Origin of the sequence: Microlunatus aurantiacus (assembly GCF_039536605.1) — a bacterium.
In the GTDB taxonomy this organism is placed as follows: Bacteria; Actinomycetota; Actinomycetes; order Propionibacteriales; family Propionibacteriaceae; genus Microlunatus; species Microlunatus aurantiacus.
Genome location: NZ_BAAAYX010000004.1, coordinates 126,762 through 184,432, shown reverse-complemented (window position 1 = coordinate 184,432; position 57,671 = coordinate 126,762). Strand labels below are relative to the sequence as shown.

General features: G+C 71.6%; 42 protein-coding genes (2 of these 42 cut by a window edge). 23 read left to right on the top strand and 19 right to left on the bottom strand.

Features of this window, described 5'->3' with window-relative positions; genetic code table 11:
* Positions 1–885 carry the 5' portion of a Pvc16 family protein gene (locus tag ABD714_RS08650; RefSeq protein WP_344811913.1) on the bottom strand. The gene continues 201 nt to the left of window position 1, outside the view, so 885 of the gene's 1,086 nt are visible here — the first part of the coding sequence; its start codon is at positions 883–885; its stop codon lies off the left edge, out of view.
* Between the two features lie 134 nt (positions 886–1,019).
* Here ABD714_RS08650 and ABD714_RS08645 point away from each other — a divergent pair, with 134 nt between their 5' ends.
* A complete protein-coding gene (locus ABD714_RS08645) occupies positions 1,020–1,844 on the top strand; it encodes a hypothetical protein (protein ID WP_344811912.1) in 825 nt (274 codons plus the stop codon).
* 13 nt (positions 1,845–1,857) lie between these two features.
* On the opposite strand, the gene ABD714_RS08640 is transcribed toward ABD714_RS08645, so the two are convergent.
* Complete coding sequence (locus ABD714_RS08640; RefSeq protein WP_344811911.1) at positions 1,858–3,834, bottom strand: Hsp70 family protein; 1,977 nt, start codon at positions 3,832–3,834, stop codon at positions 1,858–1,860.
* Positions 3,835–3,931: 97 nt separating this feature from the next.
* Positions 3,932–7,021, bottom strand: a complete 3,090-nt coding sequence (locus tag ABD714_RS08635; protein WP_344811910.1) for a hypothetical protein — start codon at positions 7,019–7,021, stop codon at positions 3,932–3,934.
* A 136-nt stretch (positions 7,022–7,157) separates the two neighbouring features.
* On the opposite strand from ABD714_RS08635, the gene ABD714_RS08630 reads away from it, so the two are divergent.
* Positions 7,158–8,729 (top strand): fibronectin type III domain-containing protein, encoded by a 1,572-nt coding sequence (locus tag ABD714_RS08630; RefSeq protein ID WP_344811909.1) that lies wholly within the window; start codon positions 7,158–7,160, stop codon positions 8,727–8,729.
* A gap of 4 nt (positions 8,730–8,733) precedes the next feature.
* Here the strand turns inward: ABD714_RS08630 and ABD714_RS08625 are convergent, their stop codons facing one another.
* Complete coding sequence (locus ABD714_RS08625) at positions 8,734–9,909, bottom strand: zinc ribbon domain-containing protein (protein ID WP_344811908.1); 1,176 nt, start codon at positions 9,907–9,909, stop codon at positions 8,734–8,736.
* 246 nt (positions 9,910–10,155) lie between these two features.
* Between ABD714_RS08625 and ABD714_RS08620 the strand changes: the two genes are divergently transcribed.
* The 3 genes from ABD714_RS08620 to ABD714_RS08610 are packed head-to-tail and all read left to right on the top strand — an operon-like array spanning position 10,156 to position 17,379.
* Complete coding sequence (locus ABD714_RS08620) at positions 10,156–12,420, top strand: dynamin family protein (protein WP_344811907.1); 2,265 nt, start codon at positions 10,156–10,158, stop codon at positions 12,418–12,420.
* Positions 12,413–13,903, top strand: a complete 1,491-nt coding sequence (locus ABD714_RS08615; RefSeq protein ID WP_344811906.1) for a dynamin family protein — start codon at positions 12,413–12,415, stop codon at positions 13,901–13,903. Before ABD714_RS08620 ends, ABD714_RS08615 begins: the two co-directional genes overlap by 8 nt.
* 8 nt (positions 13,904–13,911) lie before the next feature.
* The gene (locus ABD714_RS08610; RefSeq protein WP_344811905.1) at positions 13,912–17,379 is read left to right on the top strand and encodes a bifunctional glycosyltransferase/CDP-glycerol:glycerophosphate glycerophosphotransferase; all 3,468 of its coding nucleotides are present in this window, start codon (positions 13,912–13,914) and stop codon (positions 17,377–17,379) included.
* A gap of 43 nt (positions 17,380–17,422) precedes the next feature.
* Here ABD714_RS08610 and ABD714_RS08605 read toward each other — a convergent pair whose 3' ends face one another.
* Entirely contained in the window at positions 17,423–20,899 is a 3,477-nt protein-coding gene (locus ABD714_RS08605; RefSeq protein WP_344811904.1) for a bifunctional glycosyltransferase/CDP-glycerol:glycerophosphate glycerophosphotransferase, read from the bottom strand.
* A gap of 17 nt (positions 20,900–20,916) precedes the next feature.
* Positions 20,917–23,328 carry an Hsp70 family protein gene (locus ABD714_RS08600; protein WP_344811903.1) on the bottom strand — a complete coding sequence of 804 codons (2,412 nt, stop codon included), beginning with the start codon at positions 23,326–23,328 and terminating at the stop codon, positions 20,917–20,919.
* A gap of 150 nt (positions 23,329–23,478) precedes the next feature.
* Between ABD714_RS08600 and ABD714_RS08595 the strand changes: the two genes are divergently transcribed.
* Together ABD714_RS08595 and ABD714_RS08590 are read left to right on the top strand one after the other, a co-directional pair.
* Positions 23,479–26,121: a transglycosylase SLT domain-containing protein gene (locus tag ABD714_RS08595; protein WP_344811902.1), complete on the top strand. Its 2,643-nt coding sequence runs from the start codon at positions 23,479–23,481 to the stop codon at positions 26,119–26,121.
* 73 nt (positions 26,122–26,194) lie between these two features.
* Positions 26,195–27,727: a fibronectin type III domain-containing protein gene (locus ABD714_RS08590; RefSeq protein WP_344811901.1), complete on the top strand. Its 1,533-nt coding sequence runs from the start codon at positions 26,195–26,197 to the stop codon at positions 27,725–27,727.
* Positions 27,728–27,730: 3 nt separating this feature from the next.
* On the opposite strand, the gene ABD714_RS08585 is transcribed toward ABD714_RS08590, so the two are convergent.
* Positions 27,731–28,879: a zinc ribbon domain-containing protein gene (locus ABD714_RS08585; protein WP_344811900.1), complete on the bottom strand. Its 1,149-nt coding sequence runs from the start codon at positions 28,877–28,879 to the stop codon at positions 27,731–27,733.
* A 22-nt stretch (positions 28,880–28,901) separates the two neighbouring features.
* Positions 28,902–29,522 (bottom strand): helix-turn-helix transcriptional regulator, encoded by a 621-nt coding sequence (locus tag ABD714_RS08580; RefSeq protein WP_344811899.1) that lies wholly within the window; start codon positions 29,520–29,522, stop codon positions 28,902–28,904.
* Between the two features lie 185 nt (positions 29,523–29,707).
* Between ABD714_RS08580 and ABD714_RS08575 the strand changes: the two genes are divergently transcribed.
* Genes ABD714_RS08575 through ABD714_RS08565 form a run of 3 tightly spaced genes read left to right on the top strand, consistent with a single transcriptional unit; the run spans position 29,708 to position 34,231 of the window.
* Positions 29,708–30,175 carry a hypothetical protein gene (locus ABD714_RS08575; RefSeq protein ID WP_344811898.1) on the top strand — a complete coding sequence of 156 codons (468 nt, stop codon included), beginning with the start codon at positions 29,708–29,710 and terminating at the stop codon, positions 30,173–30,175.
* 34 nt (positions 30,176–30,209) lie between these two features.
* The gene (cobN, locus tag ABD714_RS08570) at positions 30,210–33,833 is read left to right on the top strand and encodes a cobaltochelatase subunit CobN (protein ID WP_344811897.1); all 3,624 of its coding nucleotides are present in this window, start codon (positions 30,210–30,212) and stop codon (positions 33,831–33,833) included.
* Positions 33,830–34,231 (top strand): pyridoxamine 5'-phosphate oxidase family protein, encoded by a 402-nt coding sequence (locus tag ABD714_RS08565; RefSeq protein WP_344811896.1) that lies wholly within the window; start codon positions 33,830–33,832, stop codon positions 34,229–34,231. Before cobN ends, ABD714_RS08565 begins: the two co-directional genes overlap by 4 nt.
* A gap of 14 nt (positions 34,232–34,245) precedes the next feature.
* Here the strand turns inward: ABD714_RS08565 and ABD714_RS08560 are convergent, their stop codons facing one another.
* The gene (locus ABD714_RS08560; protein ID WP_344811895.1) at positions 34,246–34,719 is read right to left on the bottom strand and encodes a pyridoxamine 5'-phosphate oxidase family protein; all 474 of its coding nucleotides are present in this window, start codon (positions 34,717–34,719) and stop codon (positions 34,246–34,248) included.
* 61 nt (positions 34,720–34,780) lie between these two features.
* Positions 34,781–35,566, bottom strand: a complete 786-nt coding sequence (locus ABD714_RS08555) for a class I SAM-dependent methyltransferase (RefSeq protein WP_344811894.1) — start codon at positions 35,564–35,566, stop codon at positions 34,781–34,783.
* Positions 35,567–35,612: 46 nt separating this feature from the next.
* Here ABD714_RS08555 and ABD714_RS08550 point away from each other — a divergent pair, with 46 nt between their 5' ends.
* Together ABD714_RS08550 and ABD714_RS08545 are read left to right on the top strand one after the other, a co-directional pair.
* On the top strand, positions 35,613–36,182 hold the full coding sequence (locus ABD714_RS08550) for a DUF6434 domain-containing protein (protein ID WP_344811893.1): 570 nt from the start codon (positions 35,613–35,615) through the stop codon (positions 36,180–36,182).
* A gap of 58 nt (positions 36,183–36,240) precedes the next feature.
* The gene (locus tag ABD714_RS08545; RefSeq protein ID WP_344811892.1) at positions 36,241–37,992 is read left to right on the top strand and encodes an HNH endonuclease; all 1,752 of its coding nucleotides are present in this window, start codon (positions 36,241–36,243) and stop codon (positions 37,990–37,992) included.
* Between the two features lie 3 nt (positions 37,993–37,995).
* Here the strand turns inward: ABD714_RS08545 and cobF are convergent, their stop codons facing one another.
* Entirely contained in the window at positions 37,996–38,757 is a 762-nt protein-coding gene (cobF, locus tag ABD714_RS08540; protein WP_344811891.1) for a precorrin-6A synthase (deacetylating), read from the bottom strand.
* Positions 38,754–40,235 carry a cobyric acid synthase gene (locus ABD714_RS08535; RefSeq protein WP_344811890.1) on the bottom strand — a complete coding sequence of 494 codons (1,482 nt, stop codon included), beginning with the start codon at positions 40,233–40,235 and terminating at the stop codon, positions 38,754–38,756. Before ABD714_RS08535 ends, cobF begins: the two co-directional genes overlap by 4 nt.
* 75 nt (positions 40,236–40,310) lie before the next feature.
* Between ABD714_RS08535 and ABD714_RS08530 the strand changes: the two genes are divergently transcribed.
* Together ABD714_RS08530 and ABD714_RS08525 are read left to right on the top strand one after the other, a co-directional pair.
* Complete coding sequence (locus ABD714_RS08530) at positions 40,311–40,931, top strand: helix-turn-helix domain-containing protein (protein WP_344811889.1); 621 nt, start codon at positions 40,311–40,313, stop codon at positions 40,929–40,931.
* Entirely contained in the window at positions 40,924–42,162 is a 1,239-nt protein-coding gene (locus ABD714_RS08525; RefSeq protein WP_344811888.1) for an MFS transporter, read from the top strand. The genes ABD714_RS08530 and ABD714_RS08525 overlap by 8 nt, the downstream gene beginning before the upstream one ends.
* Here the strand turns inward: ABD714_RS08525 and ABD714_RS08520 are convergent.
* Positions 42,095–43,081 (bottom strand): EamA family transporter, encoded by a 987-nt coding sequence (locus ABD714_RS08520; RefSeq protein ID WP_344811887.1) that lies wholly within the window; start codon positions 43,079–43,081, stop codon positions 42,095–42,097. The two genes, ABD714_RS08525 and ABD714_RS08520, sit on opposite strands and share 68 nt — an antisense overlap.
* A gap of 72 nt (positions 43,082–43,153) precedes the next feature.
* Between ABD714_RS08520 and ABD714_RS08515 the strand changes: the two genes are divergently transcribed.
* Complete coding sequence (locus ABD714_RS08515) at positions 43,154–43,702, top strand: CGNR zinc finger domain-containing protein (RefSeq protein WP_344811886.1); 549 nt, start codon at positions 43,154–43,156, stop codon at positions 43,700–43,702.
* Positions 43,699–44,925, top strand: coding sequence for a pyridoxal phosphate-dependent aminotransferase (locus ABD714_RS08510; RefSeq protein ID WP_344811885.1), 1,227 nt, complete (start codon positions 43,699–43,701; stop codon positions 44,923–44,925). Before ABD714_RS08515 ends, ABD714_RS08510 begins: the two co-directional genes overlap by 4 nt.
* Here ABD714_RS08510 and ABD714_RS08505 read toward each other — a convergent pair.
* The 3 genes from ABD714_RS08505 to ABD714_RS08495 are packed head-to-tail and all read right to left on the bottom strand — an operon-like array spanning position 44,876 to position 47,526.
* A complete protein-coding gene (locus ABD714_RS08505) occupies positions 44,876–45,994 on the bottom strand; it encodes a flavin-containing monooxygenase (RefSeq protein WP_344811884.1) in 1,119 nt (372 codons plus the stop codon). The genes ABD714_RS08510 and ABD714_RS08505 overlap by 50 nt on opposite strands.
* Before the next feature lie 15 nt (positions 45,995–46,009).
* The gene (locus tag ABD714_RS08500; RefSeq protein ID WP_344811883.1) at positions 46,010–46,828 is read right to left on the bottom strand and encodes an MBL fold metallo-hydrolase; all 819 of its coding nucleotides are present in this window, start codon (positions 46,826–46,828) and stop codon (positions 46,010–46,012) included.
* The gene (locus tag ABD714_RS08495; RefSeq protein WP_344811882.1) at positions 46,825–47,526 is read right to left on the bottom strand and encodes a uridine kinase family protein; all 702 of its coding nucleotides are present in this window, start codon (positions 47,524–47,526) and stop codon (positions 46,825–46,827) included. The genes ABD714_RS08500 and ABD714_RS08495 overlap by 4 nt, the downstream gene beginning before the upstream one ends.
* A 53-nt stretch (positions 47,527–47,579) precedes the next feature.
* On the opposite strand from ABD714_RS08495, the gene ABD714_RS08490 reads away from it, so the two are divergent.
* The gene (locus ABD714_RS08490; protein WP_344811881.1) at positions 47,580–47,897 is read left to right on the top strand and encodes a putative quinol monooxygenase; all 318 of its coding nucleotides are present in this window, start codon (positions 47,580–47,582) and stop codon (positions 47,895–47,897) included.
* Positions 47,894–49,048 carry an iron-containing alcohol dehydrogenase gene (locus ABD714_RS08485; RefSeq protein WP_344811880.1) on the top strand — a complete coding sequence of 385 codons (1,155 nt, stop codon included), beginning with the start codon at positions 47,894–47,896 and terminating at the stop codon, positions 49,046–49,048. The genes ABD714_RS08490 and ABD714_RS08485 overlap by 4 nt, the downstream gene beginning before the upstream one ends.
* A gap of 82 nt (positions 49,049–49,130) precedes the next feature.
* Here ABD714_RS08485 and ABD714_RS08480 read toward each other — a convergent pair whose 3' ends face one another.
* Together ABD714_RS08480 and ABD714_RS08475 are read right to left on the bottom strand one after the other, a co-directional pair.
* Positions 49,131–50,000 (bottom strand): DNA-3-methyladenine glycosylase family protein, encoded by an 870-nt coding sequence (locus ABD714_RS08480; RefSeq protein WP_344811879.1) that lies wholly within the window; start codon positions 49,998–50,000, stop codon positions 49,131–49,133.
* Between the two features lie 9 nt (positions 50,001–50,009).
* Positions 50,010–50,915, bottom strand: a complete 906-nt coding sequence (locus ABD714_RS08475; protein ID WP_344811878.1) for a serine protein kinase RIO — start codon at positions 50,913–50,915, stop codon at positions 50,010–50,012.
* A 320-nt stretch (positions 50,916–51,235) separates the two neighbouring features.
* On the opposite strand from ABD714_RS08475, the gene pdhA reads away from it, so the two are divergent.
* From pdhA to ABD714_RS08460, 3 genes are all read left to right on the top strand, one after another.
* Entirely contained in the window at positions 51,236–52,369 is a 1,134-nt protein-coding gene (pdhA, locus tag ABD714_RS08470; RefSeq protein WP_344811877.1) for a pyruvate dehydrogenase (acetyl-transferring) E1 component subunit alpha, read from the top strand.
* On the top strand, positions 52,369–53,379 hold the full coding sequence (locus ABD714_RS08465; protein WP_344811876.1) for an alpha-ketoacid dehydrogenase subunit beta: 1,011 nt from the start codon (positions 52,369–52,371) through the stop codon (positions 53,377–53,379). Before pdhA ends, ABD714_RS08465 begins: the two co-directional genes overlap by 1 nt.
* Positions 53,380–53,440: 61 nt before the next feature.
* Entirely contained in the window at positions 53,441–54,880 is a 1,440-nt protein-coding gene (locus ABD714_RS08460; protein ID WP_425562373.1) for a dihydrolipoamide acetyltransferase family protein, read from the top strand.
* Positions 54,881–54,944: 64 nt separating this feature from the next.
* On the opposite strand, the gene bla is transcribed toward ABD714_RS08460, so the two are convergent.
* Positions 54,945–55,883 (bottom strand): class A beta-lactamase, encoded by a 939-nt coding sequence (gene bla / locus ABD714_RS08455; protein WP_344811874.1) that lies wholly within the window; start codon positions 55,881–55,883, stop codon positions 54,945–54,947.
* Between the two features lie 106 nt (positions 55,884–55,989).
* Between bla and ABD714_RS08450 the strand changes: the two genes are divergently transcribed.
* Together ABD714_RS08450 and ABD714_RS08445 are read left to right on the top strand one after the other, a co-directional pair.
* A complete protein-coding gene (locus tag ABD714_RS08450) occupies positions 55,990–56,853 on the top strand; it encodes a LysR family transcriptional regulator (RefSeq protein ID WP_344811873.1) in 864 nt (287 codons plus the stop codon).
* Positions 56,850–57,671, top strand: partial view of a serine hydrolase gene (locus ABD714_RS08445; RefSeq protein WP_344811872.1) — the 5' portion only. 135 nt of this gene lie beyond the right edge of the window; the window shows 822 of its 957 coding nt (coding positions 1–822); its start codon is at positions 56,850–56,852; the stop codon falls past the right edge of the window. Before ABD714_RS08450 ends, ABD714_RS08445 begins: the two co-directional genes overlap by 4 nt.

The window sequence follows — 57,671 nt, the reverse complement described above, 5'->3', positions numbered from 1 at the left end:
CAGCTCCTGCGACTCCGCGGAGCCGGGCGGCGCCATCGCGTTCGCCCAGCCGGTGGCCAGGTCCCAGCCACTCGATGTCGCGGAGCGCTCCTCGTCGGCGGCTCCGGCTCCAGGCCCGGCGCCGCTGCCGGCCCCGCCCGAGCTGCCCTTGCCCCGGCTCGCGGCGCGCGACCGGGAGGCCCGCTTGCCGCCGGTGGTGGCCGGTGTCTCGGCGCCGTCGTCCTCGGACCCGTTCTCGGGCGTGGGGCCGGTGGTCCCGGCGGGCCACTGCTCGACGCCGTTGCGGCTCTTGGTCTCCCGCGTCGGCCAACCGTACGAGCCGCCGAGACTGACCCGCGGTGGCACCTCGACCGGCGGTCCCGTGTGGAAGCTCTGGCCGGTGTCCAGCGGCGTGCTCACGACGATGTCGATCGAGGGCTTGAGCTCTCCTCCCAACGCCGACCAGACGTCGGCGAACGCCCTGTCCTCCGGGGGCGGCAACGCGATCGTGAGCGGTATCGGCAGCCCGAGCTCGGTCAACGGGCCGGTCAGCACCTCGGCCGGCAGGGCGTCGTACTTCAGGAAGCAGAGCAGCAGGGACGACAGCAACCGGTGCTCGTCCTCGGGCCGCTGCGTCCAGGCCGTGACGAGGTAGGACAACTTGAAGTGACGTGGCGGCAGGCGCCGGGACACCACGACGTTGGCGGCGTCGTAGACGTTGTGCATCCCGCGCTCGCGGCGGCGCAGGTCCTCGCGGATGTCGTACAGGTAGACGTCGATGGTCGGCGAGTTGCGCCGCCCGGCCCATTCCCGGGTCGGGGCGTCGAAGACGATCTCGACATCGCGCATACCGGCGGCCTCACGTTCGATCAACGTGCGCAGCGCGGAGTCCACCTCGTGGATCACGTCAGCAGGATGTCGCCAGCACCCCGACCGGCGGCAGGGCGAGCGAACCGATTCCGGGGCAGGGATCGGTGCCCGATCGCGCACCCCCGGATCGACGTCGACAGCCGGCGCGAAGCGGGTCTACATTTCCCTGCATGGGCCTGCCCACAGGCTCGGGGGACACGCGCGTACGCCGGCTGCTGGTGGTCTCGGTGGCGATGGCGCTGATGGTGCTGCTCGCCCCGCCGGCGGTCGCCGACCCGCCCGGCCTGGTCTGGTCGGTCAGCATCGACGACCGGGATCTCGGCTCGGTCAGCCGCAACGACCCGCTGCTGCTCGGCACGTCGGACTCGGCGCGGGTCCGCCTGAGCCTGGACAACCGTGGGCCGTCGGAGCTGCTGGTGCGCAGCATCCGGATCGAGGGCCGGGTGATCGGGATGGCCTTCTTCAGCTACACGACGAGGCTCGACATCGTGCTGCCCCCGGGCGAACGGACCGAGCGTCGCTTCGACGTGGACATCAGCGACCTCAGCAGCCAGGCCACCGGTCTGCTGCCGACCTCGGTGATCATGATCAGCCCGGAGCGGGAGACACTGGCGAAGCGGGACTTCGCCGTCGACGTCCAGGGCTCGGTGGTGTCGGTGTACGGCACCTTCGGGTTGATCATGGCGGGGATCACGGCCGTGGTGCTGGCCGGTCTGCTGCTGGCGATCTGGCGCCGGGAGCTGCCGGCCAACCGGTGGCGACGTGCTGCTCGGTTCCTGCCGGCGGGGTTGGGGATCGGGCTGGTCGTGACCTTCACCCTGTCCGCCACCCGACTGCTGGTGCCCAGCGCCGTGTGGTGGCTTCCCCTCCTGCTGCTGTTCGGCGGTGGCGCGTTCGTGATCGGCTACCTGCTGCCGGTGGGCTCGGGCGACCCACCCGGTTCACCGAACGCGGACACCAGCGAGCTCGGTGCCGCGGATCGGGTGGTCCGCTAGGACGGGGGGCGGCTCAGGAGCGGGCAGCCGGTTCTCGAGGCAGCCAGGCGAAAGCGAGCAGACCGACGGCGGCGCAGACGAGGACGACGATGCCGAGGGTCACGGCCGGATCCAGCAGACGATCGCCGATCACCCACGCGGCGAGCGCCGCCGCCACGCCCAGCCCCAGTCCGGAGCCGATGAGCCCGATCAGCTCGCCGGGCGTCGCTCGCGTCCGACGGCGCCGGATCGGTGCCACGATCGACTCGGCGTACGCGAAGGAGAACAGGGCGGTCAGTGCCAGTGCCGCGGCCGGCAGAGTCAGCCACCGGGTCCAGTGCCAGCGGTCGGCGGCCCGGAGCACGACGTCCTGGGTGCTCCCGCCCGCCGTGATCTCTCCCCGGACCGGGCCGGCCAGGAAGACCCGGCTGCCACCGAGGTCGAAGGAGCCGGCGGGGGTGACCGGGACCGTCGGCCGGGCGACGTCGATCCCGAACAGGGTGACCGCCAAGCGGGCGTCTGCAGGCAGACCGGTGGCGTCGACGGCGAAGTCGGTGTCCCACGTGCGGTGGGGATCCTGGGGTTGGGGGCCGAGTGCCATCAGCAGGACCGCGGCCAGGGCACAGAGCGCGGAGACCAGACGATAGATCGGCACCTGACGTCGGTGGCGAACGGGCGGAGCGCCGGCACCACGCTCCGGAGCGACGACGACTTCTGGGACCGGCGGCTCGACGCGCTGGGCAGCGCGGGCGGGCGGCGTGGCGACAGCCGCGGCGGGGCCGTCGGTAGAGGTGGAGGAGATGTCCGGCGAGGCGACGGCGACGGGGCCGGCGGTGCGGGCTGCCGGAGCCGGCGTCGGGACCGGAACCGGTTTCGGTGGTGCGATCGGGTCGGATGTCGTGGAAGTGCGGCCCGGAGAGGATGCTGCCGGCGTCGGGCTGACCGTCAGGGCCGCCGGGCCGGCACCGATCAGCGCAGCACCCATGGCGACACACATCTTGGGCTGGGGGGACAGCACCGCCGGTCGACCGAAGCGCCGGGTGATGCGCTCACTGATCAGGGGGACGCGGGAGGAACCACCGACGAGCACGATGGCGCCCAGCTCGCTCGCCGCGACACCCGATCGGCGGATCACCCGATCGAGGATCTCGAGGGTGTCGTCCACCAGGGGACCGATCAGCTCGTTGAACTCGGCGCGAGTCAGCCGAACGCGGCTCAGCCGGCCGCCGAGCAGGACCGGTACGACCGCCTCGGTCTCGCTGGAGAGCCACTCCTTCGCCTCCGTGCAATCTCGACGTAGTCGGGCGAGGCCGGTCAGCGTGTCCGGGTCGTCGGGATCGATTCGGTCCCAGTCGACCACCCGGCTGACGCGTTCGAACACCGCCTCGTCGAAGTCGATCCCGCCGAGCTGCTCCAGCCCGTCGGGTGTTCCCACCACGTCGAAGCCGCCGGACGGAGCGCGCCGCAGCACGGCGGCATCGAAGGTGCCACCGCCCAGGTCGTACACGGCGACCGGTCGGTCAGCGGCCACCCGGCGCGAGGTGGCGAAGTGCAGGGCCGCCGCTTCCGGCTCGGTGCACACGGTGATCGGGTAGTCCGCGTTCAGGCTCGTGACCTGGCTCATCAGCTCCCTTCGGTACGGTCCCCAGTTGGCCGGGCAGGTCACGATCACCTGGTCCGGTGGCTCACCCTGCCCGACCACGACCTGCTCGATGGCCCAGCCGAGCAGGGCCTTCGAGCAGGCATGAGCCGACATCGGCGTGCCCGCCACGAAGATCGGGGTCTGGTCACCCATCCGCCGCTTGAACTCTCGGGCGATCCGCTCCGGTTCGGTGGCGGCATGGCGTTCGGCCGACTCCCCGTAGCGGAAGGTCCCGTCGGGAGACTTGTAGATCACCGACGGTGCCTGCGGAGACCGGTCGCCGAGCGGGACGATCTCCGCGTGCCGGCCGTCGCTCACGGCGGCTGCGGTGTAGGTCGTCCCGAGATCGATTCCTAGCGAGTAGGCCATGCGCGCCCCCGGGGATACGTGATCATCTGTGGTCGCCCCCGCCGCCGGGGCAAGCCTGCCACGGGCCGCAGGCCGCCGGCAACGACGTGGTCATGGGTCAGTACGGGCGGCGGGGCAGGAAGGAGACGACGCCCTTGGCCAGGAGCAGGAAGAAGACGAACGTCGAGGCTGTCGTGACACCGACCGCAGCGATCGCCGCCCTGGCCTTGTTCACCTGCGGTGCGGTGATGTCGACGTTGGGGTCGCCGATCGTCGTCCCGCAGGTCGAGTGCATGAGATAGCGACCCAGCGGGAGATCGGGGACGACCCCGCGGAGGTAGAACGTCCCGTCGGCCGCCGCTCGGGTCCGACCGATGGTGGTCTCGCCCAGTCGCACCGTCAGGCTCTGACCCGCCCGGCAGCCGGTCCCGGAGACCTCGATGTCGGCACCTGGTCGACCGACCTCGGGTCCGTCGACCAGGGTGCTCGTGGCGGGCAGGTCACTCGGCGGGCCGGGACCGGGGGGTGGGGGAGAGGGTGTGGTGGACGTCTTGGTGGGACTCGGGGACGGGGTCTGCTCGGGGGTCTCGCTCTCCTCGACGGGCGTCGGCGTGCTCGGGTCACCGGTCGGTGGCGGCTCCGTCGACGGAGTGCCGGGCGGTGGGGTCGGGTCGCTGTCCCAGATGTGCTGCGCCGTGTCCTGCTGAGGTCGGACGTCGATCAGCTCGATCGCCGTGAGGTCGTCGACCCCCGCCTCGGTCCGCTCCCAGGAGAACGGCGCCTCACCGTTCCCGTCGGTGGTCTCGGTCCGGGTCAGGGTGTCGACACCGCTCGTGCGGTGGTCGATCGTCAGCCGGATCTTCTGCCCGGCCACGCCGGTCCGGCCGTCGGTGAGGACGGCGGTCACCGTGGCGGTGTCACCGGTGGTGGTGGTCGCGCTGTCGGGCGTGAGCTCCAGGGTGGGCACGAACCAGCGATGCGTGACCGGTCCGGACAGCACCACCCCGCAGCCGTACGGGGCCGTCGCGGTCACGGTGGTCGGGTTCGTGTCCGTGCCTCCGACGGTGAGCCGGGCCACTCCCGACGCGTCGGTCGGCACCGTCATGGCCGGACTCACACCGAGGAAGGTGACCGGGATGCCGGCCCGCGCCCGTCCGCCCGGACGATCGGCGTCACGGACGGTGGCGGTGATGATCACCTCGGTGCCGGCACGGCTCGCCTCGTCGTCCTGGGTGAGCGAGATCGACAACGGCGGCGGCACCGGCGCCCCCCAGGTGTGGGTGGTGAGAGCGGAAGCGGGCCTGACCACAACGACCTCCTCGGCGCGGACGCCGTCGACGCTCGGCCCGTCGCGGGCGAGCGTGACAGCGGCGATGCCGTCGTCATCCGTGCGGTCGTCGCGCACGACGACCGGCAGCGCACAGCTCTGGCTGGTCATGGTGAACCTGACCAGCTGACCGGGCACCGCGACCGTCTCCTCCGAGGAGGTGGAGCGCGTGAGCTCGGCCGTGAAGGTGAGCCCGCTCCTGGCCGGGGACGTGGTGTCCTCCGGGGCCAGGTCCAGGTTCGGGAGCCACCAGTAGTGGACCACCTCGTCGTTGTCGGCCACCGGGGTGCAGCCGGCGATGTCGACGGTCGCGGTGAACCCGTCGTAGCCCTCCACATCGCTGGAAGCGGGGACCGTCGCTGTGCCGTCGGCCTCGGTGGACATCACCTCCAACGGCTCACCGTCGACGGCGAAGGCGACGTCCCACCCTGCTGCCGAGCCGTCACCCACCCGGACACGGGCGCTCAGCTGGACGTCGGTGCCGACGCGGCTCTCCTCGCTGGACTGGGTCAGGTCCACGGAGACGTCGACTCCGTTCGGAGGAGTCACCCAGGTGTGCGTCGTGCTCACCAGACTGTCGGCCCGACCAAGCTCTCGGACACCGATCGTCACGACCTGGTCGGTCGGACGTGTGAGCGAGACACTGGCCCGGCCGTCGTCGTCGGTCGTGGCAGACCCGAGATCGTTCTCGAGCTCGCCGAGCAGCTCGGCGAATCTCAGCTGGACGCCCGGCACGGGGACGCCGCGGTCGGTGACGACCACCGTGGTCGAGTGGGCCTGGTTGAGGGGCGATCTGCTGGCCGGGTTGACGAAGGTGAGGTCGGGCTGCCACCACCGTGTCACGCCACCGACGTGCAGACCCGTGGTCGAGGTACGAGCGCCGTAGTAGCCGTTGCCGACGCCGGCCCGCGCCGCGTAGCTGTAGCGATCCGGCGCCGCCGGGACGTTGGACGGTTGCCACGGCGGCTGCAGGTTGGTCAGGAACTGGAGCGGCGGGTCAGCGACGATCACCGCGTCGTTGCGCAGCAGACGACCGATCACCAGGACGCGGTCATCGACCCGGACCGCGGCGCTCGACTCCAGCAGCAGGCGATCGCTGACCGGATGGTCGCCCGACCACGCATGGGTGGTCTGGGCGTCGGCCTCGAAACCGTCGTCTCCTGTGGCCGTGACGTCGACGCTCTCGATGGCGGGAACTGATGACGACGACGTCCAGGGCGCAGCGAAGTCACCGTCTCCGTCGGTGCGGGCTTCGGGGAACTGGGTCGGGCTTCCGCCGTCCAGGGCGGTGACGAACACGGAAACCTGAGCGTCGGCCACCGGCTGGCCGCTCCGCAGCACCCGACCGGTCAACGTGAAGTCGGTGGTGAGGTCGCTGCTGGCGTTCGGGTTCGTGATCACGATCTCACCGCGCCACCACTCGTGGATGACGGCGTCCGACGTCGTCCCGGTGCAGCCCGCGTTGGCGATCCGGGCGGTGATCGTCTCGGTCTGGGCGACCGGACTGCTCCGTGCGTAGGAAGCCTGGCCGTCGTCGGTCGGCACCGGGCCGCTCGTCCACCCTCCGTCGCCGGTGCCGGTGAACTGGACGTACCAGCCCTCGTCCGGCTCCGTGGTCGCGCCGCCGGACCAGGTCACGGTGGCGGTGAACGTCACGCTGCTGCTGATGGCGCTGGTGGCCGAGCTCTGGGTCAAGCCGAGGCTGAGCACGGGTGTGGCGGCCGCGGCGGGTTCCGATCCGAGGGGCGGGAGGGCGAGAACCAGCGTCGCGAAGCAGAGGACGACCAACCCGCTGAGGAACGCCGGGAGCGGCCGCCGGCGAGGGTCCGGGCGCGCGACAGCTCGAGCGCGCTTCTCCCCCGAGACGACCGTGGCCGTCACAGGACGAACCTAGGGGACGGCCATCGTCCTGTCGACGCGAGCAGCCCCGCGACCGCCTGAAGTGTGCCCGATCGGGTACCCGGGACGGCTCACGTCGGGCCTGCCGTCCGACGACGGGTCGCTCTATGCTGGCGACGTGACCGACCCCATCGTCTCGCTGGACGTCGACCGGGTCGCGGTCGAGCCCGGCGGGCAGGCGTCGGTGACGATCAAGATCATCAACCCCGGGACGATCGTCGAGGGTTATCGCGTCGAGGTGATCGGCGAGGGGGTGGCGGACTGGGGCGAAGCCTTGCCCTCCGAGATCTCGATCTATCCGCAGCAGGACGCCGGCGCCACGGTCGTCTTCAGCCCGCCCGGGGGGACCGGGGCTCCCGGCGGGACCTGGCCGTTCGGCATCCGCGTCCGGTCCACGGAGGACGCCGACGCCAGCGCAGTGGTCGAAGGCGATCTGGAGATCGGCAAGGTGTTCGGACTCCAGGCCAAGCTGCTCCCGGTCAACTCGTCGGGGCGGTGGCGGGGACGCCACGTGGTCCAGCTGAGCAACTGGGGGAACGCTCCGGCCAAGCTCAGGTTGACCGCCACCAATCCCGACGAGGCCCTCGGTTTCCTGATCAGACCGGACGTGGTCGAGCTGGCTCTCGGTGGTGAGGCGACGGCGATGGTCTGGGCGAGGACCAAGACACCGAGGTTGCGGGGTGCGACCACCAGGATCCCCTTCACCGTCACGGGCGAACAGGCTGACGCGCCGGTGCAGCAGGGGCCGGCGTCACCGTACGGTGGCACACCCGACCGGCCCACGGTGGACGGCGCCTTCAACCAGAAGCCGATCCTGACCTCGGGTGCGGTGATGCTCGTCGCCCTCGTGCTGCTGGCGGTGGGCGGCGGTGTGGCGTGGGCCCTGACCCGGCCGCCGCCCGCGCAGGCGACGTTCCAGGAGCTGGGTCCGCCCGAGCCGCCGGGCGAGGTCAAGGTCGAGCCGACCGGTCCGGACTCGGTGAGGGTCGGGTGGAGGGCCGTGCCCAACATCAGCGGCTATCGGGTCGTGCAGGTGCTGCCCGACGACTCGAAGATCGGGTCCAAGGACGTCCCGATGACCGACACGGCCACGACGTTCGGTGAGCTGACCCCGGCGACGAACGTGTGTTTCGCGGTGCAGGCCCTCCGTGGCGACCTGGCGAGTCCGTTCTCGGAGAAGGTGTGCGCCGACACCCCGGGCGCCCCGTCGACCGCCACCCCGACACCGTCCGGACAGCCCTCGAGCTCCGGTCCGTCGAGTGCACCACCGTCCACCCCGGCAGAGAGCTCGGCGGGTGGCGGGGCCGGGGGTGGTGGAGCGGGGGGTGGTCAACCCTCGACGTCGACCCCGGGTGAGCCGAGCGCGTCCTCCTCCACCCCGGGCCAGCCGTCGACGGGCGGGGACACCGTGCCGAACACCACCTTCAAGGGCAAGTGGTTCGCGATCGGCTTCTGGCCGGTGCAGGGGACCGTCTACGACGAGAAGGACAAGCTCGCCAAGCTCGCGGCCCTGGACGACCGCGCCGGTCTGGTCAACAGCTCGATCTACCCCACCATGGTTCCCCGCCTGCAGGTGGAGAGCTGGGTCCTCTATCTGGGCCCCTACGACACCCAGCAGGACGCGAACACGGCGTGCGCGACGGTGCGCCAGGTCCACCCGGACTGTCGGGCCGCCCAGCTGGACCCGTGATCGGTCACCGGACCGGGGGTCGGGAACGCAGGGTGATCTCGGTGAAACCCAGAACGTCCTGCCCGCCGGTGGGTTGGTCCGGCGGATAGGCCGTCTGGACGCTGAGGCGTACGGAGTCGACCAGGACCTCCGTGTCGAGGGGCACCGTCTGCTGCTGCACGTCGGCCAGGGGCCGTTCGACACACTGGTCGCCGTAGGCGATCCAGACCGTCTTGGGTCGGAACTGCAGCAGTCGGTTCGGGTTGTTGTCCAACAGCCCCGCTCGCAGGTTGATGTCCCGGACCCGCGTCGCCGGGAACGACAGCTGGATCACCGCGGTCGTCGGAGTCGATCGGCAGGGGCCGCCCTGGGTCGAGGAGGTCCAGCTCATCTGCCAGGCCTTGGCCGTGCCGTCCACCAGGGCCTCCGGCGTCGTGTCCGCGGCCGAGGCCTCGGGCGGGATGATCGCCGCGGTCACCCCCGGCACGGCGACGAGGGTGTTGCGCACGTCGTGATAGCGGGCCAGGAAGAACGCCTTGGGAGATCGACCGACGACGGTGAGCCCCCCGCCGATCAGGCCGAGAGCCAGCACGATGACGATCACCCGCCGCCACCGGTAGAGCGGCGGGAGACTGCGCCGGTACGCCCGGCGGGCGACCCGGTCCTTGCTGTCCCACAGCCGGGACCACCAGGTGCTCCGCTGCGTCGCGCGGGTGACCGGAGCGTTGGTGCCCGGCCAGACGAGCTGCTCGCCACAGTGACCGCAGAACCGACGCCCCAGCTCGATCACCCGGCCACAGGTGGGGCAGCCGGGGTCCGGTGGCGGCACGGGGACGGCGGCGACGGTGACCGGGGCCGGCGGCGGAGCAGGCCGGACCGGTTCGACGCGCGCGGCGGGTTCCGGCCCGGGCGTGGGTCGCTCGGGCTGGGCCAGGACCGGAGCCGGTGGGGAAGTGGTCTGACCCGCCCGAGCCGGCTGGGGCGCGACGGACCGGGCGGGGGCCGGCGGCTGGGCCGGCAGCACCTCGGTGTCGTCGTTCGCGCCGGAGGGCTCTCGCTCCTGCCATCCCAGGTAGGCACCGCAGAACAGGCAGAACTCCGACCCGGGCTTGTTCGTCTCGCCGCAGTCCCCGCAGATCACGTCGCCCGATGCCACCTTCCTCGCGTCGGCCGGCCGCCGCTCGCCGTCTGGACCGGCCACCCCGGCGGAGCCTCCGGGCCACCGCCGTGTGGAGTCAGTGTCCAGCACGGCGGCGGCTCCCGTCGAGAGGATCCGTCCGGTCGACAGGTGTTCGGACCGGCGTCGAGAGAATCCGGCTGCCGACCGGTGACCTCGCCGGCTGGGTGTGTCACCATGCCTTAGCCGGTGGGTCGCGGCGTGAGCCGAGAACCTGCCGACACGGCGCGCACCTGCGTGCCATCGATGTCGGACCGTCGGGATGGGGAAGTGGTCACCTGCGTCAGCTGTGGCACCGAGAACGAGGCCGACTCGGTGTTCTGCAGTGCGTGCAACCACTTCCTGCAGTGGGAGGAGCCGGCCCAGCCGACGCGCAGCCGTCGGCTGCGGCGGTCGTCCGACCTGGCCGGCGCGCTGGGGCCGCGGCCGCAGGCCGCCGAGCCTGCGCCGACCGACCACCCACCGGTCGAGCCGGAGCCCCCTCGCCCGGAGGCGTCGCCGCCCGTTCCCGAGCCGCCGCCGGTTCCCGAGCCGCCGCCGGTTCCCGAGCCGCCGCCCGTTCCCGAGTCGCCGCCCGCCGAGGCTGCGCCCGTTCCCGAGTCGCTGCCCGATCGGATGCCTTCCCCGGCCGCGCCGGGCCTGGGGCCGGTGATCACCCCCGACCCTCCACCGCGGACGGTCGCAACCCGACCACGTGATCCCGCCGCAGGGGTGGACGAGATCATCGCGGCCATCGAGACGGGCCGCGAGATCGCCACCAGCCAGGGCCGGGTCGATCTCGACCGTCATCTGCACGAGACCAAGGAGCGGCTCGCCGCCGAGCAGATCCAGGTGGTCTTCTGCGGGCAGTTCAAGGTCGGCAAGTCGACCATGATCAACGCGCTGCTGCAGCGCGCGGTCTGCCCCGTCGACGCCGACGTCGTGACGGCGGTGCCGACGATCGTGAAGTACGCGGCGCAGCCCCGGGTCACCACGTACGTCCGGAACGACGACGAGACCAAGATCGAGGAGCGGGAGCGTCCCCTCGGCGAGATCGACCTGCTGGTCACCGAGGAGGCCGATCCCTCCGACCCGGAGAGAGATCGGGTGGTCGAGGTCGGCCTCCCGCACCGGATGCTGCGGACCGGCTTGGCGATGGTCGACACCCCTGGTGTGGGTGGCTTGGACTCGGCACACGGTTTCCTCACCCTCGGCGCCCTGCGCTACGCCAAAGGTGTCGTCTTCGTCACCGACGCGGCGCAGGAGCTGACCGCGCCGGAGCTCTCGTTCCTGAAGACGGCGGTCGAGCGGTGCCCGACCACCGCCGTCGTCGTGACCAAGATCGACCTCTACCCCCACTGGCGGCGCATCGTCGAGCTCGACCGTCAGCACCTGGTCAACGCGGGCCTCGACCTGCCGATGATCGCGGTCTCCTCCTTCCTGCGTCTCCGCGCGGCCCAGGACCCGGCCCTCAACGCCGAGTCCGGCTTCGCCGAGCTGGTGACGTTCCTGGCCCGGGACGTGGTGGCCAGGACCCGGGAGCTGGCCGCTCGCAGCGCGGCCGTCGAGGTCGACTTCGTCGCCAGTCAGCTCGAGCAGCAGTCCCAGGCCGAACGCGCCGTGCTCGAGGCCCCGCAGTCGACCGAGCAGGTCGTCCAGGAGCTCGATCGGGTGCAGGAGCAGGCGAAGAGGCTCATCCACCCGACCGCGACCTGGCAGCAGACCCTGTCGGACGGCATCCAGGACCTGGTGGCGGACGTGGAGCACGACCTGCAGGCCAGGCTGCGCACCGTGATCCACGACGTCGAGGAGGTGATCGACTCCGGCGACCCGAAGGACACCTGGACCGACACCGAGGTGTGGCTCCGTCGGCAGATCGCCATCGTCACCATGGCCAACCGTGATCTGCTCACCGAGCGGACCGAGGATCTCGCGCAGGACGTCGCGGACCACTTCGAGCTGCCGGAGGGGACACAGCTCCGACTCCCCTTGAGCGGTGACGCCCGGGTCGACTCCGTCGTCCTGGCACCCGCGTCCAGCCTGGCCATGCCCGGTGGGAAGCTGGCCCCGCTGCTCGTGGCGGCACGCAGCAGCTACTACCTGCCCATGATGCTGGGCACCGTCGCCGCCGGTCTGCTGGGTGGTGGGCCCGTGATCCACCTGGCCATGGCCGGCTTCTCCCTCGTGCTGGGCACCGGGATCGGCAAGAAGATCATCGGCGACGAGAAGAAGCGGCAGCAGACCTATCGCCAGCAGCAGGCCAAGGCAGCGGTCCGACGGTTCATCGACGAGGTCGCTTTCGTGCTGAACAAGGAGACCCGGGACGTGTTGCGGACCGCCCAGCGTCACCTTCGGGACGACTTCCAGGCCCGGGCGAAGCAGCTCGAGCGGTCCGCGTACGAGGCCATGGAGGCGGCCCGTCGGCTCGGCGGGCTGGACGAGGCCCAGCTGGCCGCCCGCGAGCGTGAGCTGCAGAAGCGTGAAGGACAGCTGGAGTCGGTCCGGACCGCGGCGCGGGAGGTGGCTGGGAACCAGCCGGTGGCCGGCCGTGCCTGACCCGTTGGTGGACAACCTCGGCGCCCTGCTGGACCGCGCGGTGGCCACCGCCGTCGACGAGGACGTGCGGGAGCGGCTGATCGACGCGCGGGAGCGGTTGACGGGACCCCTTCGGCTGGCGATCGCCGGCAAGGTCAAAGCCGGGAAGTCCACCCTGCTGAACGCCATCCTCGGCGACGAGCTGGCCCCGACCGACGCCGGTGAGTGCACCAAGATCGTCACCTGGTACCACGAGGGGACCTCGCCGCAGGTGACGGTCCACCCGCTGGTGGGCAAGGGGGTCGTCCGTCCGTGGTCGCGCGACTCCGGCGCCCTGGAGGTCGATCTCGGGGATCTGCCGGCGGACGCCGTCGACCGGATCGACGTCAGCTGGCCGACCAGCAAGCTGCGCGCGCTGACCATCCTGGACACCCCGGGGATCGCATCCATCTCGGCCGACATCTCGGCACGCACGCAGCGGGTGCTGGCCGCCGAGGACGGACGGGTGCCGGTCGCCGATGCGGTGCTCTACCTGATGCGCCACACCCACGCCAGCGACGTACGGTTCCTGGAGTCCTTCCACGACGACGAGCTGGCCCACGGCACCCCGATGAACTCGGTGGGGGTGCTGTCCCGCGCCGACGAGATCGGCGCCTGCCGGCTGGACGCCATGGAGGTCGCGGACCGGATCGCGGCCCGCTACGAAGCCGACCCCCGGCTGCGTCGTCTGTGTCCGGTGATCGTCCCGGTCAACGGTCTGCTGGCCTTCGCGGCGACCACGTTGCGCGAGGTGGAGTACGCCATGCTCGCCACCCTCGCCCGCGCCGAACGGGCCGAGGTCGAGATGCTGCTGCTGACGGCGGACCGCTTCCTGCACCGTTCGAGCGCGATCATGCTGACCGAGATCGAGCGCGAGCACCTGATCGAGCGGATGGGTCTGTTCGGCGTCCGGCTCTCGGTGGAGCTGATCCGGGCCGGGTTCGTCACCTCGGCCGTCGAGCTGTCCGACGAGCTGGTGGAACGCAGCGGGCTGACCCGGCTGCGCCTGGTGCTGACGCGCCAGTTCGAGCAGCGGAGCCGGGTGCTCAAGGCCCGGTCGTCCCTCGCGGTGCTGTCGGACGTGCTGCGATCCGGCGGCTGCACCGACAGCGAGGCGCTGCTGGCGGCGGCCGAGCAGCTGTCGGCGAGCACGCACGAGTTCGAGGAGGTGCGGTTGCTCAGCGCCTTGCGCTCGGGGGCGATCGAGGTCCGTCCGGAGCGGGTGGCCGAGCTCGACCGGCTGCTCGGCGGCAGCGGGCACAGCGCCCCGGCGCGCCTGGGGCTGGCCGAGGAGGCGACCGCCGGCGAGATCCGGCAGAACGCGTTGGAGTCACTGGTGACCTGGCAGCGGCTGGCGGAGCACCCGCTGTCCGGACGCCAGCTCAAGGTGGCGGCGCGAGCGGCGACGCGCACCCTCGAGGGCATGGTGGCCGCCCACAGCTCCGTCAGCAGCGGCGGCAGCTGAGAACGCCGATGCCTCTGGTCAGCGTGATCATCCCGGTGCACGACGCGGGCCCGTATCTGCACACGTGCCTGCAGTCCGTACGAGAGCAGACGCACCGTGATCTTCACATCGTCTGCGTCGACGACGGCTCGCGCGATGAGAGCGCCGCCGTCCTCGAGCGTCACGCCGATGCGGACGCGCGCGTCGAGACGGTCTGGCAGCCGAACGCTGGCCCGGGAGCCGCGCGCAACGCCGGGTTGGGCCGGGCGGCGGGGGACTTCATCACCTTCGTCGATGCCGATGACTGGATCCCGACGGAGGCCGTCGAGAGACACCTCAATGCGCTCCGGCACAGCAGATCCGACTTCTCCACCGGCCGGGTCATGCGCGTCGCGGGGACTCACCGCTGGCCATCGTCACTCCACGAGAACGGACACAGCTGGCCGGCGCCCGCCACCCACATCGTCCAGGAGCCGGGGCTCCTGTTCGACACGACCTCCTGGAACAAGCTCTTCCGACGGGACTACTGGGCCGCGAACCGTTTCGCCTTCCCCGAGCGCGTCCTGTTCGAGGACGTGTCCCTGATGATCGAGGCGCACTGTCGCGCTTCCTCGGTGGAGGTCCTGACCGATGTCGTCTACTACTGGCGCAGGCGGGACGACGGAGTCGCCTCGATCACGATGCGAAGGGACGACCCTGGGAACCTGGTTGACCGGGTCGAGAGTCTTCGGTGCGCCCGTCGGCTGCTCCGCGAGGTCGCTCCGCCGTCGCTGCGGAGGGCGGCAGAGCACAAGTTCCTCCGACACGACCTGGGGAGCTACTTCCGTGATCTGGAGGACATGCAGCCCGACTTCCAGAACCTCTTCGTGCGACTCGTCCGAGAGTTCGTCGAGAGCTCGTCGATCGACGTCGTCGACACCCTGCCGCCGCATCTTCGCGTGGCGTACCGACTGGTCGGTCAGGGCAGGCGTGGCGACCTGATGGACTACCTCGCTTTCCTCCGGGAGAACGGCTGGCGGCTGCCCGTTCGGCGGCGGGGGCTGCTGCCACGGGCCGAGCTGGGGCCAGCCCACACGACAGTTCCCCGCCGCTACAGCAGCGCACGGCGTCGGATGCCCTTGCGGATGGGCGTGCACGGGTTGGCCTGGCAGGACGACACCCTCGTGATCGAAGGCCACGGCGTGATCGACGGCATCGCGATGAACCACCCTGCGGCCGCCCTCCGGCGCCTCCAGCTGATCGACACGTACAGCCGGGACCGGCGTCACGTGTGGATCGCACCCAGGCGCTTGCCGGCGGGCGACGAGCGGGGGCGGACGGCTCGGCCGTACGACTGGTCCGCCTTCCGGGTCGAGGTGCCGATCACCCTGCTCGATCCGGGTGCGACCCGTGACCGCGCACGATGGGAAGTCAATCTCCAGGTGCTCGCCCCGGGCGCCGGGAGCGGCAGCGCTCTCGGTCCACCGTCCGGGTCGGCCTTCGCCGAGGTCCGGCGCGGTCCGGCGGGACTGCTGTTCCGGGCCGACTGGGTGACCGGGCGACGGCTGGTCATCGATGCGGTCCGGGCGGTGGTCGCCCTCACCGCCGTCGACAGCCGCGACGGCTTGCTGCACCTCTCGCTGCGTCAGGTTCTCCACCGGCCGGGCGCCGCACCGCACACCGCCCGGCTCACCTCTGCGGTCGGAGCCATGGTGGATGTTCCGCTGGTGTCGTCGTCGGACCGAGTCGAGGAGACTCTCCACGCCGTGGTCGATCTCGCCCTTCTCCAGCTCCACCGAGGCGTTCGGACCCAGCTCCAGTTCCAGCTGACGGTGGTCGGTCCCGACGGAGTCACCCCGGTGATCATGGACCTGGCCAACGCGCTCACCTTCCCGCTGGAGAACGAGAACCTGGTCGTCGGAGATGATGGACGAGGCGGAGTGGAGCTCGTCGTCGGGGCCGCGCGAGCGGTAGTCGAGGACGTGTCGTGGATCGCTGACACCGTGCAGATCCGCGGCGTCTGCGGTCCGGACCGGCACGCCCTACCTCGTCTGGCCTGGTGCCACAGCTCAGGCGGGGTGATCGAGGCAGTGACGAGCAGGACCGACGACGGGTTCGTGGCGACGTTCGAGCTGATGGAGCTTCCCGGACCGGACGGTGTGCACCCGCCGGCTGCCGGTGAGTGGACCCTGCGGCAGCGCCAGGCGGACGGATCCTGGGAGCCGGCTGTCACGTCCTTCGGTCCGACCTCGCCGAGTGCACGAGCACGTTCGCTCGGCGCGTTCCAGAGCGTCCGGATCGGGCTGAGTCCACGGCGGGAGCTGGTCATGTCCGTGGCTGCCCCCCGCGCTCTGGAGCAGGGTGCGCTCGATCAGGAACGACTGCAGCGGGGCGTCTACCGACGGGCCCGGCGAGCGCCCGTGACGAGCGTGATCCTGCTGCAGACCTGGGGCGGGAAGAAGTTCGCCGACAACCCCCGAGCCCTGGTGGAGTCACTCCCTGCCGCGTGGTCCGAGTCCACCGTGGTCGTGGTCGTCAGCGACCGGTCGATCCGGGTTCCCGAGCCGTTCGGCACGGTGATCGCCGGCAGCCGCGATCACTACGAGCAGCTGGCCCGGGCTCGACTGGTGATCTCCAACGACACCATGCCCTTCCCGTACGTCAAGCGGCCCGGGCAGCGGTACCTCCAGACCTGGCACGGGACCCCGTTGAAGCGCATCGGACTCGACATCCCCCGCATCCGATTCCGGAACCGGAACTACGTGCAGGAGCTGAGAACAGAAGCAGCCAGCTGGGACTGGCTGGTCTCTCAGAACCGCTACAGCACAGAGATCTTCCGCCGAGCGTTCGCCTACGACGGACAGATCATCGAGTGCGGCTACCCGAGGAACGACCTGTTGACCGACCAGGACCAGGTCCGTCGCCAGGCCCGTCGCGAGGCTGCTCGGCGCTGGCTGGACATCCGTGCCGATCAGACCGCCGTGCTCTGGGCCCCGACCTGGAGGGACGACGTGCACGCGGCGGGTGGGGGGTACGGCACGTCTCTGCTGGTCGACCGAGCGCAGGTCCAGGCCATCCTGCCCGACAACACGATCCTTCTTCTCCACGGACATCACCTGGCCGGAGCCGCCCAGACGCATCTCGGCCGCGACGACCTGGTGCGCGACGTGTCGAGCTACCCCGATGTCCGAGACCTGATCCTCGCCTCCGACGCCTTGCTGACCGACTACTCCTCCATCATGTTCGACTACGCGCTGACCGGCCGGCCGATGATCTTCTTCGTTCCCGATCTCGCTCACTACGCTCAGATCCGTGGCCTGTACCTCGACCTCGCGACCGTCGCGCCGGGGCCGGTGGTGTCGACCCTCGATGAGCTGGCCGATGCGCTCCGATCGCTGTCCTCGATCACGACAGCCAGGACCGTGACAGCGCAGGCTTTCGGTCGACGATTCTGTGATCTCGACGACGGGCAGGCGGCTCAGCGGGTCTGGGCGACGGTGACCGAGACGTCTGGATGAGGACCCGGGTCGCCGGCCGGGTGCCCGGTCGGCCTCGGCCCGATCAGGCGGTTGCTCGACGACTCCGAGACGATCCCCAGACCCTGTCGACGACGCGTTCGCCGGCCGCACCGTCATCTCGTGGGGCGAACCGGCGGCGGAAGCTGTCGTAGCGGTCGGCGTACGTCGTCCGGAGCACGCCGAGCTCATCGAGGTGGTGGGCCAGCTGCGTCGTCGTCTGGCAGAACGGCCCGGGGGCGATGTGCTCGAAGTCCAGGTAGAAGCCGCGGACCTGATCGCGGTAGGTCGCCAGGTCCGGGGTCAGGAAGATCATCGGCTTCCCGGTGACGCAGAAGTCGAACATGAGGGAGGAGTAGTCGGTGACGAGCACGTCGGCAGCCAGGATCAGCTCGTTGACATCGGGGTGCTGGGTGACGTCGATGACGTGCTCGACGGCGTCGGGGCGCCTCGCGTGGCGCGTGTTCGCATGGCCACGCACGAGCACGGTGACGCTGTCGCCGAACCGGCGTCGCAGCTCACCGTGATCCAGGTGGTCGATGAAGGCGTACTGCCCGCCGTCGGTCTCCCGGTCTCGCCACGTCGGTGCGTAGAGGATCGTCCGGCCCCTGAGTCCGAGCTTGTTCCTGGCCGCCGTCCGCCGGGCCACCGCTCGGTCACCGGTGAGCACGTCGTTGCGGGGGTACCCCTCGTTGATGACCGGCCCGACGTAGCCGAGGGCGCTGGGTAGCCGCTCTGCGGCGAAGTCGTTCTGGGCCAGGAGAAAGTCCCAGTAGGTCGCCTCGCGGCGCATGAGTGCGAGGTACGGCCTGGACTGCCGCGGCGAGGCGATGTCGTTGCCGAGGCGTTTCAGGGGTGTCCCGTGCCACGTCTGGACGTAGGTCTGGCCCGGGCGCTTGCGGAAGTAGAAGGGGAAGTGCTGGTTGTTCACCAGGAACCGCGCCTCGGACAGCACCTCGTACCAGCGCCGGGAACTGAGGAGCAGCGGCCGAGCACCGTCCGGGATCTCCATCGAGACGTCCTCGACCGCCCAGAACAGCTCGAAGCCGAGGTCACGGTCCCTCAGCACCTCGAAGATCGCGCGCGGGCTGTCGGAGACAGCGCTGCCGGAGAAGACGTCGAAGAGCACGGCCGGCCGGTCCGCCTCGCCGCCGGCCCGTTGATGCCGGCGATGGAGGTGGTGCTGCGCCAGTGCTCCACGTTCGTCGAGGGTGTAGGGGTGCCGGAGACGAACCCAGAGTGCTCCGGCCCGGACCGTCCTGGTGAACGTGGCCGCCGACGCACCCGCTTGGGCGTCGAGCGGAAAGCGTCGGCACAGACCCTGGTCGACGGGCACCCAGAGGTCGATGACCTCGCCGTGCCAGGTGAGCCGCAGCCGGAAGACGAAACCCCGTCGTCGGCTGAGCCCGTCCGCGGCGAACCGCGCGGTGAACAGCCCGCCGTCCCTGTCGAGATCGAACGCGTCTGCTCGATGCTCTTCCCGGTCGGCCGCGAGCACCGCGGCCACGCGGACCGCACCCCGGAGGGCGATGCGACCGCGGATCACGATGGTGCCGTCGTGGAGATCCACGTCGTGGACAGCTGCGGACCACGACCACCGCCGGAGGCCGAGGGATCCATCGGGCGCCTCGGTGACGGCGCTCAGCTGACTCCGCTCCAGGGGTCGGCAGCGAGCGGCTGCGCAGACGCGTGTGGTGCGGCCCAGAGTGGTCACGGCCAGCAGCCGGTAGTCCTCACTCCGCTGCCGACTCGGTGCCGGTCGGTCTGGGAGCCGGAGCACCAGCCGACCCGGACGCCCGGTCGGATCCCTGGTCGCTTCGACGGCGCTGCGGCCGAGCCCGTCCACCGCCATGACGGTGCGCACCCCTGGGTCGTCGACGCGGATCGTCACGGCTGAGTCGGTGATCTCGATGATGTCGACGGTGGTCCAGGCGGCCGCCCGGTAGCGGAGCCTCAGCCCTGTACCGGCCTTCTCGACCATCCACCGCCCCCGATCGTCCGGCGGTGCGATCGGGACCTCGGCGGCGGCGCCCCGGAAGTCCCTGCCCAGCTCTCCCGACCAGCTGAGGTGCCCGTACGACACGTCGACGACGAGGCGCCAGGTCGTGTTCGTCGACAAGCGGCCGGTGTCGACGACCGTGGTGAAGGCTCCCCAGGCGTGGCTGTTCCACGCGTTGCTGGACTCGGCGTCGATCTGGACGTCGTGACGAGTGACGGTGGGGAGGTCGACGACCGTGCCGTCGGGAGCCACGGCCTGGAGGCTCACGGAGCGCGGTTCGGTGGGGAGGTTCCCGACGAAGGCCGAACCGCCGAGGTGGAGCTGATCACCGGCCCACTCCCAGGAGCTGACCTTCGCCACCACCCCGAGGTCGGCCGGAGAAAGGCGCAGCATCGATGACTCAGGGGTGAACCCGAGGCCGGCCAGATACTCCGAGTCGACGGTGACGGCCCCGTCGACGACGACACCCGGAAGGCAGGATCCGTACTCGTCCTGGCGGGTCAAGATCCCGATCACGGCGTCGCGCCGATCGGCCAGGAGCGCGAGCGTGCAGTATCTGTCCACGAAGGGCAGGGATCCCAGCAGATCAGGGTCGAGGAGGTCGGCGAGCTCGGTGACGGCCGATCGGAGTCGGTGCCAGTAGCTGACGTCCACCCTGTGCACCACCGCCAGGTAGGGACGGAGATCCAGAGCGAGGGTCTTCGCCAGCCAGGTCCGCAGGACGTCGCCGCCGGCACCGGCCATCACCGGCAGGACCCGCGACAGCACCAGCAGCCGATCGGCCAGATTCTGCACCTCGTCCTTCTGCTGCGTGATGGACGAGCCGTCCGACCGCACGCGCCAGTGGTAGGTGCAGGCCTTGATCACGTCGAACGTCCCGTTGGCGTACGCCAGCGCGATGGGTTCCTGGTCCTCGTAGAGGACGCCTTCCGGGAAGGTGCCGATGACCCGATCGAAGAAGGAGCGCTCGAAGAGCTTGTTCCAGGCGAACACGTTGGTCAACACGTCGGGGAACTCAGCGAGCCGCAGACCCCAGCGGTCGCTCGCATGGACTCTCGTGACCCAGGACGGGACGGTCTGGCCCTGGTCGGACAGGCGCGTGACCGCACCGACGACGAAGTCGGAGGACGAGCGCAGGATGGCTGTCACCATCCGCGAGATCGCGTCCAGCGGAAGCACGTCGTCCGAGTCGACGAAACAGAGGTAGGTGCCGCGTGCCCGGGCGACACCTGCGTTCCGGGCGGCACCGAGACCGCGGTTCTCCTGGTGCACCACGCTGATGCGGCGATCCCAGCGAGCGTACGACCGAGCGATCGCGAGGGATCCGTCTCGTGAACCGTCATCGACGACGAGGATCTGCAGCTCGCGATACGTCTGGCGAATCACGCTCGACAGGCACTCCGCCAGGTAGCTCTCCACGTCGAAGACCGGGATGACGATCGTGACCAGCGCTGTGCGTCGAGGTGGCTTCGGCAGCAGACGGCGGACGTTCTCACGAAGAGCCGGATGGAGACGCCGGCTCACGACGGCACGTAGTCGCCTCACCGGGGGCTCCAGGCGGGCGCGGTCTGCTGACCGATCGCATCCTCCGTCCACAGCACTCGCTCACCCTTGCCCTCTTTGCTCATGATCCAGACCCGGGGGACGTCCTTGCCGGGCCAGGCGCTGGTGGACGCGTTGCTCTTGAACGCGATCCAGTCGCCGAAGCGCGACCAGGAGGGGTCCTGCTCGGCGGCCTCGGACACGGCGAGGCCCTTCGGCTTCGCGGAGCCGTCCGCGGCGACGGTGTAGATGTCGAAGTTCCCGGCGGTGGTCTGGTCGACGGTCCGGCGGCGGAAGGCGATGGTCAGTCCGTTCGGAGACCAGGTCGGGTCGGCGTCCTGCCCCGCGACGACCGCCGTGGTGAGCTGCCGCGGCTGGCCGGAACCGTCGGCGTTCGCCACGTAGAGCTCGCCGCCGCCGAACGCCGACTGTGGCCCGGCCCAGTACGCCAGGCGTTTGCCGTCGGGGGAGAACGCCGGGTCGTCGACACGCTGGTTGCCCTGCGTGACCTCGCGGAGGACGGTGCCGTCGGTGCGGATGATGTACAGCCCCCACGCGCCCTCGGAGTCCGTGCACGAGATCGCCAGCACCGTCGGGTCCGCCGGGTTCCAGGCGGGCCGGTTCATGGTTCCGGAGCAGACAGACGGGACCGGGTCGAACAGGGGTCGATCTCCTTCACCGTCCGCCGCGCCCGCCACGTGCAGCACTCGGACGTTGTCGCTGGTGTCGGCGTCGAGCACGTACGCGATCGTGGCGAAGTCCGGTGAGAGGACCGGATTGAGCTCGGCGGCGGGCGTCTGCCGCAGGGGACGCACCGGCGCCGCCGTGTCGGCATCCGCGAGATAGAGGTTCCAGTCACCGCCGACCTGCATCGGGACGACGAGCTGCGAAGCGGCTAGCGGAGCCGAGCGCGGCAGCTTGTCCGGAGCCGCGGGACTGGCCGAGCCGGGTCCCGACGCCGACTGGTCGGTCGAGGGCGGTGATGACGTCTGCTCGGTGGTGCCGAGCGGCCCGGACGCGGAGCCACTCCGCTCCCGCCAGTTCCCGACCTGCACCACGGTGAACCAGGTCAGGAGCGCAGCCGCCACGACGGAGACGACCACGATGAGCTGCCACCGCTGCCACGGGCGGCGGCCGACCCCCTGGGCCGGAGGCCCGACAGGGCCGAGATCGGCTGAGGGAGCCGTACCGACCGAGGAGGCCGGCTCCCCGATCTCGGCCGGAGGTGCGGGCGGGCCGACCGGCGCCACCTCGACCGGGGCCACCGCGACCGGCGCCGCCCCAGCCGGCGGCAGGGTCGGCGGTGCTGGGGCCGGCGGTGCTGACGTAGCGGAACCGGTCGGGCCGGGGGTCCCCAGCCGACCCAACCGGGCCGCGCCGAGAGCCACATCGTGCTTGGGATGGGTGTCCAGGGCGGCCGGGATGCCCAGCTCGTGCTGGAGGATCTCCCCGACCAGCGGGATCCGCGAGCTTCCCCCGATCAGCACGATGGCGCTGAGGTCGTCGGGTGCGACCCCGGCCGAGGCCAGACCCCGCCGCGTCGCTGCCACGGTCTCCTGGAGCGCCGGTCGGATGAGCTCCTCGAACTCGCTGCGGGTGACCCTGACCGTCGTGGAAAGCCCCGGCAGGGACACCGGGACGACAGTCGTCACGTCACTGGAGAGTGCCTCCTTGGCGTCGACGCAGTCGCGCCGGAGACGGCTGAGTCCGACGGCCAGCCCGGGGTCCTCGGGGTCGAGACCGCCGATCCGGTCGACCAGGCCCGCCATGACGCGTTCGAACAGGGCGTGGTCCAGGTCGGCGCCGCCGAGGTGCTCGACGCCGTCGGGGTTGCCGAGCATGCTGAAGCCCACGGCGGTCTTCTCCACCACGCAGACGTCGAAGGTGCCGCCCCCGAGATCGTAGATCGCGAGCTTCCCGCCCGTCTCGACGCGGGCCCGGGAGGCGTACTGGGCGGCGGCGGCCACCGGCTCGGGGACCCAACGGACGTGACCGACATCGGCCAGCGTCGCCACCTGGCCGAAGATCTCCATCTTGAAGGGACCCCAGTTGGCCGGGTGGGTGAGGACGACCGCCTCGGGTGCCTCGCCGAGGCGCTCCGTGGAGGTCATGATCACCCAGCTCAGCAGCCGGGCGGTGAGGAGCTCCGCCGAGAAGGGTGAACCCCCCACCAGCAGCGGTACGTGATCACCCAACCGGCGCTTGAACTCGCGCACCACCCGATCCGGCTCGACGACCCCGCGACGTTCGGCAGCCTCGCCGACCACGAAGCTGCCGTCGGTGTCCAGGAACAGCACCGAGGGGATCTGCAGCGCCCTGTTGCCGAGACCGACCATCGACGGACCGGAGCCGTCGGCCATCGCGGCGGCCGTGAACGTCGTGCCCAGATCGACGCCCAGCGAATACGACATGGAGTGGTCCCTCGTCCCTCCCGGTGGGGGTCATCCTAGTGATCGACCGGGATCGGCCGACACCGCCTGTCCTGGTCATAGAATCGAATCGACCGGGGGACGAAGGTTCCGCGATCAGCGCCACGACTGAATGACATCGGAGGGCGTCGGATGCCCGTTCTCACGGTTCGCGAGATCTACGACATCGCGCGCGCGGCCGGCTTCGGCGAGCAGCAGGCGGTGACCTGGACCGCTATCGCCCTCGCGCAGTCCGGCGGTCGCACCGGTGAGCTGAACGCTCGGGGGGAGTCTGACGGCGGCCCATGGCGGATCGCCTCGATCCCGGGTGTCGACGCCAGCCGTTGGGGCGACCTGGACGACCCCAGGAACAGTGCCCGGGCAGCCTTCGAGATCAGTCGGCACGGTCGTGACACGGGCCCCTGGGCCGCGAACCACGGCGTCGGCCAGGGGGCACAGACCGACTACCGGACGCAGCTCGGGAGGGTCGAGCAGGAGGTGGGCATCGTCGGCCGCGGCTCCGGGAACGGGTCGGCACCTCCGCCACCGAGTCCGGGTGCGCCATCGGCGTCGTACGACCAGATCGATCAGGGTGGTGCGTTCGGTGCGGGTGCGACGCCCTGGACCCGGGAAGGCGCATTCCCCACCATCGGCGGTACGGCCGGAGACTCGGACCGCGACGGTCTGTCCGACGTGTTCGAACGCTTGGTGGGCACCGATGCCGCGCGCGTCGACTCGGATGGAGACGGTCTCACGGACGGCTACGAGGCGAGTTCCGGAACGGATCCGTTGTCGACCGACACCGACCGGGACGGGTTCACGGACGGACTGGAGGTGGGCCAGCGGGGTGACCCCTTGACCGCGGACGCTTCGGGAACCGTGCCGCGGTGGACCATCGAAGCCGGCTCCCAGCGCCGGCTCGCCTCCTTGTCGACGGCACCGCAACAGACTCAGCAAGCGCCGGCCGCCCAGCAACCGGGGCCCACCACGGAGGGTCCGCCGTCGCCGGGGCCCGCCCGGGACCTGAACGGCGGTCGCGTCTCCTCCGACGGTGCGGAACCGAAGCTGGTGGTTTCCCTGGACGCGGCCGGCCACGGCAACTGGCAGGGTGCGGTGAAGTCGGGTGACCACTGGTACCTCGCCCAGGCAGGAGCCGGCGACAAGTTCCAGGTCTTCCATCGCCTGGACAGCAGCGGCAAGGCGCTCGACCAGATGAAGGTGGTCGGGGCCGCACACACCACCTCCTTCGCTGTAATCGGCAACACGGTGTATGCCACCAACGACGGGGAGGTGGTCACGTTCCCGTACCAGCCCGGAGCGACGATCAACGCCGACGACTCGACGCCGACGGGCTGGAAGGGCTACATCAGCATCGACCCGACCAACCGGCTCGCCGTGATCCGCAAGGGCAACCACTACCGCGCCTACGATCTCCAGACCAGGGAGCAGGTCGGCAAGGAGGTGGTCACTCCGACGGGCCAGCGGCAGGGCTTCTCGATCGTGGGCGACGCCCTCTACGTCCTCACCGGCAAGACGAACCAGCCCGGACGGGTGGATTCCTTCTCGTTCACCACGGGCGAGCAGACAGGCTCCCAGGACGTCACCGGCGTCGGCCCTGGTCGGCATCGGGAGCCGGAGGGCATGTACGGCGACCTGATGGGGGTGAAGACCGGCCTCGGCTCGGCCCGGCGGTTGAAGATCTACCAGCTGGACACCGGGATCGCGCCGGCCACCGGGGCCCCCCCGGTCACGGACCAGCCCCCCGTCCCGGATCAGCCCCCCGTCCCGGATCAGGCCCCCGTCACGGATCAGCAACCGCTCGCGTCCGGAGCGGACCACGGAGCTGAGCGCGACCAGCACGATGACGACGCCGGCGACGACGGCGACCACGTGAAGTTCGGCGGCAAGACGGTCGACCGGCGGACCGCGGCGATGCTGACCGAAGCGGAGCGACTCGCCAACGAGGAGGATCCCTCCATCGGCCGGTTCAACCTCACCCAGGGGTCGTTCTCGCACTCGGTCAACGCCTCCAGCGGAACCCACGACGGGCCCGGCGCCTTCGACATGTACACCCGCAGCTACAGCGCGGAGCAGAAGGAGACGATCGGTCTGGCTCTGCGCCGCGTCGGGTTCGCCTCGTGGTTGCGACGGGAGAGCCAGGGCCCGTGGGGCGAGCACTGGCACGGCATCGCGATGGGGACGAAGGGTCTGCCGAGCCTCGCCGCGAGCCAGGTCGACAGCTACCTCGACGGCCGGAACGGCCTGCGGCGGAACGGCAAGGACACCGACCGGCGACCCGAGGACATCCAGACCTGGGAGGAGTACCGACGGGACCACGTCCCACCGGCGGCCGATCCACCGGCGGCGCCCACCGAGCCGGCGGCGCCCGCGGCAGGCACCGGCGGCACGTCGCCGGACGCGAGCGGCGGGCAGCCGCTGGACCCTGGTCGGGACACCGATGGTGATGGTCTGACCGACGTGTTCGAACGACTGGCTCGGACCGACGCGAGCCGTGCCGACACCGACGGCGACGGGCTGCTCGACGGGTACGAGGTGGGTACGTCGAGATCGGACCCGCTGTTGGTGGACAGCGATCTGGACGGCTTCACCGATGCGGCGGAGCTGCGGTTCGGGGGCAACCCGCTGGGTTCGGCTTTCGGGGGGAGCCGAGGTCTCGGCGAGAACCCCCTGGGAGGGGATCCAGTCGGCGGGGACCCGCTCGGCGCCGGACCGCTCGGCTCGGACCCGAGTGGGGCGGCAGGATCGCCCGCTCCCGAGGACCCGCTGGTCCCGTGAGGCCCGGGCAGGGGTGACTGCCCGATCGGGCAGCCGCGTCGCCATCCGTCCCTGGCGGCCCTAGCATTCGATCGTGGCGGACCCGTTGATCAGCCTGGACACCGAGCATGCGTTCGTGCAGCCCGGCGGTCAGGTCCGGGTCACCGTCACGATCACCAACACGGGCAACCTGGTCGAGGGCTTCTGGCTGCAGGTGCTCGGGCCGGCTGCGGCCTGGGCCGAGGTGGTGCCGCCCGAGGTCTCGGTCTACCCGCAACAGGACGCGACGGCCGCGGTGATCTTGTCCCCGCCCTCCGACGGCAGTGCGCTCAGCGGGATGCTCCCCTTCGGCGTGCTGGCTTCGTCGACCCTCGACGCCACGACCAGCGCCGCCGCCGAGGCGGACCTGGAGATCGGCGAGCTGCACAGCCTGCAGGCGAAGATCATCCCGGTCACGTCCACGGGCCGCTGGCGCGGCCGGCACGTCATCCAGCTGCAGAACTGGGGGAACTCCCAGGCGCAGCTGCAGATGGTGGCGCGCGATCCCGACGACGCCCTGGGCTTCTACCTGAGTTCCGCGTACGTGGATCTCCCGCCCGGTGGCCAGGCGACGGTCCGGCTGTCGGCGCGGAGCAAGCGCCCCTTCCTGCGCGGCTCCCCGGTGCGGGTGCCGTTCCAGGTGATCGGGGAGCCCCTGGACGGGGGTACGCAGCCGCCACCGGCCGTCCCGTACGGAGATCCGTCGCGGCCGGTGATCGACGCCGCCCTGAACCAGAAGGCGATCCTGTCCCGCGGGGTCGTCACCCTGCTGACGCTGTTGCTGGTCGGGATCCTCGCCCTGGTGGGGTTCGCGCTGACCCGCAAGGAGACGCCGGTCCCCGATCTCTATCCCCGCGGCGCGCCGCCCAAGGGTGTGCTCCGGGTGGTGACGACGACCCCGAGCAGTGTCTCGCTGGCGTGGGACCCGGTTGCCCTGGCGGACCGTTACGACCTCCAGCAGGTCGATCCCGCCACCCAGAACGTGATCAAGAACTCGCCGTTGGATGCGGCCCTCACCGGCACCGACGTGGTCGGTCTGCCGGCCGAGCAGGAGGTCTGCTTCCGGCTGGCGGTGACCCGGGCGAAGATCACCGGACCACCGTCGGACCTCGTCTGCGCGACCACGACGGCGGCGCCGCCCACCCCCGTGCCGACGCCGACCGCCACCGACCCGGCGACGACCGCCGCGCCGAGCCCGTCGCCCACCCCGACACCGTCCACGACGACGCCGTCACCGACCCCGACGTTCAGCCCCGGAGACCCGAACACGGACCCGATCATGAAGGGGCAGTGGATCGCGGTGGCCGATGTGCTGCCCAAGACCGTGGCGGAGTCCGACGTGCAGATCCACGTCCAGCAGCTGACGGCGGCCGGGCTGCCGGCGAAGTACCTGGACAGCGTCCACTACCCCCGCCTCGTCCTCTACACCACGACGCCGCCGCCGGTGCCCACCCCGACACCGGAGGGCACCTGGGTGGTGTTCCTCGGACCCTTCCCCGCTCAGGCCGACGCCGATGTCCAGTGTCCGTCGATCGTCGCCGCCCAGCCCGGGGCGACGTGCGTCACCGCCCAGGCTGATCCTCCATGATCATCACTCCGGGAACGAGCGGAGGGACACCTCGGTCAGACTGATCAACGGCTTCATCTCCGGGGTCAGGTCGTAGGTCGAGGTGATGCCGAGGCGCAGCTGGGTGACCGGAGCGCCGCTGTCCACGGCGATGCGCTGGGGATCGGCGGTCTGGTTCAGGGTGGCCGACTGGCACGAGCCGTCCGGGAAGCCGATCCCGATCACCTTCGGCTGCGGCTGCAGCGCCCGCTGGGGGTTGTCGGCGTCCAGCCCGGACCAGATCACCACCTGACGGATGCGGGTGGCGGGGAAGGTGAAGAGCACGGTTCCGGTGCCGGGAGCCGCTCCGCACGTCGGCGACGCCCCGGTCGGCGCCCAGGTCATCGTCCACTCCTGCTTCGAGCTGTCGACCAGGGTCTGGGGACTCGAGTCGGGCGCCGAGGCCGTCGTGGGGTTGACCATCACCTGCACGCCGGAGACGGCCACGTACTGCTTCGCCAGGCGGTGCCAACCGTCCTGGGCCAACGCGACCGGGCCGAGCTGCAGCACAGCTCCGAAGCCGACGAAGAGCACGAAGACGAGCGCCCCGATGATCACCCGACGCCAGCGGTAGAGCGGCGGCAGCGACCGTCGGTACTCCCGCGCCGCCTCCCGGTCCCGGGCCGCCATCGCCTGCGGGGTCCAGGCGCTCCAGTCCACGTACGGGTCGGTCCCGTGGGCGGCGACGAAGCTGTAGCCGCAGTGCCCGCAGTACCGCCGGGTGGGTGGGTTCACCGTGGCGCAGGTCGGGCACGTCAGCTCCGTCGGTGCCTGGTCGACGTAGCCCTGGTCGACGTAGGTCTGGTCGACGTAGGTCTGGTCGACGTAGGTCTGGTCGACGTAGCCGTGACCCTGATCCACCGAGGTCTGGTCCACGGAAGGGCGCTCGAGCGTCGTCTCGCTGTCGGGCTGGCAAACCGCGGGGAGGGACACCGTGGGCTGCTGGCTGAGCGGCAGACCCTGGCCGGCCTCCGCCGGGACGGCCGCGGCCGTCGAGGGACCGCCGGAGGTGGACGGCGGGGAGTCGGTCGAGGCCTTGTCCCAGGCCAGGAACTCGTTGCAGTTGCGGCAGAACTGCGTGCCGGGTGGGTTCGGCTCCCCGCACGCCTCACAGATGAGGTCGATCCCGATCACCTCCCGCCGACGACGTGGTCGCTCAGATCAGACCCTCCCGCACCGCGTACGCCACCGCGTGGGTCCGGTTCTTCAGCTGCAGCCGGGTGGTCAGGTCGTGCAGCACATTCTTCACCGTCCGCTCGCTGTAGCACATCCGGGCGGCGATCTCGCTGGTGTCGAGTCCCTCGGCGACCAGCCGGAGGACCTCGGTCTCCCGCGGGGTGAGCCCGGTGAAGGTGAGACCGCGCGGCGCCAGGACCTGACGCTGCAGCCGACCGACCTGCTCGAGCAGCCGGCCGAGCAGGTCGGCGGGGACCTCGCCGTCGCCCGAGGCGACCTTCACGATGGTCCGCACCATCGTGTCGGCGCTCGCGTCGCCCCGGCGCAGCAGCCCGGCCACACCGGCCTCGGCGGCCGCGACCAGGGCGGCGTCGTCGATGGTCGTGGCCACCAGCATCAGCCTGGGGTGCCCGTCCTTGCGCAGAGCACGGAGCTCGCGGGTCGTGGACTCGTCGACGGTGTCGGTGATCATCACCGCGACCGCTGACTGCGGGGCGCTGTCGACGATCTTGATCTCCGGGCGCATCCGGAGCTGGGCGACCACGCCGGCCTGCGAGATCGGGTCCCGGGCGTGGACGTAGGTGGGAACGGTGACGGACATGAGTGCTGACCCCCAGATTGCTGCCGCGCCGACGAGGGCGACGAGAAGGGAACTTCCTGTTGCCCCAAGGGTCCGGATCGGCCTCACGATCGGCTCAACACGCGCTCATCGACCGCTCATCGCCGCTGACCCGACCGGGTAACGTCGAGTCGTCATGGAGCGATGAAGCCACCAGGAGCACACGGATGCGGGTCGACATCAAAGAGGGCGGCGACGGCGTCGCGTGCTGGAACGCCGAGCCGATCGCCGCCTACGCCGCGGCGATCGACGCCCGAGAGGCCGCGCTGGCGTCGGCGAACCCCGATCTGGACGTCACACCCGGTCGGGTGAAGTGCTACGGGTGCCAGGTGAACGACTTCGCCCTGGGGATCAGGTGCACGGCCGAGCTGACCCGGACGCTGTACGCGGTCACCGGCGAGGTGGCCCCGCGCCCCGCCGACGCGGTCGGTTCCCTGGCCGACATCACCGGTCTGCGGAACCGCATCGACACCGCGGATGCGGTCACCCAGGTGCGCGCGACCGCTCCCGCCGCGCCGCCGGCCCAGGACCAGGCGGACGAGCCCCGGCTCGCCCCGCCGCCACGGGTGGCGCCGCCGCCCAGCGCCGCCCCGCGCCGCGCCGGCTTGAAGGGTCTCCTCGGTCGCCGAGGGTGACGGCGGGCACGTCCCGGTGACCTAGGCTGCACCGGTGACCCGGATCGCCCTGCTCTCGACGTCCGACACCGATCTGCTGTCGGCTCGCGCCAGCGGTGCGGACTACGTCTACGTCAACCCGTCGCGGATGGCGCACACCGAGATGGCGGAGGTGTTCGCCGGGGCCGACCTGATCGTGTCGCGCATCCTCGGATCGCCGCAGTCGCTGTGCAGCGGGTTCGCCCGGATCCGCGGCGAGGGCCAGCCGATGGTGGTGCTCGGCGGCGAGCAGGCTCCCGACGCCGCCCTGATGGAGCTGTCGACCGTCCCGATGGGGGTCGCCGCCGACGCGCACGTCTACCTGGCCCAGGGCGGCGCGGAGAACCTCCGCCAGCTGCACGCCTTCCTGTCCGACACCGTGCTGCTCACCGGGGTCGGCTTCGAACCGCCGGTCGAGCAGCCGACCTGGGGCGTGCTGCCGCGTCCCACCCCGGTCGAGGCCGGCGCCGGCACCCGGCCGCGGGTGGGGATCCTGTTCTACCGGGCCCAGCAGACCGCCGGGAACACCGCGTACGTCCAGGCCCTGGCCGACGCCGTCGACGCCGCCGGCGGGATCGGGGAGCCGATCTTCGCCGCGTCCCTGCGCGACGCCCCGGACGACCTGCTGGCGCACCTGGGCACCCTGGACGCGCTGGTCACCACCGTGCTGGCTGCCGGCGGGACCAAGCCGGCCACCGCCAGCGCCGGTGGCGACGACGACGCCTGGGACGTCCGGGCGCTGGCCGCCCTGGACATCCCGATCCTGCAGGGACTCTGCCTGACCTGGGGGCGGGAGGCGTGGGCCGGCTCGGACGAGGGCATGTCCCCGCTCGACGTGGCCACCCAGGTCGCCGTGCCGGAGTTCGACGGCCGGATCATCACCGTGCCGTTCTCCTTCAAGGAGACCGACGCCGACGGTCTGCCGCACTACGTCCCGGATCCCGAGCGCTGCACCCGGGTCGCCGAGATCGCGGTCAACCACGCCCGGCTGCGCCACATCCCGCCGTCGCAGCGGCGGATCGCGCTGGTGCTGTCGGCGTACCCGACCAAGCACTCGAGGATCGGCAACGCCGTCGGCCTGGACACCCCGGTCTCGGTCATCCGGTTGCTGCGGGCCCTGCGCGAGGAGGGCTACGACCTGGGTGCCCCCGGCGAGATCCCGGGCACCGGGGACCTCGAGCCGGTGGACGGCGAGCACCCCGACACCACGGCCGGCAACGCGCTCATCCACGCGCTGATCGCGGCCGGGGGACAGGACCCGGAGTGGCTGACCAGCGAGCAGCTGGCCGGGCAGCGGGTCCGGATCGGGGCGGCCACGTACGCGCGCTGGCTGGCCGACCTGCCCGACGACCTGGTCGACGCGGTGACGCAGGCCTGGGGTCCGGCGCCGGGCGAGCTGTTCGTGGACACCAGCCGCGACGCCGCCGGCGAGATCGTGGCCGCCACCCTGCAGGCCGGCAACGTGGTCATCCTGGTGCAGCCGCCGCGCGGCTTCGGGGAGAACCCGATCGCGATCTACCACGACCCGGATCTGGCGCCGTCCCACCACTACCTGGCCGTCTACCGCTGGATCGAGCGCGAGTTCGGGGCCCACGCGGTGGTGCACGTGGGCAAGCACGGCAACCTCGAGTGGTTGCCCGGCAAGACGCTCGGGATGTCGGCCTCCTGCGGCACCGACGCCGCGATCGGGTCGCTGCCGCTGATCTATCCCTTCCTGGTCAACGACCCCGGCGAGGGCACCCAGGCCAAGCGTCGGGCGCACGCGACGATCATCGACCACCTGGTGCCGCCGATGGCCCGGGCCGAGAGCTACGGCGACATCGCTCGGCTCGAGCAGCTGCTCGACGAGTACGGCAACGTCTCGGTGATGGATCCGGCCAAGGCGCCGGCGCTGCGTGGCGAGATCTGGACGCTGATCCAGGCAGCCCAGCTGCACCAGGACCTCGGGTTGGAGGAGCGCCCCGGCGACGAGCAGTTCGACGAGTTCGTGATGCACGTCGACGGCTGGCTGTGCGAGATCAAGGACGTCCAGATCCGTGACGGGCTGCACGTGCTCGGACAGGCGCCGGCCGGGGACGAGCTGATCAACCTGGTGCTGGCCGTGCTGCGCTCGAACCAGGTCTTCGGTGGTCAGGTCAGCGGCGTTCCCGGCCTCCGCTCGGCCCTCGGACTGACCGAGGACGCGCCGATCGCGGAGGTGGACCGGATCGAGGCCGAGGCCAAGGCGCTGGTGACGGCACTGGCCGCGTCCGGCTGGGACCCGGCGATCGCCTCGACGCTGACCGACAACCCGGGCGCGCAGGCGGCGTTGCGGTTCGCCGCGGTCGAGGTGGTGCCACGGTTGAGCCGGACGACCGACGAGATCACCGCGACCCTGCACGCCCTGGCCGGCGGCTACGTGCCGGCCGGGCCGTCCGGTTCGCCGCTGCGCGGGCTGGTCAACGTGCTGCCCACCGGGCGCAACTTCTACTCCGTCGACCCCAAGGCCATCCCGTCCCGGCTGGCGTTCCAGACCGGCACGTCGATGGCCGACTCGCTGCTCCGGAGGCACCTCGACGACACCGGCGAGTACCCGCGCTCGGTCGGACTCTCGGTCTGGGGCACCTCGGCGATGCGGACCAGCGGCGACGACATCGCCGAGGTGCTCGCCCTGCTCGGTGTGCTGCCGGTCTGGGACGACGCGTCGCGCCGGGTGGTCGGGCTGGAGGCGGTCGACCTGGACGAGCTCGGCCGACCGCGGATCGACGTCACCGTACGGATCTCGGGCTTCTTCCGGGACGCCTTCCCGCATGTGGTCGCCATGATCGACGACGCCGTCCGGCTGGTGGCCGAGCGGGACGAGCCGCTCGAGCTGAACTACGTGCGCGCCCACGCGGAGGCCGACCTGGCCGAGCACGGTGACCAGCGGCGGGCCACCACCCGGATCTTCGGGTCGAAGCCCGGCTCGTACGGCGCCGGCATCCTGCCGCTGATGGAGGCCGGCAACTGGCGCGACGACCAGGACCTGGCCGAGGTCTACAGCACTTGGGGCGGCTTCGCGTACGGGCGTGATCTCGACGGGATCCCGGCCCGCGGCGACATGGAGGCCAACTACCGCCGGATCGCGGTGGCCGCCAAGAACATCGACATCCGCGAGAGCGACATCCTCGACTCCGACGACTACTTCCAGTACCACGGCGGGATGGTGGCAACGGTGCGGTCGCTGACCGGGACCGCGCCGAAGGCGTACGTGGGCGACTCGACCAACGCCGACGCGGTGAAGACCCGCTCGCTCAGCGAGGAGACCTCGCGGGTGTTCCGGGCCCGGGTGGTCAACCCGCGCTGGATCGCGGCGATGCAGCGGCACGGCTACAAGGGCGCGTTCGAGCTGGCCGCGACGGTGGACTACCTGTTCGGGTTCGACGCCACGGCCGGTGTCGTCAGCGACTGGATGTACGAGCAGCTGGCGAGCTCCTACGTGCTGGACAAGGAGAACCAGGACTTCATGCGGCACGCCAACCCGTGGGCGCTCAACGGCATCATCGAGAAGCTGAGCGAGGCCGCCGACCGGGGCCTGTGGGCGGAGCCGGACCCCGAGACGCTGGCCGCGCTGCAGCAGGTCTACCTGGACGTCGAGGGTGACCTGGAGGACCGCGGATGAGTCTGGACCTGACCGACCTGTCGGCCGACGTCGTCGACTTCCTGACCGAGCGGCACCTGGCCACCCTCACCACGCTGCGCGGCGACGGGACGCCGCACGTCGTGCCGGTCGGCTTCACCTACGACGTCGACACCCGGACGGCACGGGTGATCACCGGCGGCGAGTCGGTCAAGGCACGCAACGCCGGCCGCCCGGGTGCGGTGGCGGCGATCTGCCAGGTGGACGGGGCGCGCTGGCTGACCGTCAGCGGTCCGATCCGGGTGGACCGGGATCCGGCGGTGATCGCCGACGCCGTCGACCGCTACGCGGCGCGCTACCGGCAACCCCGGGTGAACCCGCTGCGGGTGGCGTTGATCATGGACGTGGACCGGATGCTGGGGTCGAGCCGGCTCGGCTGACCCCGCATGGCTGATCACCGGCGCCAGGTGCGCGGGGTCAGATCGCCGGACGCCAGCTGCTCGGCCCGGAGGATCTGCACCCGGTAGGGCTCGAGTCGCAGCACGTGGAACCGGGGATGGTGGAGGCCGTCGTCGCCGTAGCCGGACATGTCGCCCCAGCCGGGCGGCTCCGGCGCCGCGAACAGGTCCCACACCCGTTGTCGGGTCTCGTCGTCCTCGACCCAGCCGGCGGTGCAGTCGATGGCCACCGTGTTCTGCGCCGGACTCCAGTAGAAGCACGCCACGTAGGGATTCGTGGCCAGGTGAGCCGTCTTCACCGGTGTGCGGTCGGTGACGGCCCAGCCCTCCGGCTGTCCGTCGACCACCCGGAAGATCGGGTGCAGCACCCGCGACCGCGGCCGACCGGCGGGGTCGACAGTGGTCACCGTGCAGTAGGTGATCTCGGTGGTGAAGCGCAGGAAGTCGGCCGTCAGCGGGGTGAAGTCCATCCCGGCATCCTGGCCCAGGCGGGGCGCGGTCACCAGACCCTCGCGGGTGCCACGGCCCAGGTCAGCGATCGCGGACCCGAGCCACCCGGAGCTCGTGGAGATAGGACTTGGTGATGGTGCCGCCGTGACGGTCGTCGATCAGCGTCCGCAGACAGCGCAGCAGCCCGTCACGCCGCCGGGGCGGGAGCGCGCGGTGACCGGAGTAGGTCCCCAGCACGGCCAGGTAGTCGTCGGCGGTGTAGGTCAGGTCGCGGACGTGGCGCCGTCGTACGGCGGGGGCGAACCGCTGATCGTCGTCGATCTCGTCGACGACCTCGGGCAGCTCGTCGGGGGACAGGAAGGGTTCGTCGGGATCGGTCGCCGGATCCCAGCGCAGGTAGCACTCCTGGGCGCGGCTGAAGAAGTCGACAGTGCCGCCACGCACGTGTGCGGTGGTCACGGTGGCGAGCCACCCGCCGGGGCGCAGGGCCGACCGGACGCGATCGGCCCGTACGGCCCGGTCGACCCAGTGCCAGGCGGTGAACGACGCCACCAGGTCGACGGGCTCGGGTGGCGTCCAGTCCTCGAACGCCCCCGTCACCACCTCGACCTCGGATCCGCGGACGTTCTCCCGCAGCACCGCGGCCAGCTCGGGCCCGAGCTCGATCGCGGTGACCGCGGCGCCGGTGGCCGCCAGCGCCCGGGTCGCCTGCCCGGTGCCGGGGCCGATCTCGACCACCCGCGAACCGGGACCCAGCCCGGTGAGCTCGACCAGGTCGGCGATCAGGGCGGGCGGGTAGTCCGGTCGGGCTCGGTCGTACAGGCGCGCGTCCTCGTCGAAGATCCGGCGGAGCTCGGCATCGGTCATCGATCCAGCATCGTCCATGTCGGTGGTCCCCGGAAGACTCGAACTCGTGATCGCCGATGCTGCCCGCCGTCCTCCGCTGTCGACGAGCCTCAGTGGGGCGGAGCTGGCCCGCTGGTACTGGCTGAAGTCCGAGCTCGTGGTGCTCGCTCGGCAGCTCGGCGTGAGCACGGCGGGCGGCAAGGCGGAGCTGACCGAGAGGCTGGTCGCGGGTCTCGACGGACAGCCGGTGCCGACAGCAGTGCGGGGACCGCGGCGGCCAGGTGCGCAGCTGACCGGGCCACTCGGGGCAGACACGCTGATCCCGGCCGGGCAGCGGTCCGGTCAAGCCCTCCGCGCGTGGTTCGTCGAGCAGATCGGGCCGGGCTTCCGCTTCGACGGACCGATGCGGACGTTCATCGCCGAAGGCGGACGGACGCTGGGCGACGCTGTCGATCACTGGTACGCCACCCGGCACCGCGGGCCGCAGGAGATCACGCCGCAGTTCGAACTCAACCGCTTCGGCCGCGCCTGGCGGGCCGAGCACCCGGGCTCGACCCACGCCGAGATGCTCACGGCCTGGTCCTCCTACCGAGCGCTGCCGGTAGAGGAGCGGAGTCCCGATATTCCTGCTGAGTAACGGATCTCTTTGCTTCTAGGTCTGGACACACGCCGTGTCTGACTCTAGAATAGATCACATGTTCGATATGTGGTTTGAGCAGTCGCTCGGTGATCCGAGCGCGCTGTTGGACCTGGTGTCGGACACCGTGGCGACGGAGCGGCGGGCGGGGTGTCGCAAGCTGCGCTTGGCGGCGGCTTGGGCTGACTGTCACGGCGACACCGGCGATCCTGACCAGGCGGCGCGTCGGTCGGTGCTGGTGGACCGGCTGGTGCGGATGGGTCCGCTGGGCACCCCGTTGGTGACGGAGACGTGTCCGTCGTCGCTGGCGTTGGCGCAGCGGACCAGTGTCACCTCGGCCCGGTTGCTGATCGGGGACGCGTTGACGATCCGGCACCGGCTGCCCCGGCTGTGGGACCGGGTGGTCGCCGGGGAGGTGTGGGGCTGGAAGGCCCGCGAGATCGCCCGCCGGACCAGCGAGCTCGGCCCGGTCGCGGCCGGGGCGGTGGACGCGGTCGTGACCGGGCAGGTCGAGCTGCTCGCCTGGGGCCGGTTCGAGCGGCTGCTCGACGCGACCTTGCTGCAGGTTGACGAGGCCACCTACCAGCGGCGGGTGGCGCGGGCGGCGGCGCAGCGCGATGTCCGCGCCACCCAGTCCAGCGACGGGCTCAGGACGTTGGTGGCGCGAGTCGAGGCCGGTGACGCGGCCGCGTTCCTGGCGTTGGTGGACCGGGTCGCGGAGTGCCTGGCCGACGACGGTGACGAGGACCCGGTCGCGGTCCGCCGGTCCAGGGCGGTCGGGATCATCGCCTACCAGCCGCGGCTGCGGGATTTGCTGGCCCGCCACGCCGACCGACCCGACACGCACCCGACTGCCGACGTGCAGGTCGCCGCCCACCAAGCGGATCCGACCGACCCGTGGGCCGCTGACCTTCCGACGGCCGGCTGGGAGACCGATCGGCACGGCAACGTCCGCCAGCCCGGTTTCGACGACCTCGACGACGACTGCTGGACCAGCCAGCGGCCCTCCACCGCAGACGTGCCGGACGGGGAGCCGCCGGTCGACGACAAGGACCTGGCGTGGTTCCAGCAGCAGCGCGAGGGCGACGGCGCACCGAGCTCGCCTCTCGAACCCGTCGTGGATGCGGGGTCAGTACCCGAGGCGATTCGTGATCATGGACTCGGGCCGACGGCGTCTGTGCCGGCGCCGTTCGTCCGCCAGCCCCGTGGTTCCCAGTTTGACCTGAGGCCATTCACCACAAAGGAAGCGAGTGGCTGCGGACCGCGGGTGGTGATCCATGTCCACGTCACCGACCGAACTCTGGTGGACCAGCATGGTGTCGTCCGCACCAGCGACGGTCCCGTCACCCTGGACCAGTTCCGACAGTGGCTGACCCAGGCCGACCCGAAGATCACGATCCGGCCCATTCTCGACCCCGCAGCGACCTCTGCGGTTGACGCCTACGAGATCCCCCAGCGCCTCCGGCAGGCGATGAGCATCAGGCATCCGGGATCGGTGTGGCCGTTCAGCCCCGCCACCAGCCTGACCGCCGATGGCCGGCTCGACCTCGACCACACCCGCCCGTACGGCGATCACGGTCCACCCGGCCAGACCTCCATCGGCAACCTCGGACCGCTGACGCGGACCGAGCACCGCGCCAAGACCTTCGGCGGCTGGCAGGCCCGACAACCGGATCTCGGCACCTACCTGTGGCGGTCACCCGAGGGCCTGATCGCACTCACCACCAACCAAGGCACCCTTCTGCTCGGCGACCGCGACTGGGCCCACCAGGTCTGGCGCACGTCCGAGCCTGCCGTGCCGGCTGCCTGACGGTCAGTCCGCGGTCCGCAAGGCGTAGACGTCCATCACCCAGCCGCGCTCGGCCCGGATCGCCGAGCGTCGCTCGGTGAGCCCGGGGAGCACGTCGCGCAGTCGGCCGTGAATTAGTGCCTCGTCGGCCAGACCGAGCTGGGCGCCCCACCAGATCTCCAGGTCGGGGTGCTCCTCGACCAGCCTGCCGCAGGCGAGGTCGCCGTCCAGCATCACCACGACGGTGCCCAGGTCCGGGCGGAACTCGTCGACCAGCCGTCGCCCGGTGGTGACGTAGATCGGGCCACCCACGGTGTTCAGGACCATCTGGTGCCGGGCGGCCAGCAGCTGGACGCTGCTGATCCCCGGGTACACCTCGAGCGCCAGGTCCACGCCGGAGGCGCGGATCTGCTCGACGATGCGCAGCGTGCTGTCGTATAGGGCGGGATCACCCCAGACCAGGAAACCCAGGGTGCCGCCGTCCGGCAGCTCGCGGGTGATCACGTCGGCGTACGCCCGGGCCCGTCGGGCGTGCCAGTCCGCGACGGCCTCGCGGTAGCCGGACGGGTCGCGGTCCCGGGCCGGATCGGCGACCTCGATCACCCGGTAGTTGTGCCCGGTGATCACCGCCCGACACAGATCGGTCCGGATCGCCGCCAGGTCGCTCGTCTCGGCCCGCTTGTCGGCCACCAGGAACACGTCCACCCGGTTGAGGGCGGCCGCCGCCTCCGCCGTCAGGTGGGCCGGGCTGCCGCTGCCGATCCCGATGGCCAGGACCGTGATCATGATCCCGCCCTGGTCCAGCTCAGCAGGGTGTCCAGATCCAGGTGCTCCTCGACCGCGTCGGCCATGACGGTGATCATGGTCTCCCGGCGGTCTCCGAACGACGGTGCGTCCGGCTCGGGGCGCCAGCCGACGCCGGCGGCGGCCGCGATCTCGGTGAGCCAGGCCCGCCGGAACGCGTCGTTCTCCAGCGTCCCGTGCCACATGGTGCCCCACACCGCACCGGCCCGCCAGCCGTCCAGGAACGGCTCCGCCTCGCCGTCGTGATCGTGCTCGGCCACGCCGTGATGGATCTCGTACGCCGACACGCGGTGATCACGCCAGACCCCGACCGGACGCCCCAGCACCTTGCTCTGGTCGAACCGCACAGTGGTCGGCAGCAACCCCAGCCCCTGCAGCGACCCGGCGGCGCTCTCCACGCTGTCCTCGATCGTCCGCGCCAGCATCTGGTAGCCCCCGCAGATCCCCAGCACCGGCCGCGTACGGGCCGCCCGTTCCTGCAGAGCCTCGGCCAGCCCGCTCTCCCGCAGCCACGTGAGGTCGGCTCCCGTGGTCCGGGTGCCCGGCAGCACGACGAGGTCGGCGTCGGCGACCACCCGCGGATCGGTCGTGACCAGCACGTCCACCCCGGGCTCGGCCGCCAGCGCCTCGACGTCGGTGATGTTGGAGACGCGCGGCAGCCGGACGACGGCGATCCGCAGTCGATCGTGGTCACCGGCTCGGGCGACCGAAGAGCGCCAGGCACCGACCTCGAGGGTGTCCTCGGCGTCGAGCCAGACTCCGGGCAGCCAGGGGAGCACCCCCAGGCAGGTCAGTCCGGTGCGCTCGGTGAGCATGGCCAACCCGGGTTCCAGGACCGCCCGGTCGCCGCGGAACTTGTTGATCAGGTAGCCGCGGATCGCCGCCCGGTCGTCCGGCTCGAGCAGGGCGACAGTGCCGTACAGGGAGGCGAAGACACCGCCCCGGTCGATGTCGCCGACCACCACCATCGGCAGGTCGAAGCGGCGGGCCAGACCGAGGTTCACGTAGTCGCCGGCCCGCAGGTTGATCTCCGCCGGCGAGCCGGCGCCCTCGGCCACGATCAGGTCGTGGGTCTCGGCGAGCTCGGCGTACGCCTCGAAGGCCGCCGCGGCCAACCCCGTCCGGCCGGTCGCGTACTGCCCGGCCTCCAACGTCCCGTTCGGCTTGCCGCGCAGCACCACGAAGCTGCGCCGATCGGACCCGGGCTTGAGCAGCACCGGGTTCATGGCCGAGGTCGGCTCGACCCGCGCCGCCTGCGCCTGCAGGTACTGGGCCCGTCCGATCTCGGAACCGTCGGCGCAGACCATCGAGTTGTTGGACATGTTCTGGGCCTTGAACGGGGCCACGTCGACGCCCCGCCGTCGGAGGGCGCGGCACAGCCCGGTCACCACCAACGACTTCCCGGCGTCCGACGACGTCCCCGCGATCACCACGCCGCTGGCGGCAGCTCGGTTCGGCACCGGGGGAGTCTAGTGCTCGCCGTACCCTGGCCGGTGACACTTGAAAAGGAGCCTTTCGAAAGATACCTTTCGACTATGGCCCGACCACCACAGATCCGTCCGGAGATCGGCGACGAGCGGGGACTCCCGGTTCGCCGGCTGCGCGACCCCGAGCACCTGCGGGCGCTGGCTCATCCACGCCGGATGGAGATCATCGACCTGCTGATCGCCGACGGCCCGATGACCGCCAGCCAGTGCGCCGCGCGGCTGGGTGACTCACCCGCCTCGTGCTCGTACCACCTGCGCCAGCTGGCGCGCTTCGGCTTCGTCGAGGAGGCGGCCGGTGGACAGGGGCGGAACCGGCCCTGGCGCTGGGTGCCGGTCGGCAACCAGATCGAGTCCGCCGGCTCGCCGGCCGAGCGGTCGGCGGCCGAGGCGCTCGGTGCGGTGATCGAGGGGCGCAACATCGACCGCATCCGTCGGTACGCGCGCCACGGGGCCACCGATCCCTGGCGAGAGGCCGGCCAGACCTCCGACTGGGCGATCAGGGTGACCGAGGAGGAGCTGGTCGAGCTGGGGGAGGCCATCTCGGCCCTGCTCATCCCCCTGCAGCGCCGTACGTTCGACGGGGACGCGCCCGCCGGGGCCCGTCTGGTCGACGTGCTCACCTACCTGATGCCCAGGGCCGGTGCGAGCGGTGACCAGACCGATGCGTGAGCTGATCCGGCATCGCGACTTCCGGTTGCTGCTGGCCGGCCAGACCTTGGCGATGTTCGGGGACTGGACCCTGCTGCTGGTCTTCGGCATCTGGGCCAAGACCCTCACCGGCAGCAACGCCGTCGCCGGACTGACCGTCTTCGCCATGGTCGCCCCGGGGCTGCTGGCCCCGTTCGCCGGTGTCGTCGTCGACCGGCTGCCCCGGCGCGCGGTGATGATCGGACTCAACCTCGTCAGCGCGGTGGTGGTGTCGTCGCTGTGGTTCGTCCACGACCGCGACCAGCTGTGGATCCTGTTCGCGGTGGCCGTCTGGTACGGCTTCAGCGGCGTGATGTTCAACGCCGCCATCTCCGGTCTCGTGCAGGCCATGCTGCCGATGGACCAGGTCGGACCGGCGAACGGCCTGCTGGCCACCGTCCGCCAGGGACTGCGGTTGATCGGTCCGCTGGCCGGTGCCGGGCTCTTCGCGTACGCCGGCGGGCGGTGGGTGGCGACGCTGGATGCGGCCATCCTCGTGCTCGCGTCCGTCGTCCTGCTGTTCCTGCGTCACCGGGAGATCCGGGCACCCCGGGTGGTGGTGCCGTTCCGGGTCGAGCTGACCGCCGGCCTGCTGCACCTGTGGCGGTCCCCGCTGCTGCGTCGGCTCGCCGTGACCACCGTGCTGTTCTCGGTGGCCATCGGGATGGTCGAGCCGACGGTCTACGCGCTGGTCGGTGACGGTCTCCGCCGACCGCCGGAGTTCGTCGGGGTGCTGGTCAGCGTCCAGGGCGCCGGCGCGATCCTCGGCGGCATCGTGGTCAGCGGCGCGATCCGACGGGTCAGCGAACCGACGCTGATCGTGGTCGGTCTGCTGGTGATCGCCACCGGGGCGGCACTGTGCACCATCCCCGCCCTGCCGGCCGCCCTGCTGGGCTTCGGTCTCGTGGGAGTGGGCATCCCGCTGCTCGGCGTGGCCATCGCCACGTTGCTGCAGCGCTGCACCCCCAACGAGGTGATGGGCCGGGTGGCGGCCGGCTACGACATGATCGGCACCGTGCCGACCACCGCCTCCATCGCCGCCGGGGCGATCCTGGTCGGTCTGTGGCCCTTCCAGCTGATCCTCGGGCTGACGGCCGTCGGCTGTGTCGCCGCGGCGCTCTCGATGCTCCCCGCCCGGCGCGCGCTCAGCGCCGTCGGGACCGGCGCCCCGCCCCCGGCGTCCGGGGTGCCGGGGGTCGTGCCTGCACCGTAGCGATGCCGGCCAGGATCAGGATCCCGCCGACCGCCTGGATCGGTGTCGGGATCTGGCCGAGCAGCAGGGCGGCGAACACCACCGCCAGGATCACCTCGGACAGGGCGACGAAGGAGGCGATCGAGCTGCCGAGCCGGCGCACCGCCTCGATCCCGGTCACGTACGCCAGCGCCGCCGACACCAGGGCCAGGGCGACGACCGGCACCCACCACGGCAGGGTCTGCGCGGCGATGGTGACCGGCGCGGCGGCCACGGTCAGCGGCACGATCCCGATCAGACCGGCCAGCACCAGCACGACCGCCCCGACGCCGGTGCCCACGGTGGTCAGCAGCAGCGCCGGGGAGGACGAGCCGCTGCTCTCCGACATCACGAAGTAGACGCACAGGCACGCCGCCGCGCCCAGACCCCAGAGCACCCCGACCAGGCTGACCCGGACGTCGCCGGTGAGGTCGAGGACCAGCACCAGACCGGCCATGGCCAGGGCGGCACCGACCAGCTTGGCCGCGCTCGGCCGCTGCCCGCGCCGCCACCAGAAGAAGCCGATCAGCAGGACGGGGGCCAGGTACTCCAGCAGCAACGCCACCCCGACCGACAGGTGCTGCACCGCGCTGAAGTAGCAGAGCTGCGCACCCGCGACGGCGACGACCCCGTACGCGATCATCCGCCCGGTGGCCCGGCCGGTGGGCAGCCCGACCCGACGGAGCAGCAGCAGGCAGGGGAGCAGCAGGGCCAGGAACGCGCCACCCACCCGGGCGGCGACGACGGCGGCCGGCGACCACCCGGTGACCAGCAGGCTGCTGGCCAGCGAGCCCGACAACGCGAAGGCGGCGGCGGAGCACAGGGCGATGGGCAACCCGGTGCGGACGTCTACGGTGGTGCTGCCGGCGACGAGTGGGGTCACGGGCGCGGTGGCGGTCACGGTACACGTCCTGTCATGAGCTAACTGCGGTTATGCTGATGACACTACGAGAGGGGGGTGTCACGAGTCAAGATGATTTTCACTCATGACACCGAGGTGTCCCTGGTCGAGGCCGCGGCCCTCGTCAACACCCTGGACAGCGACGGGGTCGACGGCCTGGCCGAGCCGTCCGGACTGCGCGAGTTCCTGGACCGGCACCCCTTCACGGGGGTCGTCCTGGGCACCGAGGCCGAGGCGGCCGAGGTGCGGGAGATCCGTGGCCAGCTGGGTCGGCTCTGGCAGGTGCCGGACCGCGACGCGGCAGTGCCGATCATCAACGAGATCCTGGCCGCGTGCGACGCCCGTCCCTTCCTGGTCCGGCACGATGCGTGGGACTGGCACCTGCACGTGACGCCACCGGAGGCACCACTGGCCCAGCGGATGGCGGCCGAGGCGGCGATGGCGTTCCTCGAGCTGATCCGCGCCGACGACTGGGCCCGGCTCAAGAGCTGCGCGGCCGACGACTGCCACGACGTCCTGGTCGACCTGTCCAAGAACCGGTCCAAGCGGTTCTGCGATGACGGCAACTGCGGCAACCGGGCTGCGGTGGCCGCCTACCGGGCCCGGAAGCGGGCTCGATGACCGCAGCCCAGGGTGCCTCACGGCGGTCGGCGGTGCCCCCGTTCGCGGTGATGACGGTGCTCCAGCGGGTGGCCGAGGCCCGCGCCGCCGGTCGCGAGGTCATCTCGCTGTGCGCCGGCGAGCCGTCGCAGGGTGCTCCGTCGGACGTCCGGCGCCGGCTCGCCGAGCTGATGATCGACCGCACCCCGCTCGGCTACAGCGAGACCTTCGGGCTGCTGAGCCTGCGGGAGGCGATCGCCCGGCACTACCGCCGCTGGTACGACCTCGACGTGCCGGTCGCCCAGATCGCTGTCACCACAGGATCGTCGGGGGCCTTCCTGGTCAGCTTCTTGGCCGCCTTCGACGCCGGCGACCGGGTGCTGCTGGCCCGACCCGGCTACCCGGCCTACCGCAACATCTTGACCAGCCTGGGTTGTGAGGTGGTGGAGCTGCCCTGTGGCCCCGCCGAGCGCTTCCAGCCGACGCGGGCTCTGCTCGACGCCGCGCTCGCCGACGGTCCGGTGGCCGGGCTGGTGCTGGCATCTCCCGCCAACCCCACCGGCACCATGGTCGACCATGATCAGCTGGCCGACCTGACCGACTGGTGTCGCACGCACGGCGTCCGGCTGATCAGCGACGAGATCTACCACGGCATCGTGGACGCGTCCGTGGCCCGGCGGGTCGGGGTCGGCAGCTGCGCCTGGCAGCACGACCGCTCGTCGGTGATCATCTCCTCCTTCTCCAAGTACGCCGGCATGACCGGCTGGCGGTTGGGCTGGGCTCTCGTCCCCGACGACCTCGTCGGTGCGGTCGACGCGCTGGCCGGGAACTACGCCCTCTGCGCCCCGGTGCCCGCCCAGCACGCGGCGATCCAGGCGTTCACCGAGAGCTCCTACGCCGAGGCCGAGGCCGCCGTCCGCGAGTTCGCCGCCGCTCGCACCCTCGTGCTCGACGCCGTCGACGACCTCGGTTGGACCAAGGTGGCGCCGGCGGACGGCGCGTTCTACGTGTGGGCCGACATCGCCGACCGGTTGGGTCCGTATCCGGACTCGGTCTCCTGGTGTGCGGCGCTGCTGGACGCCGAGGACGTGGCGGTGACCCCCGGGCCGGACTTCGACACCGTCGACGGGGGCACGGCCATCAGGCTCTCGCTGGCCGCCGGGCCGGAGGCGATCGGCACCGCCCTGCTGCGGATCAGGCGCTTCCAGCAAGGGCTCGGGCGATCTGAGCCGACTCGATCCTGATCTCGCGCAGCAGCCCGGTCAGCTCCACCGTGATGCCCAGGAAGTGCAGCCGCGGCGCCTGCGGGAGCGTCCGGCCACCCGAGACCAGCGGCATGCCGCGGTCGTCCAGCACACCCAGGTGCCCGACCAACGGTGGCAGCCCGGTGCGGTAGCCGGTGGCCGCCAGCACCACGTCCACCCCGAGCTCCTGCCCGTCGGCCAGCCGTACGGTCCCGTCCCCGAAGCCGGTGACCGCGGGGACGACCAGCACCCGTCCGGAGGTGACGGCGTCGACGAAACCGCAGTCGAGGATGGGTACGGTCCGGGACCGCTCGAACTGGCTGAAGCCGTCCTTGGTGGGGGCCGGGAGCCCGTACGGCGTCAGGTCCGGCACGGTGACCCTGCGCAGCAGGCCGGTCAGCGGGTTCTTGATCACCGGCGGCAGCGGGTCCGACGCGATCCCGAGCAGCTGGCTCGGCACCCCGGCGGTGTCACGGCGGACGATGTTGGGCGGCGTGCGCACGGCCATGATCACCTCGCCGGCCACCCCGACCAGGTCGGTGACCAGGTCACCGGCGGAGTTGCCCGATCCCACCACCAGCACCCGCCGGCCCGCGTACGCCGACGGCTCGCGATAGGCCGAGGAGTGCACCACGGGGCCGGCGAACCCGTCCCGACCGGGCCAGTCGGGGACGTACGGCGTGTGGCTGTAGCCACTGGCCACCACCACCGCGTCGGCGCTCAGCGGGCCGGCCGACGTGTCCACCCGCCAGCCCGGACCGTCCGCCTCCACCCGGGTGGCGGTGACCCCGAGCTCGGGTCGCAGGTCCAGCTCGGTGGCGTAGTCCTGCAGGTAGCGCACCAGGTCGTCCCGGCGGACCCAGGGCCCGTACGCCTTGGGGATCGGCTTGCCGGGCAGCCCCGAGAGCCACCGCGCCGTGTGCAGCTTCAGGCTGTCGTAGCGGTCCCGCCAGGATGACCCGACGGCATCGCCGGCGTCGATCAGCCGGTAGGGCAGTCCGCGCTCCCGCAGCCGGGCCGCCGTGGCCAGCCCGGCCGCGCCGCCCCCGATGATCACCGTCTCGGACATGGTCGATCTCCTGTCTCAGGTGAGGTCGTCGTGGTCCCCGCGGACCCAGGCCGCGTGCCGGTCGGCCGAGAAGCGGACGACGGCCCGGGCGTCGGCGTCGATGATCCCGCCGAAGTTGTTGTAGAGCCGGTCGAAGGTGAGCCCGTCGGTCGCGTCGGCCAGCCGCTGCACGACCGCGGCGGACAGCGGGATCCGGTTGGGGTAGCTGCGCATGAACGACGCGGTGCCGTCGGGGTTGGCGAAGATCGTGTCGCCGGCCAGCAGCACCCCGCGCCCCCCGGCCCCGCCGCTCCACACCGCCACACAGCTGCCGGGGAAGTGACCGCCCAGCGTGTGGAGCGTGATCGACGAGGTCAGCCGCCGCTGACCCGACCAGAGCTCGATCGCCGCGCCCTGCCGCTGGACCCACTCGGCGTCGGCCCGGTTGACCAGCACCGGGGCGTTCAGGGCCTCGGCCCAGGCCAGCTGGACCCCGAACATGTGCGGGTGGCTGGCCGCGATCGCCACCACCGGTCCCTGCCGGCGGACGTGGTCGACCGCCTCGTCGGTGATCAGCCCCGGCGGGTCCCAGAGCAGGTTCCCCTCGTCGGTGCGGACCAGCAGGGTCTGCTGGCCGATGCCGACCCCGGGCTTCGAGACCAGACCGATGAGATCCGGCTCCACCTCGAACCACTCCAGCACGTGGCCGTCACGGATCAGCTGCTCGACGGTCGTCCAGCGCTGCCCGCCCTTCGGCAGGTACTGCCGCTCGTCGTTGCAGATCGGGCACACCTGGTCGGGGGAGCGGGCTCCCTCGGTCTCGACCGCGCACGTCGCGCACAGGTGGATGGTCATCGTCCTGCCTCCTCGGATGCTGCTGTCGGCGGTCCAGATCCTCGCGGCGGGCGACCGACGGTCACCGTCCCCGCCGGCAGCGAAGCGGTGGACGTGCCCGCCAGGATCAGGTCGGCACGCTCCCAGGGACGGTCGGCTTCGAAGAAGGGCAGCTCCTCGGCCATCCAGGTGTGCCAGAAGGCGGTCGTGGCCTCGGCGTCGCCGTTGACGCCGGACGCGATGTCGCGGGCGATGCCCCGGCGCTCCGCCTCCGCGAAGTCGGACTGCACCCAGATCGAGGCGTCCAGCCAGTCGATGAGCTCGGTCCGGGAAGCGCCGACCCCCTCGACGATCAGCAGCCGTACGGTGTCGGCCACCTCGACCGCGCCGTCGCGTCCGTGACGCACCCAGCCGGGCGGGCGGTAGGACACGGCCGCCCCGGCGCGGTAGGGCCGGAGCACCCCGTCGACCAGGGCGTCCGACCAGCCGAAGATCGAGTGGTTCCAGGCGATGTCGTCGGCGCCCACCACCGCCGCGTCGGGCAGAGCGGCCGCCAGCCGTCCGGCCAGCGTCGACTTGCCGGCACCGCCGCGGCCGTCGACGGCGACCACCCGTCGGCCCGGGCCGACGCGGTCGACCAGCTCGGCCGCCACGCTCGCCAGTGGTCGTACGGTCCAGTCGTCGATCGGTGGTTCGCCGCTCGCCGGCGTGATCCTCACGGTGCTCATCATGCCCGTCGACGCGGGCGTACGTCGTCGCTATCGTCGGCCGGGTGACGAACTCCCTGCTGATCGTCCACGTCGACATCGCGGTCCTGCCGGACCACCTGGACGCCTTCCTGGCGGCCACGGCGCTCAACGCCACGGCCAGCCGGCAGGAGCCGGGGATCGTCCGCTTCGACGTGCTGGCCGACCGCGTCGACCCCGGCCACGTCGTGCTCGTCGAGATCTACGTCGACGAAGCGGCGGCCGCGGCCCACAAGGAGACCGCGCACTACGCGACCTGGCGGGACACGGTGGCGCCGATGATGGCCCGGCCCCGGGTCGGGGTCCGCTACGTCAACATCTCGCCGGGCGACGACGGCTGGTGAGCAGCGAGACGTTCGACCTCGCGGTGCCCTCCGACATCCGGGTCGGCGCGGGCCGGGTCGCCGAGGCGCCGGACGTGCTGACCGGCTGGGGTGCCCGGCGCGTGCTGCTGGTCACCGGCCGCTCCCCGGACCGAGCCGCCCCGTTGGTCGCCGCCCTGGCCGAGCGCGGCCTGGACGTCAGCACCTTCGCCGTCCCCGGTGAACCGACCATCGACGTCGTCCGCGAGGGGACCGCCGCCGCCGCCGGCCACGACGCGGTGGTCGGCTTCGGCGGTGGCAGCGCCCTGGACGTGGCCAAGGCCGTCGCCGTGCTGGCCGTCAGCGGCGCCGACCCCCTGGTGCACCTCGAGGTGATCGGGGAGGGCCGGCCGATCACTGGCCCGGGCCTGCCGTGCCTGGCCGTCCCGACCACCGCCGGCACCGGGTCGGAGGTGACCCGCAACGCGGTGCTGGCGGGGGACGGGGTCAAGGCCAGCCTGCGGAGTCCCTGGCTGCTCCCCCGGGTGGCCATCGTCGATCCGGACCTGCTGACCGGGCTGCCCGCCGCCACCGTCGCCGCCAGCGGGATGGATGCCCTGGCCCAGGTGATCGAGCCGTTCCTGTCCCGCCGGGCCAACCCCTTCACCGACGCCCTGGCCCGGGACGGCATCGTGCGCTCCGCGCGCTCGCTCCGCCCGGCCTTCACCGACGGCATGCAGGACGCGGGCGTGCGCGCCGACCTGGCCGTCGCCAGCCTGTTCGGCGGTCTCTGCCTGGCCAACGCCGGGCTCGGGGCAGTCCACGCCTTCGCCGCCGCCCTGGGCGCGCGGTCGGGGGCTCCGCACGGTGCCGTGTGCGCGGCGGTGCTGGCGCCGGCCCTGGCGGTCAACCTGCGCGCGGTGCGCGAGCGGGGCAGCCACGAGACGCTGCTGCGGCTGACCGAGCTGGCCGTGCTGCTCACCGGTGCGGTCGACGCCGAGCCGGAGGACGTCGCCGACTGGGTGGGTGACCAGACCCGCGCCCTGCAGATCCCGGGACTGGCGACCCACGGACTCGCCGACGCCGACACCGCGGAGGTGGTGGCCGCCGCCCAGCGGGCCAGCAGCATGCGCGGGAACCCGCTCGATCTCACCGACGACGAGGTCGCGGAGATCCTCGCCCGCGCCCGGTGACGGAAATCGGCCCCTCGCGCCGCCCGCGCCGGCGTGTCGTGCGGTGTGTCGCCCACGAGGGGCGCGTTTCCGTCACCTCCCCTCACCACGCCGTTGACGCCCAGAGGTGGAAGACGGCGTAGGCGCGCTGCGGACGCCAGCGCTCCATGGCGGCGGGGACGTCCCGGTCCTTGGCCACTCCGAGAGCCCGGCGCAGCACCAGGTCGCCGACCGGCACCGCGTCGGGATCGCCGAACAGCCGCATCCGCAGGTAGTCCCGGGTCCACGGACCGACGCCGGGCAGGGCCAGCAGGGTCGTGGCCCGCTCGTCCCACTGCTCCGGTGGCAACGGGAGCGGCCACGGGTCGGCGCCGGCGAACAGCTCGGCCACGGCCAGCAGCGTCCGCGCCCGGGAGCCGGTGATGCCGATCGCGGACCGTACGTCCTCCAGGTCGGCGCCGGCCAGCCGGTCCGCGGTCGGGAAGGCGGTCAACCCCCTCGGTCCCGGGCAGCCGTAGGCCGCCACCAGCCGCCCGGCGAACGTGCGGGCGGCGGCCAGCGACACCTGCTGCCCGAGCACTGTCGAGATCGCGGCCTCGAACGAGTCGGGGTAGCGCACCCGACGTAGTCCCGGTCGCTCCCGCACCAACGGCCCGAGCACGGGATCGGTGTCGAAGACGGCCGCCAGCCCGGCCGGATCGAGGTCCAGATCGAGCCAGTGCCGGACCCGCTGGGCGACCACGGCCAGGTCGTCGTCGGTCACCGGCGCGCTCCCGCTGTCCAGATCGACGGTGATCGCGGACGCGTCCGGGCGAACGGTCACCGCCACCGGCCCGGACGAGCCCGGCAGAAGGCGGCGGTGCGCACCGGTGACGGGATCGGTGGTCTCACCACCGGGCACCGCGTGCGCACCGATCATCCGCAGGGCGAGCGGCCAGTCGTACGCGCCGACGAACGGCAGCTGGAGGAGCACGCCGTCTTCCTACCAGGCGTACGCGATCACCTCGCCCAGCAGCGTCTCCGCATCCACCTCCAGCCCGCGGGCGGTGAACCAGGTCGCGACGTTGCGGCAGTCCCGGGCCAGGAACTCGGGACCCTGCGGGTTGCCGATGATGTTCACGGCCTGCGGCACGTCGATGATCACCACCCGTTCCTCGGTGGCCAGGATGTTGAACGCCGACAGGTCGCCGTGGGTGAGACCCATCGCGGCCATCGTGCACATCGCCGTCCGGAGCTGGTCCAGGTACTCCGCCAGCAGCTCCGCCGACGGGCGGGTCTGGGCCAGCCGCGGAGCACCCGAGCCGTCGGCGAGGGTGATGAACTCCATCAGCAGCTCGGTGCCGTCCAGCTGCACCGGGTAGGGGACGGGCAGACCGGCGCTCCACAGCGTGGACAGGTAGCCGAACTCAGCGGTCGCCCACTCGCCGGCCTCGACCTGGCGGCCCCACCGACTGCCCTTCGCCACCGCCCGGCGGTCCCGGCTGCGGCGGATCCGACGGCCTTCGGTGTAGCCGCTGTCGCGGTGGAACATCCGGTGGTCGTTGGTCCGGTAGCGCTTGGCGGCCATGATCACCGCGTCGGTGTCGGTGGCGCGCTCCACCAGGATGACGTCGGCTTCCTTGCCGGTCTTGAGGATGCCGAGGTCGGTGTCGATCGCGGCGTCCGCGGTGATCAGCCAGTCCGGCCACGGGTCGGGACCGGCGAGGATCCCGATGTCGTCCCAGGTGGACCACCGTTGCCCAGCGGGCAGCTCGTCCGGCAGCGGGACGTAGTCGAGATCGGTGAAGGGGTCGAGATCGGTGAAGGGGTCGAGATCTGTGTAGGGGTCGAGATCAGTGAAGCGGGCGGGCTCGCCGTCGGGCGAGGCCGCGGGTGATGAGACGGACATGATGGGTGATGACTCCCGAAGAGAGAACGGATGAGGGCGTGTCGAACGCCCGGACCTCGATGGACATCTCGACGCCTCCTCTGCTCTTCGTCGTGCCGGCTCACCGACCCGATCCGTACTGACCGAACGGGTCCACTGTGAACACGACAAGTAGGACATGCAACTTGTTTTCCATAGACGTGAACGGGAGCGGTACGTTGAGTTCACCTTCGTTCCAGCACGACCCGACACGCGGCGATCCCGCACTCGGGGCCCGGTGGCGGACCCGCCGGGGACCAGGCGGCGCAACCCTTGCGTCCCAATGACGAGAGGACGCTCGAGTGGGCAACGGTGACCCCGAACTCGTTCAGCTGCTGACTCCCGAGGGCCTCCGGATCGACCATCCGGACTACGCCTTCACCGGGGACGACGAGCAGGTCAAGGGCTTCTACCGCGACATGGTGATGACCCGGCGCCTGGACTCCGAGGCCACCGCCCTGCAGCGTCAGGGTGAGCTGGGGCTGTGGGCCTCCTGCCTGGGTCAGGAAGGCGCGCAGATCGGCTCCGGCCGGGCGATGACCGACCAGGACGTGGTGTTCCCGACCTACCGCGAGCACGGCGTGGCCTGGACCATGGGGGTCGACCCGCTGCAGCTGCTCGGACTGTTCCGCGGTGTCGACCTCGGTGGGTGGGACGCGGCGAAGACCCGGTTCCACCTCTACACGATCGTCATCGGCGCCCAGGCGCTGCACGCCACCGGCTACGCGATGGGGATCGAGCGCGACGGTCTGGTCGGCACCGGCGACCCCGCCCGCGACGCGGCGGTCATCGGCTACTTCGGTGACGGGGCGACCAGCCAGGGTGACGTCAACGAGGCGTTCATCTTCGCCAGCTCCTACAACGCCCCCATCGTCTTCTTCTGCCAGAACAACCAGTGGGCGATCTCCGAGCCGATCGAGCGCCAGTCGCGGATCCCGCTCTACCGTCGTGCGTCCGGCTTCGGCTTCCCCGGGGTCCGGGTCGACGGCAACGACGTGCTGGCCGTGCACGCCGTCACCTCCCAGGCCCTCGAGCGGGCCCGCTCCGGCAACGGCCCGACGTTCATCGAGGCGTACACGTACCGGATGGGGGCGCACACCACCTCCGACGACCCGACCAAGTACCGGCTGGCCGACGAGCTGGAGCACTGGCGGCTGAAGGACCCGATCGAGCGGGTCCGGGCCTACCTGACCCGCACCGGGGCGGTCGAGGACGCGTTCTTCGCCGACGTGGAGACCGACGCCGACGCGATGGCGGCCCGGATCCGCTCGGGGCTGCTGTCGCTGCCCGATCCGGAGTTCCTGGCCCTGTTCGACAACGTGTACGCCGAGCAGACGCCGCACCTGGTCGACCAGCAGCGCTGGTACGCCGAGTACGCGGCGAGCTTCCAGGCGGACGGTGGTCCCGGCGACGACGCCGTGACGGGAAGGCAGTGATGACCGACTCCACCAGACCCGGCGACCCCGGCCGGACGAGCAGGATCACGTTGGCCAAGGGCCTCAACGCCGGACTGCGGCGGGCCCTCGAAGCCGACCCCAAGGTGCTGCTGGCGGGCGAGGACATCGGCAAGCTTGGTGGGGTGTTCCGGGTCACCGAGGGCCTGCAGAAGGACTTCGGCGAGCACCGGGTGATCGACTCCCCGCTGGCCGAGTCCGGCATCGTCGGCACCGCGGTGGGACTCGCCATGCGCGGCTACCGCCCGGTCTGCGAGATCCAGTTCGACGGCTTCGTCTACCCGGCCTTCGACCAGATCGTCAGCCAGGTCGCGAAGTTCCACAACCGGTCCGCCGGTCGCCAGAAAATGCCGATCGTGATCAGGATCCCGTCCGGTGGCGGCATCGGTGCGGTCGAGCACCACAGCGAGTCCCCGGAGACGCTCTTCGCCCACGTACCCGGACTCAAGGTGGTCACCTGCTCCAACCCGGTCGACGCCTACTGGATGATCCAGCAGGCGATCGCCTCCGACGACCCGGTGATCTTCTTCGAGCCCAAGCGGCGCTACCACGAGAAGGCCGAGCTCGACACCTCCATCCCCCCGATCCCCTTGCACAGCGCGAGAGTCGTCCGCCCGGGCACCGACGTGACGGTGCTCTGCTACGGCCCGATGGTGAAGACGTGCCTCGACGCGGCGGGCGCGGCGGCGGACGAGGGGCGGTCCCTGGAGGTCATCGACCTGCGCACCCTGTCACCGATCGACATGGCCACCGTCGTGACCTCAGTCCGCAAGACCGGCCACGCGGTGGTGGTGCACGAGGCGGTGATCAACCTGGGGTTGGGGGCGGAGCTGTCCGCCCGGATCACCGAGCAGTGCTTTTACTCCCTCGAGGCGCCGGTGCTGCGGGTCGGTGGCTTCGACATCCCCTACCCGCCGAGCCGGGTGGAGGACCAGTACCTCCCGGATCTGGACCGGGTGCTCGATGCCGTCGACCGGTCCCTGGCCTACTGAAGCCCCGCCCCCGGGGACCACTGCCCACTGAGAATCTCGAAGAGGAGAGCGCCGCGTGGCGATCAAGGAGTTCCGGCTGCCCGACCCGGGCGAGGGTCTGGTCGAGGCCGACATCGTTACCTGGCGGGTGGCTGTCGGGGACGAGATCAAGGTCAACGACATCCTGCTGGAGATCGAGACCAGCAAGTCGCTGGTCGAGCTGCCGAGCCCGTACGCGGGCACGGTCACCCAGCTGCTGGTCGCCGAGGGTGACACCGTCGACGTCGGCCGGCCGATCATCGCCATCGAGGACGGCACCGAGGTGCCGGCCACTCCGGCGGCCGAGCCCGCGGCGGGAGCCGACGAGGGCGGCGAGCGGGTCGCCAACCTGGTCGGTTACGGCGCCAAGGCGGCCGACACGCGACGACGTCCCCGCAAGACCGCCGGTGGCGGCGAGACCGCACCGGTCGAGACCCACGAGCAGGTGAACAGCACCTTCGCCGTCGACACCCCGGTGTCGCGCCGCGCCGACCATCGCGAGCCGCTGCGGCCGGCACCCGCGCAGTCGCACGGCGGACCGCTGCCCCCGCCCGGACCGGCCGCCCCGGAGACGGTGCCCCCGTCGTCCGGTGCGGTGTTGGCCAAACCCCCCGTACGGAAGCTGGCCAGGGACCTGGGGGTCGACCTCGGCTCGCTGACGGGCACCGGCACGGGCGGCGTGATCACCCGGGACGACGTGGAGGCGGCCGCCGCGCGCGCGTCGGACCCCGACCCCGTCGCGACTCCGAGCCCCGTACCGGTCGCGGCGGGGGCCGACCGCCGCATCCCGATCAAGGGCGTCCGCAAGGCGACCGCGGCGGCCATGGTGCAGTCGGCTTTCACCGCGCCGCACGTGACCGTGTGGGTGGAGGCCGACGTCACCGCCACGATGGAGCTGGTCCGCACCATCAAGGCCCGGCGCGACTTCGCCGAGGTGAAGGTCTCCCCGCTGCTGCTGGTGGCCAAGGCCGTGCTGATCGCGCTGAAGCGCAACCCGGAGCTGAACTCGTCCTGGGACGAGGCCGCCCAGGAGATCGTGCTGAAGGGGGGCGTCAACCTGGGGATCGCGGCCGCCACCCCCCGTGGGCTGATCGTGCCCAACATCAAGGACGCCGACCGGTTGTCCTTGCTGGAGCTGGCCCAGGCGTTCGGTTCTCTGGTGACCATGGCCCGGTCCGGCAAGACGCCGCCCGCCGACCTGGCCCGCGGCAGCTTCACGATCACCAACATCGGTGTCTTCGGTGTCGACGGGGGCTTGCCCATCCTCAACCCGGGCGAAGCCGGCATCCTGGCCATCGGGCAGATCGTTCGCAAGCCCTGGGTGGTGGGTTCCGGCGACGACGAGCGGATCGAGCCGCGGTGGGTGACCACGATCGCGGTGTCCTTCGACCACCGGCTGGCCGACGGCCAGCAGGGTTCGACCTTCCTCGCCGACGTCGCGCAGATCCTCTCCGACCCGGGGCTGGCGCTCGTCCTGTCCTGAGCGGTCCAGTCCCGGGCTGTCCTGGCTGAGCCGCCCCTCTGGAGGGCCGGCGCTCCGACTCGGCTCAGGTCAGGCGCGCGAAGCAGAGCTGCCCGATCTCGGCGACCAGCTCGTTGTCGTTCGCCGCGCCCTCGTCCGCGGACCGGGTGAGCACCGAGAGCAGGACCGGCGTCCCGTCCGGCCCCCAGGCCACACCGGCGTCGTTCACCACCCCGTACGCTCCGGCGCCGGTCTTGTCCGCCAGCCGCCAACCGGGAGGGAGCGCCTTGCCCAGCCGGCCTCCGCTGGTCTCGTTGCCGAGCATCCAGCCGCGCAGTCGCCGTCGGTCGGGGGCGGGCAGGGCGGGTCCCAGCAGCAGCCAGCTGTAGGTCCGCGCGATGGCCCGGGCCGAGGTGGTGTCGGTGCGCCGGTCCGGCTCGGCGGAGTTCAGCTCCGGCTCCCAGCGGTCGAGCCGGGTGGTGTCGTCCCCGAGCCTGCGGGCGCTCCGGGTCAGACCGGCCGGACCGCCGATCACTGACAGCAACGCGTTGCCGGCGGTGTTGTCGCTGCGCTGCAGTGCTGCGCGGCACAGGTCGGCCACGGTCGGGATCCGACCGGTGGCGAAGCACTCCTCGACGTACGGGGAGTTCTCGACCAGGGCGGCCGGCGGGAGGTGGACCGGGCGCTCGAGCACCCGTCGGTCGGGCACCACCAGCTCCCCGCGGAGGACTGCCGCGACAGCGATCACCTTGAACAGGGAGCACATCGGCATCGCCCGGTCGGGCCGGTGGAGCAGCGTCCGGCCGGTCCGCAGGTTGCGGGCGTACACGGCGGCGATGCGTCCATGGCGTCGCTCGAGGGCGGCGACCGAGGAATCGGTCGTGTCGGCCGCCCGGGCGGTTGTGTGGTCGCCGGCCGGCAGCGCGGCGCCGAGGACGAGGGCGGTGGACGCAGTGAGCAGGGTGCGGCGACGGACGGGGCTCGCCGCGACGGTCGACACGATGGCGGAGTCGGGTGTGGTCATGGCTCCACCGTCACGAATCACCGGGCCCGGCGGCCAACACGTTCGGTGTCGATTCATGCCTCTGCGGCATGACAGCTGGTGAGGGCCGCCTGGTTAGGGTCGGACGATGGACCTGATCGACGCTCTGCAGGCGTTCCGGCTGGTCGCCGAGGAGTCCAGCTTCACCCGCGGCGCGCAGCGGTGCGGGGTTCCCCAGCCGGTGGTGAGCCGACGGGTGGCCGCTCTGGAGCGGCGTCTCGGGGGGCCCCTCCTGGAACGCTCGACCCGTTCGGCGACGCTCACCGGGCTGGGGGAGCGGGTGCTGCCGCACGTCGACGAGCTGCTGGGCCGCTGGGACCTGCTGACCCAGGCGGCCCGGGAACCCGATCCCGAGCTGGTGATGGCTGTCCCGCGACATCTCGATCCGCGCACGCTGGCCAGCATCCGCCGGGGCCTGGCCCCGATCCGGATCGGACTGAGCGAGGACGACCCGGAGGAACGGTCGCGGCTGTGGCTGAGCGGGTTGGTCGACATCGCCGTGCTGTCCGTGCCCCAGGGTGCCGGGGGCGTCACGTCGGTCCTCGGTCTCGGACTGGCCGAGACGGACGACGGTCGTCCCCTCTGTCTGTCCCAGCTCCGGCGGTCCGTCCGGCAGCGTGACGACCGGGCGCGGCGGATCCACCTGCAGCCGGAGGACGACGTACCGGCGGTGCGCGATCCGCTGAGCCAGCTCGCCCACGGCCACGGGCTGGGCGCCGAGCAGGTGGTGGGGGCTTCGGAGCGGACCGAGACCCTGACCCAGCTGCACGAGTACGACGACGTCCTGGTCTGCACCGCCACCGAGGCTGCGACGTTCGGTCTCGGCTGGCGGCCGATCCGCGGTCTGTCGCTGGTCCGGCACCAGGACGTGGTCGCCCGACCCGGACTGCTGACCGACGACCAGCTCACCCGGGTCGTCGGTCGGCTGGACTCCGGGAGCGATCGCCGATGACCGGTGCCGCGGTGGCAGGCACCTCGGGCGCGCTCGTACGGGTGGCCGCCGACATCGCCCAGGACTGGCGTCGCAGCGGACTGGCCGGAGGCTTCGTGGCCCGACACCTCGACAGCGGCAGCGAGCTGGGCTTCGACGTCCACCGGGTGCTGCCACTCGCCTCCGTGGTCAAGGTGCCGATCGCTCTCGTGGTCCTGGACCGGATCTCCCGCGGCGTCCTCGATCCGGGGTGTGCGGTCGAGCTCGACCCGGTCCTTCGCACCCCCGGTCCCAGCGGCCTCTCGCTCTTCGCCCACCCCGCCACCGTGGCCGTCCGGGACCTCGTCACCATGTCCCTCTCGGTCAGCGACAACGCCGCGACGGACGCGCTGCTGGGCCTGGTGACGCCGACCGAGGTCACCGAGCAGCTGGCCGCCTGGGGTCACCGGGGCCTGGTGGTGCGGCACCGCATCAAGGAGCTGCACGACACCGTGGCCAGCCTCCCCGAGGCGAGCTCGGCGTACCTGATGGAGCTCGCCATCCGCGGCGGGACCCCCGGCGGGGGACACCCGATCGCCCAGCTCGACCCGGCGCGGGCGAACGCGGGTGACGCCGCGGGCCTGGCGGCCCTGCTCGCCGACGTGTGGACCGACCGGATCGCCGATCCGCGGGCGACCGCCGAGCTGCGCGTCGCGTTGGGCCATCAGCTCACCCGGCACCGTTTCGCAGGTGAGCTGGTCAGCGACCTGACCACGCTCCGCAGCAAGACCGGCACGTTCCTGCACCTGCGTCACGAGGCCGGGGTGTGCCAGACCTCGGACGGGGACCGTGTGGTGGTC

Excerpts from the sequence above, each read along its gene's own strand:
- ABD714_RS08600 (WP_344811903.1), bottom strand. The coding sequence starts at position 23,328 with ATGTCGTATTCGCTGGGCGTCGATCTGGGCACGACGTTCACGGCCGCC.
- ABD714_RS08475 (WP_344811878.1), bottom strand. The coding sequence starts at position 50,915 with ATGTCCGTCTCATCACCCGCGGCCTCGCCCGACGGCGAGCCCGCCCGC.
- ABD714_RS08515 (WP_344811886.1), top strand. The coding sequence starts at position 43,154 with ATGATTTTCACTCATGACACCGAGGTGTCCCTGGTCGAGGCCGCGGCC.
- ABD714_RS08545 (WP_344811892.1), top strand. The coding sequence starts at position 36,241 with ATGTTCGATATGTGGTTTGAGCAGTCGCTCGGTGATCCGAGCGCGCTG.
- ABD714_RS08505 (WP_344811884.1), bottom strand. The coding sequence starts at position 45,994 with ATGTCCGAGACGGTGATCATCGGGGGCGGCGCGGCCGGGCTGGCCACG.
- cobF (WP_344811891.1), bottom strand. The coding sequence starts at position 38,757 with ATGATCACGGTCCTGGCCATCGGGATCGGCAGCGGCAGCCCGGCCCAC.
- ABD714_RS08555 (WP_344811894.1), bottom strand. The coding sequence starts at position 35,566 with ATGACCGATGCCGAGCTCCGCCGGATCTTCGACGAGGACGCGCGCCTG.
- ABD714_RS08530 (WP_344811889.1), top strand. The coding sequence starts at position 40,311 with ATGGCCCGACCACCACAGATCCGTCCGGAGATCGGCGACGAGCGGGGA.
- ABD714_RS08640 (WP_344811911.1), bottom strand. The coding sequence starts at position 3,834 with ATGGCCTACTCGCTAGGAATCGATCTCGGGACGACCTACACCGCAGCC.
- ABD714_RS08565 (WP_344811896.1), top strand. The coding sequence starts at position 33,830 with ATGAGTCTGGACCTGACCGACCTGTCGGCCGACGTCGTCGACTTCCTG.
- ABD714_RS08510 (WP_344811885.1), top strand. The coding sequence starts at position 43,699 with ATGACCGCAGCCCAGGGTGCCTCACGGCGGTCGGCGGTGCCCCCGTTC.
- ABD714_RS08580 (WP_344811899.1), bottom strand. The coding sequence starts at position 29,522 with ATGTCCGTCACCGTTCCCACCTACGTCCACGCCCGGGACCCGATCTCG.
- ABD714_RS08575 (WP_344811898.1), top strand. The coding sequence starts at position 29,708 with ATGCGGGTCGACATCAAAGAGGGCGGCGACGGCGTCGCGTGCTGGAAC.
- bla (WP_344811874.1), bottom strand. The coding sequence starts at position 55,883 with ATGACCACACCCGACTCCGCCATCGTGTCGACCGTCGCGGCGAGCCCC.
- ABD714_RS08465 (WP_344811876.1), top strand. The coding sequence starts at position 52,369 with ATGACCGACTCCACCAGACCCGGCGACCCCGGCCGGACGAGCAGGATC.
- ABD714_RS08500 (WP_344811883.1), bottom strand. The coding sequence starts at position 46,828 with ATGACCATCCACCTGTGCGCGACGTGCGCGGTCGAGACCGAGGGAGCC.
- ABD714_RS08560 (WP_344811895.1), bottom strand. The coding sequence starts at position 34,719 with ATGGACTTCACCCCGCTGACGGCCGACTTCCTGCGCTTCACCACCGAG.
- ABD714_RS08645 (WP_344811912.1), top strand. The coding sequence starts at position 1,020 with ATGGGCCTGCCCACAGGCTCGGGGGACACGCGCGTACGCCGGCTGCTG.
- ABD714_RS08525 (WP_344811888.1), top strand. The coding sequence starts at position 40,924 with ATGCGTGAGCTGATCCGGCATCGCGACTTCCGGTTGCTGCTGGCCGGC.
- ABD714_RS08610 (WP_344811905.1), top strand. The coding sequence starts at position 13,912 with ATGCCTCTGGTCAGCGTGATCATCCCGGTGCACGACGCGGGCCCGTAT.
- ABD714_RS08450 (WP_344811873.1), top strand. The coding sequence starts at position 55,990 with ATGGACCTGATCGACGCTCTGCAGGCGTTCCGGCTGGTCGCCGAGGAG.
- ABD714_RS08595 (WP_344811902.1), top strand. The coding sequence starts at position 23,479 with ATGCCCGTTCTCACGGTTCGCGAGATCTACGACATCGCGCGCGCGGCC.